The following is a 55,101-nucleotide window of genomic DNA, read 5'->3' on the forward strand; positions in this document are numbered from 1 at the left end:
AGATCAGCTCTTCTACTGCCTGCAGCGCGGGATCAGCGAAGAAGACGCCATCTCGATGATCGTTAACGGCTTCTGTAAGGACGTGTTCTCTGAACTGCCGCTGGAATTTGCCGTTGAAGCCCAGAAACTCCTCGCCATTAGTCTTGAACACAGCGTCGGTTAAGGAAAGCACATGTTAAGCATTAAAGATTTACAGGTTAGCGTAGAAGACAAAGCCATCCTGCGTGGCCTCAATTTTGACGTCAGGCCGGGCGAAGTTCACGCCATCATGGGGCCGAACGGCTCCGGGAAAAGTACGCTTTCTGCGACGCTGGCGGGGCGCGAAGATTATGAGGTAACCCACGGCTCGGTGGAGTTTAACGGCAAAGATCTGCTTGAGATGTCGCCGGAAGACCGCGCGGGAGAAGGCATCTTCATGGCCTTCCAGTACCCGGTCGAAATTCCGGGCGTCAGCAACCAATTCTTCCTGCAGACGGCGCTGAATGCGGTGCGCAAGTATCGCGGCCTGGAGGCGCTGGACCGCTTTGACTTCCAGGACCTGATGGAAGAGAAGATCAAGCTGCTGAAAATGCCGGAAGATCTGCTGACCCGTTCGGTGAACGTTGGCTTTTCCGGCGGCGAGAAAAAGCGTAACGACATTCTGCAGATGGCGGTGCTGGAGCCCGAGCTGTGCATTCTGGATGAGACCGACTCCGGTCTGGATATCGACGCCCTGAAGATTGTCGCTGACGGCGTGAATTCCCTGCGCGACGGCAAGCGTTCGTTCATTATCGTCACCCACTACCAGCGCATTCTGGACTACATCAAGCCGGATTACGTTCACGTGCTTTACCAGGGGCGTATTGTGAAATCCGGTGATTTCACGCTGGTTAAACAACTGGAGGAGCAGGGCTATGGCTGGCTTACCGAACAGCAGTAATGCGCTCCAGCAGTGGCACCGGCTGTTTGAAGCCCAGGGCGGCACGCGCTCTGAGCAGGCGCAGCAGCATCTGCAGCAGATGCTGCGTCTCGGCCTGCCGACGCGTAAGCATGAGAACTGGAAATACACCCCGCTTGATGGCCTGCTGAACGCCGAGTTTGTGTCCCGTCTGGCGCATCTCATCCCGGCGCAGCGTGACGCGCTGGCCGTAAACGTGGATGCCGTGCGCCTGGTGTTTGTCGACGGTGAGTTCCGTCCGGAGCTGAGCGACGCCCTTCAGGGGAGCGGATTTGAGATTGAGATAAACGACGATCGCCAGCCCCTTAGCGCCCCGGTTCAGCCTGAGGTTTTCCTCCACCTGACCGAGAGCCTGGCCCGAAGCGTGACGCATATCCACGTGAAGCGTAACCAGCGTCCGGCAAAACCGCTGCTGCTGATGCACATCACCCAGGGTCTGGACGGCGACGAAATCAACACCGCGCACTATCGCCACCATCTTGAGCTGGCGGAGGGGGCGGAAGCCACGGTAATCGAACATTACGTCAGCCTCAACGATATCCGGCACTTTACCGGATCGCGTCTGACGATGAACGTTGCCGCCAATGCCCAGCTTCACCACGTCAAGCTGGCGTTTGAGAATGCGCAGAGCCACCACTTTGCCCATAACGACATTGTGCTGGGTCAGGATGCCGCGGCGTACAGCCACAGCTTCCTGCTCGGTGGGTCGGTATTGCGCCACAATACCAGCACGCAGCTTAACGGTGAAAACACCACGCTGCGCATCAACAGCCTGGCGATGCCGGTTAAATCTGAAGTGTGCGACACGCGCACCTGGCTTGAGCACAACAAGGGCTACTGCAACAGCCGCCAGCTGCATAAAACTATCGTGAGTGATAAAGGGCGCGCGGTATTTAACGGACTGATTAACGTGGCGCAGCACGCCATCAAAACTGACGGGCAGATGACCAACAACAATCTGCTGTTAGGTCGCCTGGCGGAAGTGGACACCAAACCGCAGCTGGAGATCTATGCCGACGACGTGAAGTGCAGCCACGGTGCGACGGTCGGGCGCATCGACGACGAGCAGATGTTCTACCTGCGTTCCCGCGGTATCGACCAGCAGGCGGCGCAGAAAATGATTATCTATGCGTTTGCCGCCGAACTGACGGAAGCGCTGAACGATGGTCAGTTGAAACAGCAGGTGCTGGCGCGTATCGGTCAGCGTCTGCCTGGAGGCGAAGCATGAGTTTTCCCGTCGAGAAAGTACGGGCAGATTTTCCGGTTCTGACCCGTGAAGTAAACGGTCTTCCTCTGGCCTATCTGGACAGCGCGGCCAGCGCGCAGAAGCCTAACCCGGTAGTGGATGCGGAAGCCGAGTTTTATCGCCACGGCTACGCCGCCGTGCATCGCGGTATTCATACCCTGAGCGCCGAGGCGACCCAGCGTATGGAAAACGTGCGCACGCAAATTGCCGCCTTCCTCAATGCGAAATCGCCTGAAGAGCTGGTCTTCGTGCGCGGAACTACCGAAGGGATCAACCTTGTCGCTAACAGCTGGGGCAACGCGCAGGTCCACGCGGGGGATAACATCATCATCACCCAGATGGAGCACCACGCCAATATCGTGCCGTGGCAGATGCTCTGCGAGCGCGTTGGCGCGCAATTGCGGGTCATTCCGCTCAACGTTGACGGGACGCTGCAGCTTGAGCAGCTCGACGCACTGCTGGATGATAAAACGCGGCTGGTGGCGGTCACCCAGGTCTCTAACGTGCTCGGGACTGAAAACCCGGTGGCAGAGATTATCGAAAAAGCCCACCAGGCCGGCGCGAAGGTGCTGATTGACGGCGCTCAGGCGGTGATGCACCGCGCGGTTGACGTTCAGGCGCTGGACTGCGATTTCTACGTCTTTTCAGGCCACAAGCTCTATGGGCCGACCGGGATTGGCGTGCTGTACGTGAAAGAAGACATCCTGCAGGCGATGCCGCCGTGGGAAGGGGGCGGATCGATGATCGCCACCGTCAGCCTGACGGAAGGCACCACCTATGCGCGCGCGCCGTGGCGTTTTGAGGCGGGCACGCCCAATACCGGCGGGATTATCGGGCTGGGGGCGGCGGTCTCCTACGTCTCCGCGATCGGCCTTGATAGCATCCAGGAGTACGAACAGCTGCTGATGCACTATGCGCTTGCCGAGCTTGCCAGCGTGCCGGATCTAACCCTCTACGGGCCTGCCGACCGGCAAGGGGTGATCGCGTTCAATCTCGGGAAACATCACGCCTATGACGTGGGCAGTTTCCTCGATAACTACGGCGTGGCGGTCCGTACCGGGCACCACTGCGCCATGCCGCTGATGGCGTTTTACCAGGTGCCGGCAATGTGCCGCGCGTCGCTGGTGATGTACAACACAACGGAAGAGGTCGACAGGCTGGTGGCGGGGCTTAAGCGCATTCACCAGCTGCTGGGCTAACGGAGAGGCGAAAGATGGCAGAACTGCCGGACAGAGACAAATTGCTGCGCAACTTTGGGCGTTGCGCAAACTGGGAAGAGAAGTACCTGTATATCATCGAGCTGGGGCAGCGTCTGCCGCCGCTCGGTGAAGAGGCGCATAACCCGGAAAATATTATTCAGGGCTGTCAGAGCCAGGTGTGGATTGTGATGGAACAGTCTGACGACGGCACGATAGCACTGCACGGCGACAGCGATGCGGCCATTGTAAAAGGGCTTATTGCGGTCGTCTTTATTCTTTACCACCGGATGTCGGCGCAGGATATTGTTGCGTTCGATGTCCGCCCGTGGTTTGAAAAAATGGCCCTGACCCAACACCTCACCCCGTCTCGTTCCCAGGGACTCGAAGCGATGATTCGCGCGATTCGCGCCAAAGCTGCAATCCTTAGCTAGACTTACAGAACAGCATTCATTCTGTTTCGCGAGGTGGTTCCCGCCTCGCTGGTTTTTCAGCTTTCTGGCGTCCTGCCAGTGAATAAGGAATCTCAGCATGAAGCGCGCGTCTCTCATAACTCTATTACTCCTCAGTTCGCTCGGCGCACTTAATTCGGCCCGCGCGATGGACTATCCGTTGCCGCCCGCAGGCAGTCGCCTGATTGGGCAAAATCAAACCTACACGATACAGGAAGGGGATAATAAGCTGCAGACCATCGCCCGCCGGTTTAATACCGCGGCGCAGGTGATTCTGGAAACGAACAATACCATTGCGCCAGTCAACCCGGCGCCGGGAACCGTCATTACCATCCCGTCGCAGATGCTGCTGCCGGACACGCCGCGCGAGGGGATTGTGGTGAACCTCGCTGAGCTGCGGCTCTACTACTTCCCGCCGGGAGAAAATATCGTTCAGGTCTTCCCGCTCGGCATCGGACAGCTGGGGCTGGAAACACCGGTCACGACCACGCGCGTAAGCCAGAAAATCCCGAATCCCACCTGGACGCCCACGCCGGGCATCAGAGCACGCTCTCTTGAGCAGGGAATTAAATTACCGCCGGTGGTACCTGCCGGGCCAAATAACCCGCTGGGACGCTTCGCACTGCGTTTAGGCGTGGGCAACGGGGAATATCTCATCCATGGCACCAGCGCGCCGGACAGCGTTGGCCTGCGCGTCAGCTCCGGCTGTATGCGGATGAACGCCCCGGACATTAAAGCCCTGTTTGAACAGGTGCGGGTTGGCACGCGGGTACAGATTATCAATGAACCCGTGAAGTTCTCCGTGGAGCCGGATGGTAAACGCTATATTGAAGTCCATCGCCCGCTGGCGCAGGCTGAGGGAGAAAACCCGCAGGTCTCGCCCATTACCCACTCCGCCGACTTTGCGACCTTTGTTTCTCAGGCGGGAAGCGATAAGGCGCTGATCGAGAAAGCCCTGTCACGCCGCGCCGGGATCCCGGTTATCGTGTCGTCAGAGAGCGGCCCGTCGGCCAGCAATAGCGTGTTGTCGGTGCAGAACAGTCGGGTGTCCGCTGCGGTAGCGGAAGATGAAGGGGAGAAGGTGACGCAGTAGCCGTTTGACGCAGGCAAAAAAAATGGCGCACAATGTGCGCCATTTTATTAACAGGTACTATTACTTACGGTATTTAGTAGCCTGGTTGTCCAGACGCTGGTTAGCGCGAGCTGCGTCGTCTTTAGCAGCCTGAACGTCGGAACGGATTGCGTTCACGTCGTTGCTCAGCTGGTCAACTTTAGCGTTCAGAGTCTGAACGTCAGAAGACAGCTGATCGATTTTAGCGTTGCTGGAGCAACCAGCCAGCAGAGTAGAACCCAGGATTACCGCGCCCAGTACCAGTTTAGTACGATTCATTATTAATACCCTCTAGATTGAGTTAATCTCCATGTAGCGTTACAAGTATTACACAAAGTTTTTTGGGTTGAGAATATTTTTTTGATGGGAATACACCTATTTTTGATCGTTCGCTCAAAGAAGCATCGAATCGGCCCTTTTTGAGCAAAAATCTATGTAAAAAAAGGCATTTATCATCGGATTCATCTTAGATAATTCGCAATTAAATAGAAAAACCCGATTTGCAATTTGAATGACTTTAGCTAATGCCAGGAATAAAAAAAGCGCCCGGAGGGCGCTTTTTATCAAAATTAATTCGTTCGGGAATTATTACAGCACGTGAACAGATGCGGTATTGGTGGTTCCGCTTGGCACCAGCGCGCCAGAAACCATGACCACAACGTCACCTTTCTGTGCCAGACCACGATCAACCAGCTCCAGAGCCACTTCTTTACCCAGACGGTAGAAATCATCCGTAGACGCGATCTCTTTCACCAGGTGAGGGATCACGCCTTTGCTCAGCACCAGCTGACGAGCCGTGGTTTCGTTGGTGGTCAGCGCCAGGATAGTCGCATCCGGGAAGTATTTACGCACCGCGCGAGCAGATTTACCGCCCTGGGTCGCAACCACGATCAGCGGTGCTTCCAGCTTCTCAGCCGTTTCTACGGCACCACGGCAAACCGCTTCGGTGATGCGCAGCTTGCGGCTGTCGTTGTTGTAGTCCAGACGGCTTTTCATTACGCGGTCGGTACGTTCGCAGATGGTGGCCATGATGGACACCGCTTCCAGCGGATATTTACCTTTTGCGGATTCGCCTGACAGCATAACGGCATCAGTACCGTCGAGGATGGCGTTAGCCACGTCGCCTGCTTCTGCGCGGGTTGGGCGTGGGTTTTTGATCATGGAGTCCAGCATCTGCGTTGCGGTGATAACCACTTTGCGCGCGCGAACACATTTCTCGATCATCATCTTTTGCGCGAAGATCACTTCTTCAACCGGGATTTCTACGCCCAGGTCGCCACGTGCAACCATGATGCCGTCAGACGCTTCGAGGATTTCGTCGAAGTTGTTCAGGCCTTCCTGGTTTTCAATTTTGGAGATGATCTGGATCTTCTCGCCGCCGTGCGCTTTCAGGTGCTCACGAATTTCAACTACGTCAGAACGCTTACGGATGAAGGAGGCCGCAACAAAGTCAACGCCTTGTTCGCAACCGAAGATCAGGTCCTGTTTGTCTTTTTCGGCCAGTGCTGGCAGTGCGATAGAGACGCCCGGCAGGTTAACGCCTTTGTTTTCGCCCAGGTCACCGTTGTTCAGCACTTTACAGATAACCTTGTTGCCTTCGATGGCGGTGACTTCCATACCGATCAGACCATCGTCTACGAGCACGGTGTTACCGACGGACAGGTCGTTGGTGAATCCTTCGTAGGTCACTGCAACGATTTCGCTGTTGCCGACAACGGATTTGTCGGTGGTGAAGGTGAAGGTCTGGCCCGCTTTCAGAGAGACGTCGTTACCGCCTTCCAGTTTGATGGTGCGGATTTCTGGACCTTTGGTATCCAGCAGGATCGCAGCTTTTTTACCGGTCTTGCTCATTACGTTGCGCAAGTTCTGGATACGCTGACCGTGTTCTGCGTAATCACCGTGGGAGAAGTTCAGACGCATCACGTTCATGCCGGCGTCCAGCATTTTGGTCAGCATCTCTTCAGATTCGGTTTTCGGGCCGATAGTACAAACAATTTTCGTCTTTTTCATGACAGTCTTAGTCTTTAAGTTGGGAAGGATATGGAAATCTCGCTCCGGGGGCGCACCGCCGCGGAGTCAAACCTGTGTTGCAAAAGAGTATATGACACGCACTAAGGATAGGAGACATCAAATGAGCGTGCAGAAGAAAGTGTGCCTGAGTGACAGCCCAACGAAGGAGAGGAGAAGTTGTACGTTGTTTTTTGTATTCCAAGCGCTGAAACCATTCACCAGGGATTAGGCGCGCATTATACGCTGATTTTAAGATAAAAGGAAAATGGAAACGGTGTTTCAGAAATAATCTGTGCAGTTTCACATAATATTGTTATCAAGGCGTTAAGCCATGATGACAACTTATGGCGGCAGGTGATTGACCTGCCGCGTTTTGCTTATTTTTGCAGCGCCTGGCTGAGATCGGCAATCAGGTCTTTCGGATCTTCAATCCCGACTGACAGACGGATCAGCTGCGGCACAATGCCGTTTGCCAGGCGTTGCTCCAGCGGAATCGAAGCGTGCGTCATGCTGTAAGGCTGGCTCACCAGACTTTCCACACCGCCGAGGCTTTCCGCGAGGGTGAACAGCTTCAGGTTGCGAATCACCTCGGTGGCGCGTTGCGCATCGCCTTTTACCACCACGGAAATCATCCCGCCGGGCAGGGCCATCTGCGTGCGGGCAAGCTGATATTGCGGATGCGATTCCAGGCCGGGATAGAACACCTTTTCGACCAGAGGATGCTGCTCCAGCCATTGCGCAATCGCCAGCGCGTTGGTGCTGTGCTTTTCTACCCTCAAAGCAAGCGTGCGAATACCGCGCAGCGTCAGGAAGCTGCTGAACGGATCCAGTACGCCGCCCACCGCGTTTTGCAGATAGCCCAGCTTATCCGCCAGTTCCCTGTTGTCCCCGACAATCGCCAGCCCGGCCACCACGTCAGAGTGGCCGTTCAGGTATTTGGTGGCGGAGTGCACCACGATATCGAAACCCGACTCCAGCGGACAGTGGATCACCGGTGACGCGAAGGTGTTATCCGCCACGCTGATGACGTTATGACGGCGGGCGATCGCCGCAATGGCCGCCAGATCCGCCAGCTTCAGCAGCGGGTTGGTTGGCGTTTCGACCCACACCATGCGAGTATCCGGGCGAATGGCGGCCTCGAGACCGGCTAAGTCGTCCGGTTTAACCCAGCTGACCTGCAGGCCGGTGCTGCGCTTGCGCACGTTTTCAATCAGGCGGTACGTCCCGCCGTAAACGTCATCAATGGCGACGATATGGCTGTCTTTGTCCAGCAGTTCGAGCACCGTGGAGATGGCCGCCAGACCGGAGGCGAAGGCGTAGCCGCGCGTGCCGCCTTCCAGTTCGGCGATGGCGGTTTCCAGCGCATGGCGGGTAGGGTTGCCGCTGCGGGAATACTCATAGCCGGTATGCTCGCCGGGTGACGGTTGCGCAAACGTCGAGGTGGCGTATATCGGCGGCATGACGGCGCCGTGCTGGTCGTTGAACTCGCCGCTGTGTACGCTCAGGGTAGCCAGGTTTTTCATCATCGATTCCTTTATTGCTGAAGACGGTTGCGCCAGGCGGTCAGAACGTCGCTGCGCGTAATCAGACCGAGAAAACGGTCGTTGTCATTAATGACGGCCACCAGACCGCGGTCGAAGATGGCGTTCAGGGCGCTTTCCGGGGCGTGTTTATCAAGAAACTCCACCTGACGCGTCATGGCTGCCGTCACCGGAAGCGCGAAGCGGTCGCCGTCGCCGCCGATATGCCGCAGGAGATCCCACTCGTCGATAATGCCCACCACCTTGCCGTTCTCCAGCACCGGCAGCTGGGAGATGTCATACAGGCGCATGCGTGCCAGTACGGTGGAAAGCGTGTCGTCCGGGGCGGCGGTAACGGTGGCGCCTTCATCGTGGCGCAGGGCGATATAGTCGGAGAGATCGCCGGCCTGAGGGCGCGTGATGAGCCCTTGCTGACGCATCCAGTCATCGTTGAACATCTTCGAGAGATACTTATTGCCGCTATCGCAGGCGAAGGTCACCACGCGCTTCGGCGCGGTCTGCGCCTGGCAATACTTCAGCGCGGCCGCCAGCAGCGTGCCGCTGGAGGAGCCCGCCAGAATGCCTTCCGTTTTCAGCAGATCGCGCGCGGTGGTGAAGGCCTCGCGGTCGGTAATGCGCCAGGCGCGATTCACCCCTTCAATGTGGGCCAGCGGCGGAATAAAGTCTTCGCCAATACCTTCAACCAGCCAGGAGCCCGCGTCGTGATAGCGTCCGGTTTCCACCTGGTCGGCGAGAACCGATCCGGCCGGATCTGCCAGGACAAACTCCGTGTGCGGAGAGTGCTCGGCGAACCACGCCTGTAGGCCGCCCAGCGTACCGCCTGAGCCGACGCCCACCACGATGGCGTCGATCCGCCCGTCAAGCTGCTCGTACAGTTCCGGTGCCGTGGTGGTGCGGTGCGCCAGCGGGTTGGCCTCATTATTGAACTGGTCGATGTAAAACGCGCCGGGCAGCTCGTTGGCCAGGCGCTGGGCGTAATCCTGGTAATAGGCGGGGTGGCCCTTGTTAACGTCGGAGCGGGTCAGCACCACCTGGGCACCCAGCGCGCGCAGGTGGAAAATCTTCTCGCGGCTCATTTTGTCCGGCACCACCAGGATCAGCGAGTAGCCTTTCTGGGCGGCAATCAGGGCCAGGCCGAGACCGGTATTCCCCGCCGTCGCCTCAATAATCGTGCCGCCCGGCTGCAGCTGGCCGGTACGCTCCGCTTCGTTAATCATCGACAGCGCAACGCGATCCTTAATAGAGCCGCCCGGATTCTGGTTTTCCAGCTTCAGGAACAGCGAGCAGGGACCGGTATCAAGCTTGTGCAGCTGGATAAGCGGGGTACGGCCAATCAGTTCGGTGACGGAATGGTAAATCGTCATGATGTTTTCCTTTCTGGATGTCATGACGGGATGATAGAGCGGCGAAATTTTCGCAATAAAGAACCATTCACTGCTCTTTAGAACAGAAAAGAATATAAATGCCATTTTTGGATGTCAGGACAGCAAGACGTAAAGTTGTCTGGATGTGAGGATGGCTATACCGGCATGAAATGCTGCAAAAATCAGCGTTTTTCGCGGGCATCTGCCAGCAGATATGCATCCGGCAGATAATCATTGCTGAAATTGATCTAAATGCTTCTCACCCTGTAAATCCGCTGTTTATTTCCGAAAGTTATAACAAATTCTTTTTTGTTCATTTGAAAGCTGATAACGCCTGTTTACTATCGTTTGGACATCCATACTGCTAAACAGCCATGCGCGAAACGGATAAAGAATAAGAATGATTGTACTCAGGAATATTTCGAAAGTTTTTGACAACGGAAAGGTCGCGCTGACTGCCGTTGATAACGTCAATTTGACGATAGAGCAGGGACAGATTTACGGAATTATCGGCTACAGCGGAGCCGGGAAAAGCACGCTGATTCGTCTGCTGAACGGCCTGGAAAAACCCAGCGCCGGAAGCGTGACCATTAACGGACAAAATATCTCTGCGGCAAAGGGTGAAGCGCTGCGCCAGGCGCGCCTGAAAATCAGCATGGTGTTCCAGCACTTCAACCTGCTGTGGTCGCGCACGGTGAGCGAGAATATCGCTTTCTCGATGCAAATCGCCGGTGTGCAAAAAGCCAGCATCAAGGCGCGCGTCGCCGAGCTGGTGGATCTGGTCGGCCTGAAGGGGCGCGAGAATGCGTACCCGTCCCAGCTGAGCGGCGGGCAAAAGCAGCGCGTGGGTATTGCGCGCGCTTTGGCTAACAGCCCTGACGTGCTGCTCTGCGATGAAGCCACCTCGGCGCTCGACCCGCAGACCACCGATCAGATCCTCGATCTGCTGCTGGATATTAACCGCCGCTTCAGGCTGACCATCGTGCTGATCACCCACGAGATGCACGTGGTACGCAAAATCTGCGACCGCGTGGCGGTGATGGAGAACGGTAAAGTGGTGGAAGAGGGCGACGTGCTGAGCGTTTTTACCCATCCGCAGCAGCCGATTACGCAGCAGTTTGTCCGCCAGGTGAGCCAGTACGCCGAGGAGGAAACCTTCAATACCGAACTGGCAAACGATCTGGAAGGCACGGTCATCAGGCTGACCTTTACCGGGCACAGCACTCATAAGCCGATCGTGGGTGAACTGACCCTGCGCTACGGCCTGCCGTTTAATATCCTGCACGGGAAAATGACGCAAACCGCCCACGGTGTGTTTGGTCAGCTCTGGGTACATGTCGTGGCATCCGATGAACAACTGAACAATATCCTCGCCGACCTGCAGCACAGCGATATTGAAGGCGAGGTGATTAAACATGGCTGAGAATCTCTTTCCGCATCTCAAGTGGGATCAGCTCTGGGCGGCGACGCTGGAGACGCTGTACATGACCGCGCTGTCCGGCGTGGCGACCTTTGTGCTGGGCATCGTGTTGGGGCTGGCGCTGTTTTTAACCGCGCGCGGCGGGCTGTTCCACAACCGCACGGTCTACAGCGTGATTTCGATTGTGGTGAACGTGTTCCGCTCTATTCCGTTCATCATTTTGATTGTCCTGCTGATCCCGTTCACCAAGACCGTCGTCGGCACCATTCTCGGCGCCAACGCGGCGCTGCCGGCGCTGATTGTAGGCGCCGCACCGTTCTACGCACGCCTGGTGGAGATCGCCCTGCGTGAAGTGGATAAAGGCGTCATCGAAGCAACGCGCTCGATGGGCGCACGACTGAGCACGTTAGTGTTTCGGGTTTTACTGCCGGAATCATCACCCGCACTGGTATCGGGTATTACGGTGACGCTCATTGCGCTGGTGAGCTACAGCGCAATGGCGGGGGTGATTGGCGCCGGCGGTTTGGGAAATCTGGCTTATCTGGAAGGATTCCAGCGCAACCATGGTGACGTCACGCTGGTGGCAACGGTGACCATTCTGATCATCGTTTTCATTATCCAGTTCTGCGGCGATGTCATTACTTCACTGTTAGATAAACGCTAATAAATACACACAGGAACCACATCATGAAAAAAACACTGACACTGATCGCCGCCGCAACCCTGAGCGCCCTGAGCTTCGCCTCCTGGGCCGACACCCTGACCGTGGGCGCATCCAACACGCCGCACGCCGAAATTCTGGAGCAGGCTAAGCCGATTCTGGCGAAGCAGGGTATCGACCTGGAGATTAAACCGTTCCAGGACTACATTCTGCCGAACACCGCGCTGGCGGGTCATGACATCGACGCGAACTATTTCCAGCACATTCCTTACCTGAACAGCGTGCTTAAGGATCATGCGGGCGATAAAGACTACGATTTCGTCAGTGCGGGCGCGATCCACATTGAGCCAATCGGCATCTACTCCAAAAAATACAAGTCGCTGAAAGACCTGCCGGAAGGTGGCAAGATCATCATGCGTGACGCGGTTTCTGAAGAGGGGCGTATTCTCTCCATCTTCGAGAAAGAGGGCGTGATCAAGCTGAAGCCGGGCATCGATAAAGTGACCGCGCGCATCAGCGACATCGTTGAGAACCCGAAAAAGCTGAAGTTCACGCCGAACGTGGAAGCCTCTCTGCTGCCGCAGATGTACAACAACAACGAAGGCGATGCGGTGGTGATTAACGCCAACTACGCGATTGACGCCGGTCTGGATCCGGTTCACGACCCGATTGCGGTAGAGAGCGGTGAAAATAACCCGTACGCCAACATCATTACCGTGCATCGCGGTGACGAGAAGAAGAAAGATATCGTTGCGCTGGTGAACGTGCTGCACTCGAAAGAGATTCAGGACTGGATCCGCACCAAGTACAAAGGCGCGGTCATCCCAGTAAACAACTAATTTACTGATTTTACAGATGAAGCCCGGCGAGTCTCTCGCCGGGCTTCTTTTTTGTATCCGGCAGGAGAATCATTTAAGCTCAACGTTTAAAAGGCAATGGAGTGATGACGATGGGTAACGTGACCAAAGATGAAGCGCTGTACCAGGAGATGTGCCGGGTGGTCGGGAAGGTGGTGCTTGAGATGCGTGATTTAGGGCAGGAGCCAAAGCATATTGTCATTGCCGGAGTCCTGCGTACCGCGCTGGCGAACCAGCGCGTTAAGCGCAGTGAACTGACAACTGAAGCGATGGAAACGGTGGTTAAAGCGCTGGCCGGGTAATGCGCCAGCGTTTCGCAAGCTGTTCGAGCGAGCAGCAGAGCAGGTAGTAGACCACGCCCGTAAAGATAAAAATGGCCGCCGGGTAGATTTGCACCCGGTTGTTGACCTGTCCCGCCACCGTGGTCAGCTCCGGTACGTTCACGATAAACGCCAGCGACGTATCCTTCAGCAGGCTGATAAAAATCCCCACCAGCGACGGCAGAATATTCCTCAGCGCCTGCGGCAGCAGCACGCGCAGGAGGGTTTGCTGCGTGCTGAAGCCCTGAGACAGTGCGGCCTCGTACTGCCCGGACGGTAGCGCGTTAAGCCCGGCCAGCACCGAGTGCATCACGGTTGCCGCGGTAAACCAGGCCAGAGCCAGCGTGACGGTCAGCGCTCCCGGCAGATCGCCTCCGGTCATAAGCGGCAGGAGATACCACATCCAGAAAATTACGAAGATGAGCGGGATACCGCGGATCAGCTCTGCCCATAAAAAGAGGGCCTTTCGCACGAGCCCGGTAAAGCGCCAGGCCAAACACGCGAGCACTATCCCACCGGGCAGGGCGATGACGGCGGCCCCGGCCGCCATCATCAACGACAGCAATACGCCCCCCGGTTCACCCGTCGCCGCGCGTCCCCACAGCAGATAGTCGAGGTTATCGGTGATGACGTTAAGTCCGGCAATCATGTTTTTCACTCCCTGTGGTGGCGACGCCTGGGCGTTTACGTTTCGCGTCAGGCCCGATGCGAACCAGCACCAGCCCCATGACCAGGCCGGTCAGCAGATAGAGTGCGGTACCGAGGGTAAACGCCTCCAGCGCGTGCGCGTTATAGCTCTCGATCTGCCTGACCTGATAGGTCAGCTCGGCAAAGCCAATCCCGCTCGCGAGCGAGGAGAGCTTCATCAGATTTAGGTACTGGCCCACGACCGGCTGCCAGGCGTTGGCCAGGCCCTGCGGCAGAAGGATGTAACGAAACAGACGCCACGCGGAGAATCCCTGCGCGAGCGCCGCCTCCCGCTGTCCGGCAGGTACGGAACGTAACCCCGATTCCACCTCTTCGATTAAAAACGCCGAGGTAAAGACGCCCAACCCCCAGGCAGAACATAAAAATTCGGGCGTAAACCACCAGACGTCGCCGGGCAGAATTGACCAGCTGTGATCCGCGTTCACCGCGTCGCGGAACGCCTGCGGTAGCCCGTTCCAGGCGGCAAAATACCAGAACAGCAGCTGCACCAGCAGCGGCGTATTGCGAAACAGCGACACCCAGCTGCTGACGACCGCGTTCCCGGGGCGTCCGCCGGAAAGGCGCAGGAGCATAAAGAGCAGTGCGAGCAGGCTGGCCAGCAGCATCCCGGCAAGCGTGACCCACAGGGTGGTGAGGAATCCGGAGAGTATCCACTGCAGAGGCTGTCCGGTCAGTACCCCCTGCCAGTCGAGCGCGGGCATTACAGATGCTCCTGATGCAGCGGGTTGAGCACCTTCTGCAGGAACCGCTGCGCGCGCGGATGCGACGGCTGGCTGAAAAACTGTGCCGGTGGCGCGGTTTCCAAAATTTGCCCGCCGTCGATAAAGACAATCCGGTCGGCAATTTCCCGGGCAAACTGCATCTCGTGGGTCACCACGATCATCGTGATCCCGCTGTGGGCGAGGGCTTTCATCACGTACAGCACTTCACCAATCATCTCCGGATCCAGCGCGGAGGTGGGTTCATCGAACAGAATGATTTGCGGTGAAGAGGCCAGGGCGCGGGCAATCGCGACGCGCTGCTGCTGTCCACCGGAAAGCTCTGCCGGGAAATGGTGGGCTTTTTCCAGCATCCCGACCTTCTCCAGCAGGGCCAGCGCGCGCTCCTGAGCTGGCTGCGGCTTCCAGCCGTGAACGTGCTCCAGCGCCAGGGTAATGTTCTGGCTGGCGGTGAGGTGGGCGTAAAGATTGAACTGCTGGAACACAAACCCCACGCGGCTGCGCAGCTGGCGCAGCCCGGTACCGGAGAGCTTTGCGGTAGGCTTGTTGTCGACCAGAATCTCTCCGCCGCTTAGGGTTTCAAGCTGGTTGATAAGACGAATCAGGGTGGATTTACCGGAACCCGAAGGGCCGAGGATGGCGACCACTTCACCGGGCGTGATGGTGAGGTTAATGTCGTTTAAAACCTGATGGTCACCGTAGCGTTTGTCCACATGACGAAACTCGACGCTGGCCTGTTCCAGATGTGAAAAATCCGCGGCACCGGCCGCGGAGTGTGAAAATAAACCTGAGAGCATAATTATCTGGCTTCTATTTTAAAGGCGCGAGGCTGTGGGGAAGGCGTGTTTGGGCCAAACCAGACATCGTAGATTTTTGCTGCCTGACCGTTCTTCTCGAGATTAACCAGCTCGTCGTTAACGGCCTTCAGCAGCGCCGTTTCACCTTTCTTCACCCCAACGCCAATCTCTTCTTTGCTGAGCAGATCGGGCAGGATTTTAAAGTTCGCTTTATCCGGCGCCTGCGCCAGCAGACCGGCCAGAATAGTGCTGTCCTGGGTGATGGCCTGTACGTTACCGTTGCGCAGCGCCGTCAGCGCCAGCGGAATATCGTCATACGAGAGCACGCGTGACTGCGGGAAACGCTGGTGCAGCGCCTGCTCGCCCGTCGTTCCTTTGACCGCGCCAATCCGCGCCCGGCTGTAGTCATCAAGCTTGTCCGGTGATTTAGCCGGCACCAGGAACTGCTGGCCGGTGACAAAGTAAGGCGTCGAGAAATCAATCACCTGCGCGCGTTCCGGGGTGATGGTGATATCCGCCACGATCAGATCGGCTTTCCCGGACTGCAGCAGCGGAATACGGTTAGCCGGATTGGTGGCAACCAGTTCAAGCTTCACGCCGAGCGATTTTGCCAGCGCTTTGGCGAAGTCCACGTCATAACCCACGATCTCGTGCGTTTTGGCATCAATAGAGCCAAACGGCGGGTTGGCGTCAAACGTGGCCACTTTCACCACCCCTGCGGCCTTAATATCCGCCAGCTGATCGGCCTGTGCCTGCGCTGAAAGCAGGCTCCCCGCCGCCAGTAATCCCAGAACCAGTGTCCGTTTGGTAAACCCTTTCATATTTGCTGCCATAGTCATTCGCCATCCCGTTGTTTTTGTTTTACCCCGCTACGCTCCCATAAGCGAAAGCTATCGCCAAATAAGAAATCGTTCTTTGCTATGAGCAAAAAAGCATTAGTGAACAACGTGTTAATGAAGAGTGAAAAGAACGGGATGCTATTTGCAGATCCTGCACATCAACAGTGAATTTTGGTATTTCCCCCGCGAGGCATTTGAGTGCTTAACTGAGATCAGACACGGCGAGAGAGGGTAAGATGATGAAAAAATGGATCAGCACGTTACGGCGGTTTTTTGCGACCCGACCAGTGAATGCGGAGAACAGCGCGCAACGTGTTCTTGAGTCAATCCTGCCTGTCGCCAGCCTGTATGGCGTCGACGTTGCCAACATTGACCCGGAGTGGTTCCATGATAAAACGTCACGCTGAACTGCGCCGCACGCGCGAAACGTACTGGAACGAGGTGTGCGTGACGTATAACGAGTGAAATAAAAAAGCACCGGTTTCCCGGTGCTTTTTTATTAGATTTTGCAGGCGTCGCCGCAGTCGTCGTCGGCGACAATCGCCTGCGCTTTTTTGTCTGCATCGTCCAGACGTTCGGCATTACGCTCTTCGGCTTCATCCAGACCGTTAAAGACTAAGTTATCGAGATCAATTTCCATGTGGCACCTGCTCTGTTCAGTTTTTGATACTGGCACAGTATAGGGCAAAAAAAGCCAGCAATGTACCTCGCAGCACATAAGGATAATCCCTGCCATACTCAGTGCTTTATCGCTGAGGAGAGCACATGATTACACTCTGTAAAACCTGTGGAACCGCCTACGATGCCCGCCCGGACAGATGCCCGATTTGCGAGGATGAGCGTCAGTACGTGCCCGCCACGGGCCAGGCATGGACCGATTTCGACACCGTCACCGCCACCCATACCAACAAATGGCAGCAGCTGGAGCCGCGGCTGTTCGGGATCAAAACGGTGCCCGCGTTTGCGATAAACCAGCGGGCGCTGCTCCTGCAAACGCCCCACGGCAATATCCTCTGGGACTGCATCGCCAACATCGACCCCGCAACCAAAACGCTCATTACCGCCCTCGGCGGCATCAGCGCGATTGCTATTTCACATCCGCACTATTACACCACGATGCAGGAGTGGGCTGCGGCGTTTGATGCGCCGGTTTACCTGCACGCCAGCGACAGAGAGTGGGTCATGCGCGACAGCCCGGCCATTCATTTCTGGGAGGGGGATGCGCTGGAGATTTTCCCGTCGGTCACCTTGCTGCGTCTGGGCGGGCATTTTGCCGGTGGAACGGTGCTGCACTGGCAGGAGGGGGATGGGGTATTGCTGGTGGGCGATATTCTGCAGGTCACGCCGGGTAAAGACGCCGTCTCGTTTATGTGGAGCTACCCGAATTATCTTCCGCTGCCGGCCCGCGCCGTGGCGTCGGTGGTGAATCATCTCGAAGGCAAAACCTTCGAACGTCTTTACGGCGCGTTTGAAGGGCAGAACATCCCGGCCTTCGCGGACGAGATTGTTCAGCGGTCGGGCCAGAAATATATTGCTTGTCTGAAGTAAACCACGATGGGTAAACTTTACGAGTGTGATCTCGATCATGCCTAAACTAAAACAGATAAAAGAGACATTGCTATGCAACATATCATTGAAGGTTTTCTCAGCTTTCAAAAAGAGATTTTCCCGCAACGTAAAGAACTCTTCCGCAGTTTAGCGTCCAGCCAGAATCCCAAAGCGCTGTTCATCTCATGCTCCGACAGCCGTCTGGTCCCGGAACTGGTCACCCAGCAAGAGCCAGGACAACTCTTTGTCATTCGTAATGCTGGCAACATCGTGCCGCCGTTTGGGCCGGAGCCTGGCGGCGTGTCTGCAACCATCGAATACGCCGTGGTGGCGCTGGGCGTCACGGATATCGTGATTTGCGGTCACTCCAACTGTGGCGCGATGAAGGCGATTGCCGATAACGCGAACCTGGAGCCGATGCCTGCTGTGTCACACTGGCTGCGCTATTCTGACGCGGCGAAAGCCGTGGTAGAGAAGAAAACCTGGGATAAGCCGATCGATAAAGTCAATGCGATGGTGCAGGAGAACGTGTTTGCGCAGCTGAGCAACATTAAGACCCACCCGTCCGTCGCGGTGGGCCTGCGTAATAACTCCATCCGACTGCACGGCTGGGTGTACGACATTGAAAGCGGCAAAATTCTTGCCCTGGATAAAGCGACGAAATCCTTCGTTTCGCTGTCTGAAAACCCGGAAGTCTTCTTCGAGTAATCCGCGACAGCAGGGCATGGAAGCCCTGTCAGTTCTCGATATACGGTAGTCTGCGCCGCGATCCCGACGCGGGTTTTTCCGCCGCCTTCGCCATTGCTTCCCCAATCTCTGCACACTCCGCCAGCCCCTGAACGAAGGGACGATCGTGCATCAGCCACGGTATCGCGCCGAAGGCAATGCGCCCGCGAACGGCGTCAGGCGCTTTTAAGGTGTAATCCTCACCGACGTCCGGTATCTCTTCACCCGTGGCTTCCAGCTGTTTGCGCAGCGTCGGAAAGGGCAGATCTTTCGTTTTGAGCGGCTTCTGCCCTCGCGCATCAATAAACACGTCGAAACGGTAAACGGTCTCTTGTGTGGTGATTACCGTTCGATCGCTGCCAACGTCCAGCGCGTAATCGTCACCGAGCGTCGCCACGCTGATGATGCCGGCTTCGCGAAGCGCGAGCAGCCTGCGGATAGACTGCGGAGGGATGGCCGCATAGTTGTCGATAAATACGCGGGCGAGGCCTTGCTTAAAGCGCTCTCTGTCCCGTTCGTTGAGGTGGGGAACAATCTCCTGAACCACCTCATGCAGCCGAAGCACGGTATAGCGCCAGGCTACGGTGCGCCGTTCGCGTTTGTTCCGCTCAACCTCGTTGAGATTTTCTTCGGCCCAGGTAAAGGGGCCGTGCCGTTTACGATCCTCAAACCAGGCCTCACGAATGCTGTCCGCATTCTGCTTATGCAGGGATATTTTCTCACACCACGTCGGGTCAGCGAGCTGAAGCTCTTTCACCATCAGGGTAAATATACGGTCGAGCAGGCCATTCGATCCTTTGGCGATCTCGTTTTCAACCACAAATTCGGTTAAGACCGACAGCGGTTCATAAGGAATAGGGCAGTAAAAATCGGCTTCCGGCAGAATACCCGTTCGGGACATCAGGACAATCTTCAACGCGTCGCTGCCTTTATCCAGCACGAATTTATCATCACGAAATTCACCGTGCTGCATCACCACCGCCATGGCCGCGTCGAGACCGCTTAACGATGTCCCCATAATACCGACGCGGCAGGGAGGGATACTGGCGTCCATCAGACCGGACCAGGGGCTTGGGAAGAACGTGCGCGTGGCTTCGTCCTCGTCTGGCCAGACGTGACCGGTTGCGATAACCGCAAGGTCGAAGCGTTCAGGAAAGGCGCTGTCGTTGACGGAAAGCGTGACCCCTTCTTTCGTGGACACGATATCGGTGACCCGGGCGGATTCATGGACATCAACCTGAAACCCCAGCTTTCTGGCCTCTTTCACGATTGAACGAAAGCTGTCGCGAAAATACTCGCCCAGCAGAAGCCGGGGCAGGAACTGCCGGTCATGCAGGCGGGTTGTATCGACCTTAAAGCGCGCCAGATGAGCTTCGCTCTGATCCTTCAGCCAGTCGAGGTAGGTCATAAAAATGGGCGGGATTTCAATGCTCGCAATGTTCGCCAGCATCAGCCGGGAGTTATCGTCGTCGTTATAGGGCATACCCACGCCAGCTTCATCGGCCTGTTCGAAAACGGAAACGGAGAGCGGCTTACTGTTTTTAAGGAGATGATAAAAAGTATAAATCCCTGTGGGGCCGGAGCCGATAATCGCGATTTTCTTCATCGACGGTCTTCCTGTTTTTTTTCCATAAGAAAAGCGTAGCAGGAGAACAATGATGAAAATAAGGGATTAGGAAAATTCAGGATATCAGAAGAGGATTTGCACCATCTCAGGACTGAAATGGTGCGTCCGAGTGGACTCGAACCACCGACCCCCACCATGTCAAGGTGGTGCTCTAACCAACTGAGCTACGGACGCAGAATGGTGCGTTCAATTGGACTCGAACCAACGACCCCCACCATGTCAAGGTGGTGCTCTAACCAACTGAGCTATGAACGCAACGTGTTGTCGGCGACAACGGGGACGAATATTAGCGGCACAGTACCGAGGTGGCAAGAGGGAAAATGCATTTTTCTCTCTGATTTCACGCGATTGCTTCATTACCGCGCAAAGTGAAGAGAAAGTAGCCGCCGGGCGGCGGCTACCGCGTCGTTAACGTGCCGCGCGTTGCAAAATGACCGTTGATGGCTGGCGCTGCAGGAAGCGCATTCGCATCATCATCATAATTGCCGCCGACGTCAGGCCGATGATAAAGCCCATCCAGAATCCTGCGGGGCCCATGCGCTCAACCACTAAGTCCGTGAGGGCCAGAATATAGCCACACGGCAGACCCAGCACCCAGTAGGCGATGAAGGTGATAAAGAAGATGGAGCGCGTGTCTTTATATCCGCGCAGCACGCCGCTGCCAATCACCTGGATGGAGTCAGAGATCTGGTAAATCGCGGCCAGCAGCATCAGGTGCGATGCCAGCGTGACCACTTCAGGGTTGTCGTTATAGAGCAGGGCAATCTGCTCGCGTAATGCAACGGTAAAGAGCGCCGTACAGACAGCCATGCAGACGCCGACGCCCAGCCCGGTCCGGGCGGCCGTTTGCGCATCCAGCGTTGAGCCCTGGCCCAGGCGGAAGCCGACGCGGATCGTGACCGCCGCCGCCAGCGACATCGGCAGGACGAACATCAGGGAGCTGAAGTTCAGCGCAATCTGGTGCCCGGCCACGTTCACGATGCCCAGCGGGGAGACCAGCAGGGCGACCACGGCAAACAGGGTCACCTCAAAGAACAGCGCGAGGGCGATCGGCAACCCTAACTGCACCAGACGCGTCATGATGTTCCAGTCCGGCGTGCTAAATCTTTTCTCGTTGCGAATATCGCGCATGGAACGGGCGCGTTTTACAAAGGCGATCATGGAGAAGAACATCACCCAGTAAACGGCTGCTGTCGCCACGCCGCAGCCGACGCCGCCGAGCTCCGGCATCCCGAAATGACCGTAAATAAAGACATAGTTCACCGGAATGTTGACCAGCAAACCGATAAAGCCCATCACCATTCCGGGCTTGGTTTTCGCCAGGCCTTCACACTGGTTACGCGCCACCTGGAAAAAGAGGTAGCCGGGCGCACCCCAGAGCAGGGCGCGCAGATAGCCCACGGCTTTATCAGCCAGTGCCGGGTCAATGTTATGCATAGCGCGAATGATGTGGCCCGCGTTCCAGAGCACGACCATGATCAGCACGGAGACAAACCCTGCCAGCCAGAAACCCTGACGAACCTGATGGGCAATGCGCTCGCGACGACCCGAGCCATTGAGCTGAGCGATAACCGGCGTGAGCGCGAGCAGCAGACCGTGGCCGAACAGGATGGCCGGAAGCCAGATTGACGTGCCGATAGCAACGGCCGCCATATCGGTGGCGCTATAGCCACCTGCCATTACCGTATCCACAAATCCCATTGCGGTCTGGGCCACTTGCGCGACGATCACTGGTATAGCCAGTGCCAATAGCTGGCGCGCTTCATTCATGTACTTCTGCACGTGAACACCTTTATTTTGTTGTTATTTGAGAGACTAAAAAAGCCGCCGAAACGGGCAGCAAGAAGAAAATGCAGGGGGGTGCCAGCTATTGTAGCGGGCTTTAGCTATTTATCTAGTGAAAAAATCGCCAGAAAATGCGCTCCGCTGGCAACCTCTTTTTCCAACTGTTATTGTGGTGGGATTAAACGGTGTCACCACCGTCCGGAAAAAACAGGAGTTGTAAGCATGTTTACTGGTATTGTGCAGGGCACCGCCAAAGTGGTGTCCATTGATGAAAAACCTAATTTCCGTACTCATGTTGTTGAGCTGCCGGAATATATGCTTGAGGGCATTGAAACAGGCGCGTCGATTGCTCATAACGGCTGCTGCCTGACCGTTACCGAAATTAACGGCAACCAGATTAGCTTTGATTTAATGAAAGAGACGCTGCGCATCACCAACCTTGGCGAGCTGGCGGTGGGAGATACCGTCAACGTTGAGCGGGCGGCGAAGTTCAGCGATGAGATTGGCGGCCACCTGATGTCCGGGCACATCATGACCACCGCTGAAGTGGCAAAAATCGTGACCTCGGAAAATAACCGTCAAATCTGGTTTAAAATGCAGGATCCTTCATTAATGAAATACATCCTCTATAAAGGATTTATTGGCATTGACGGGATTAGCCTGACGGTGGGTGAAGTAACGCCAACGCGTTTTTGCGTGCATTTAATTCCTGAAACGCTGCTGCGCACCACGCTGGGCGCCAAAAAACTGGGGCATCGCGTGAATATTGAAATCGATCCGCAAACCCAGGCGGTGGTGGATACGGTTGAGCGCGTGCTGGCAGCAAAAGAAGCGGCAATAATAAAGACCGCCGCAGAAGAAGAATAAAAAATAACCCCGGGCATCCGGGGTTATTTTTTTAGCGTGCGACACGTAATCCGTGTTCAATCCCACGGCTGAATACCACCTGCCAGAGCTGAATATCCCGTGCGCGAAACGCCCCCGCGCAGGCATTCAGATAATAGCTAAACATCCGCCTGAATCGTTCAGAATAGTTGTCCGCAATCTCAGGCCAGGTTTCCTGAAAACGCGCATGCCAGGCCATCAACGTGGTGTCGTAATCCGCGCCAAAGTTGTGCCAGTCTTCCATTACAAAATGGGGTTCACTGGCGTTGGCAATCTGGCGGACGGACGGTAAACAGCCATTCGGAAAGATGTATTTGTCGATCCACGGGTCGACGTTATTGTCGGTTCGCTTAGAGCCGATGGTGTGCAGCAGGAAGATGCCGTCCGGTTTCAGATTCCGATCCACCACCTCAAAATAGGTAGCGTAGTTTTTCGGCCCGACGTGCTCGAACATGCCGACGGAAACGATCCGGTCAAACTGTTCGTTCAGGTCACGGTAATCCTGCAGTCGGATATCCACATCGAGGCCCTGGCAGCGTTCCCGCGCCATTTTTTGCTGTTCCGCTGAAATCGTGACGCCGACGACGCTGACGCCATAGTGTTTCGCCATAAAATACGCCAGCCCGCCCCAGCCGCAGCCGATATCCAGCACGCGCATACCCGGCTGGAGCTGCAGCTTCTCGCTAATCAGACGCAGCTTGGCCTGCTGGGCCTCTTCAAGCGTCGACGCCTCTTTCCAGTAGGCGCAGGAGTACTGCATGAAAGGGTCCAGCATACGGCTGAACAGGTCGTTGCCAAGATCGTAGTGCTCTTTGCCTACGATCCACGCGCGTTTTTTACTTTGCAGATTGAACAGTCGGGCAGAGGCGACGCGCAGGGTGTCTTTCAGATTGCGAGGGAGTTGATTTTCAAGACCGGCACGCAGCACGCTGGCGAAAAAGGTATCCAGACGTTCGCACTCCCACCAGCCGTCCATGTAGCTTTCTCCCAGGCCTAACGATCCCTCTCGCAGCACGCGTTTAAAAAAGTCGGGATGTTTAACCTGAGGATCGGATGGCGATGATCCATTGATAGTGATGCCTGCTCGACCTAACAGTTCACTGACGATCCGGGACCAGTTATCGTCCGGAACGCTGACTTCTTCTATACACGATGAACTCATAGCTTCTCCATCACCCTACTGTGATCAGAACCTTAAAACAGCGTAGACGCTTTTTTTGGTTTGTGAGAAATCTCACGGTAAATACCGCGAGGCTAGTATCCGACGTAGAACAGAGGAAGGGAGATAACCCTTGCCGAAATGCCTTCCATGGTAAAACGGGAGCACTCCGGCTCCCGTTAACACTTAATATTTATCGTATTTAATCGAACCAAATTTAGTATAGGCCTCAAAATTTGGTGATTCAATAGAAAATTCTTAGCAACCTAATCACTGAAAATTAACATGATTTCTGGCGCAATCAGGCATGTGACGTTTCAACCTGAGCACTCTTTTCATGCTCACGCTGCGCGGAGGCCTGCATGCGATAGCCCAACACCGCCAGCGCAACGGTCACCAGCATCACGCTGGTGGTGGTCAGGAGCGGCGTGGCAATCAGCGCGGAGACCACCAGGCTTGCCAGGAAGCACAGCCCCAGCTGCAGGGTGTTCTGCAGCGCGGCGGCGCGGCCTGTTGCCTGCGGGAAGGGACGCAGCGCCTGGGCTACAACGATAGGGTAAATCGCCCCGTTCGCGACGGCCATCACGCAGAATGGGATCAAAATTTCGGCCAGACCGGCGCCCGGAATAAAGCCAACGGCCCATGTCCCGATGACGCTCAGCGCATACAGCACCAGCAGCCACGGCAGCATCTGCTGACCTTCCCATTTTTGCAGCGCCGCGCGACAGCCGTACCCGCCTACCAGGAACGCGATGGTCTGCGGAACATAGCTCAGGCCGATGGCTGCCGGGCTGTAGCCCATATCGTGCAGAATGAACGGCGAACCGGTGAGCCACGCGAAGAAGCTTGCCGAGCAGGCGGCATAGATCAGGACATTGCCGCGATACGCTTTGGCGCTGAGCAGGGACGTGAAGGTAATCGGCTTCGCGTCAGTATGCGCTTCTTTTTTATGCGCAGGCTTGAGGGCGAACGCCGGCAGCATCAGGACCAGGGTAATGGCAAACAGCGTGGCGAAAATGGCCTGCCAGTCGAAATGCGCGAGGATCCAGCTGCCCAGCAGTGGGGCGAGGGCAGGTGAGAGACCCACCAGCGGCATAATGGTGGCGAAGATACGGTTTGTGCGGTTAGCAGGGTAATAGTCGGTGACCAGCGCCTGCCAGGTCACGGCCGCGGCACAGACGCCCACGGCCTGAATAAAACGCAGCACCAGCAGCCAGGTGGCATCGCGAACCCATAACATTCCCAGGCAGCCCACGGCAAAAATGGCCAGGCCCAGCAACAGTACCGGTTTACGACCAAAGCGATCCGAGAGCGGTCCCCAGAGCAGCTGAGCGAAGGCAAAGCCGGCGAGGAATAAACTCAGGCTGGCGCTGATGGCGGCGGCAGGCGTTTGTAAATCTTCCTGCATGGCGGCAAACGCCGGCAGGTACATATCGGTGGCCAAAAAGCCCAGCACGCTCAAGCCGCCGAGCCAGACTAAAAAACCGTTCCTGGGTTGCATTATTTTATTCTCCTGAGGAGGCAGGTATACATTGGCGCTGAGTGTAGGGAGTGCAAAGCCGCTTGTGAAACGCTAATATTTGGCGGGTGCATTCAAAAAATTTGCAGGCAGAAAATGTGGTCAGATTATTCTCTTGAAGTGGTCGATGCTGTTGCACGTAACGGCAGCTTCAGCGGTGCGGCGCAGGAGCTGCACCGCGTCCCTTCGGCAATCAGCTACACGGTGCGCCAGCTGGAGGAGTGGCTGGCGGTTCCGCTGTTTGAACGGCGGCATCGTGATGTGGAATTAACGCCCGCAGGCGCGTGGTTTTTGAAGGAAGGGCGTTCTGTTATCAAAAAAATGCAGATCACCCGCGAACAGTGTCAGCAGATCGCTAACGGCTGGCGGGGGCATCTTTCCATCGCGGTGGATAACATCGTTAAGCCGGAACGCACCCGGCAGATGATCGTCGATTTCTACCGTCATTTCTCTGACGTCGAGCTGCGGGTCTCGCAGGAGGTGTTCAACGGCGTCTGGGATGCGCTGGCGGACGGCAGGGCAGAGATGGCGATTGGGGCTACGCAGGCGATCCCGGTCGGGGGACGTTACGCTTTTCGCGATATGGGGATGCTGAGCTGGAAATGCGTGGTGGCAAGCGATCATCCGCTGGCGTCGATGGAAGGGCCGCTCAGCGATGACACGCTGCGCAACTGGCCGTCGCTGGTGCTGGAGGATACGTCCCGTTCATTGCCCAAGCGTATCACCTGGCTTCTGGACAACCAGCGGCGGGTGGTGGCCCCTGACTGGGAATCGTCGGCGACGTGCCTCAGCGCCGGGCTGTGCGTCGCGATGGTGCCCGTTCATTTCGCGCGTCCGCGCATCGATACCGGAGAGTGGATTGAACTGACGCTGGAGAATCCGTTCCCGGATGCGGCCTGCTGCCTCACCTGGCAGCAAAATGACGTCTCGCCTGCGATGGCCTGGCTGCTGGATTATCTGGGAGACAGCGAAACGCTGAACCGGGAATGGTTACGGGAGCCAGCATAGCTGGCCCCGTAAAGCGATTAACGACGGTAGTCGCGGAACGGACCATCCGCAACGGAACGGCGTTCGATAAGACGCGGGTGAACTTCAATAGACTGCGACTCTTCGCGCTTGTTGACGATCCTGTCCATCAGCATATTGAAGGCCGTTTCGCCCAGCGAATCTTTCGGCTGGTGAATGGTGGTCAGCGCCGGGGTGAAGAAACGCGCGTTACGCACGTTGTCATAGCCGATCACGGAAATATCCTGCGGTACGCGCAGGCCCAGCTCGTCGGCAGCGCAGAGCGCGCCCATGGCCATGATGTCGCCCCCGCAGAACACGGCGGTCGGACGGTGCGGCTGGGAGACGATCTGCTGCATCGCGCGGTAGCCCGATTCCGGCTCAAAGTCGCCCTGCACAATCCAGTTTTCCGGCACGTTGATCAACGCTTCTTCCATCGCTTTCATAAAACCGGCCAGACGGCCCGCGCCGGTGTTGCGCTCCAGCGGACCGGGGATCACGCCAATCTCGCGGTGACCGCGTTCGATCAGATAACGGCCGGCCATATAGCCGCCTTCAAAGGCGTTATCGATAACGGAATCGGTAAAGTCCGCGCGCGCTTCGCCCCAGTCCATCACCACCATCGGAATATGGCGATACTCTTCCAGCATCGACAGCACGGATTCCGGGTACTCGGAACACATCACCAGCAGGCCATCAACGCGCTTTTGCGCCATCATCGACAGGTAGGCGCGCTGTTTTTCAATGCTGTTCCACGCGTTGCCCAGAATCAGGGTATAGCCTTTCTGGAAGCAGTTCTTTTCGACCGCTTCAATGATCTCGGCAAAATAGGCCGCTTCACTGCTGGTCGCCAGCAATCCAATGGACTTGGTGTGATTAACCTTGAGGCTACGCGCAACCGCACTTGGCGAATAGTGCAGCTCTTTGATCGCTGCCCAGACGGCGTTGCGCGTCTCTTCCGCCACAAAGCGGGTTTTGTTAATTACATGTGATACGGTTGTAGTGGAAACGTTTGCGCGTTTTGCTACGTCTTTAATTGTTGCCATTAAATGTCACTCCAGACCATATCCTAAGCTCCTGAAAAACTTGAAGGTAAACGTTTGCCTTCTCTCACCCTTATCTCGCAATCTTGAATTGCGGCACGCCGGGAAAACGACACGGGACGTCAGGAGGGGGTCAATGGCCGGTACGCTAATAAATTTAGCGTGGAATTTTGTCCTATCTTGATGAAAAGGGGAAGAGGTAAAGTGGTTATCAGTATAAATCCAGGAAGATTTTTGACGTAATCTGTGCAAAAATGAGCAAGCTCACTTTTCGTGTGGGGATTAAAAGGAGAAAAATTGATGAGTTCCGATCTTAAGTTTTCGCTGTTCACCACCATTGTTGTGCTGGCTCTGATTGTTGCGGCCGGTCTGACGGCTGCGCTGCACTGATTTACGCGGAGGGAGAGCCTTCTCCCTCCCGACTCCCCGGATTGTTACTTCTCTGGCAAAAATCTTTTGCCATTTTGTTAACTTCTCATTTTTTGTGATTGATGTCATGCTTTCTGCTTCTTTGTTCTGTGTCACCACATGACACGGCATCCGGAGTTGACGCATGAAAATCAATTTTCCCCTGCTGGCCCTGGCGATTGGCGCTTTTGGGATTGGCACCACTGAATTCTCCCCAATGGGGTTACTTCCTGTTATTGCCCGGGGCGTAGATGTCTCTATCCCTGCGGCAGGGATGTTAATCAGCGCCTACGCTATCGGCGTGATGGTAGGGGCGCCGCTGATGACCCTTCTTCTTTCGCACCGCGCGCGCCGCAATGCGCTGATTTTCCTGATGGCGATTTTCACCCTGGGCAACGTGCTTTCGGCCATTGCGCCGGACTACACCACATTGATGCTGTCGCGCATTCTGACCAGCCTTAACCACGGCGCGTTCTTTGGGCTGGGATCGGTCGTGGCTGCCAGCGTGGTGCCAAAACACAAGCAGGCGAGCGCCGTGGCAACCATGTTTATGGGGCTGACGATTGCCAATATCGGCGGGGTGCCTGCGGCAACCTGGCTGGGAGAAGCGATCGGCTGGCGTATGTCTTTCCTGGCGACGGCCGGGCTGGGCGTGATTGCGATGGTGGCGCTGTTCTTCTCCCTGCCGAAAGGAAGCGCCGGAGAACGTCCGGAAGTGCGTAAAGAGCTGGCGGTGCTGATGCGTCCGCAGGTGCTCTCCGCGCTGCTCACCACCGTGCTGGGGGCAGGGGCGATGTTTACCCTCTACACCTATATTTCACCGGTACTGCATGATATCACCCACGCAACGCCTCTCTTCGTTACCGCGATGCTGGTGCTGATTGGCGTGGGCTTCTCGATCGGCAACTATCTCGGCGGGAAATTTGCCGACCGTTCCGTGAGCGGGACGCTGAAGGGCTTCTTAACCCTGCTGATTGTCATCATGGTTGCCATTCCGTGGCTGGCGCGCAATGAGTTTGGGGCCGCGATTGCGATGGTCGTCTGGGGAGCCGCCACTTTCGCCGTGGTGCCGCCGCTGCAGATGCGCGTGATGCGTGTCGCGCACGAGGCGCCGGGACTTTCATCTTCCGTGAATATCGGTGCGTTTAACCTGGGTAATGCCCTGGGCGCGGCGGCCGGTGGGGCCGTGATTTCAGGTGGTCTGGGGTACAGCTTTGTGCCGGTGATGGGGGCGATTATTGCCGCGCTCGGCCTGCTGCTGGTGATGATGTCGGGTCGTAAACAGCCTGAAGCAGCCTGCGCTGCGGAGTAAACCAAAAACGCAGAAGGGCGAACCCTTCTGCGTGTCTCTTACGCGGCGAAGTTCTTCGCGACAAAGTCCCAGTTAACCAGTGCCCAGAAGTGCTCCAGGTAGTTCGGACGCGCGTTGCGGTAGTCAATGTAGTAAGCGTGTTCCCACACGTCCACGGTCATCAGCGGCTTCGCGCTGGTGGTCAGCGGGGTACCCGCATTAGAGGTGGACACGATAGCCAGTTTGCCATCCGCCTCTTTAACCAGCCACGTCCAGCCAGAGCCGAAGTTCTTGATGGCTGCATCGGTAAATTTCGCTTTGAAATCCGCGAAGCTGCCAAATGCGGCATTGATAGCGGTAGCCAGTTCACCGACAGGTTCACCGCCGGCATTCGGTGCCAGGCAGTGCCAGTAGAAGGTGTGGTTCCACACCTGAGCGGCGTTGTTAAATACGCCACCCTCTGAGCTGCGGACGATCTCTTCCAGCGTTTTGCCTTCAAAATCGGTGCCTTTGATCAGATTGTTCAGGTTGGTGACGTACGTCTGGTGATGCTTGCCGTAGTGATATTCCAGGGTTTCCGCAGAAATGTGCGGTGCCAGGGCGTCTTTTGCATACGGTAGTGCAGGTAATTCGAACGACATTGCTTCTCTCCTTATTGTATTTTGTGTTGCCAATAACCACACAGACAACATGGACAGGATAGCAAATTGAAAGGGTATGCAAAAGAGGAACTTACCCTGCCACGGATGCGGCAGGGCAGGGGTTAGCGAATGGTTTTCGGCGTCATCACGCGACGCGCGCCGACGTAGTGGCGTACCCAGTAGTCTTCACTGAGAGAGGTGATCTGAATATCCTGGCCGCTACGGGGAGACTGGATGAACTTCCCGTTGCCGACATACACGCCAACGTGGTCAGCCGTGCCGCGACCCTGAGTGCGGAAGAACACCAGATCGCCGTTTTCCAGCTCACCGCGGTCAACCGGTGAGGCATCGCGCAGGTGGTACATCTCATTGGCGGTACGAGGAATGCGGAATTTGACCAGATCTTTATAGGCGTAATAGACGAGGCCGCTGCAGTCAAACCCGGTACGCGGCGAGCTGCCACCCCAGTGATAAGGTTTGCCAATCTGCCCCATCAGTTTGTTCATCGCGGTTTTTTGCGCTTTCTGTACGCGCACTTTATGCACTTCCGCTATTTTCGTGACCTTCGTGCATTTCGCCTTGTGGCCTTTACGCGTGATGCATTTTTCAGTAACGAGGTTAGCGGCGGTTTGCGAAGCTTTACTTTTAGCGGAGTGGGCAGTGCGGGAAGGTTTTGTTTTTGTCTTGCTGGAAGCGGTCTGTTTCGTCTGAGCCGGTGTTTTTTTCTTGTCGTTCTTAGCGGTGGTTTTTTTCTTACGTTCTGTGGCTTTCACCAGATGGTTTTTTTGTACAGCAGAATGCCGCGCCTGCTGAGAGGCGTTTGCCACTGGCGTGAAAGTGAGTGAAGTAAACAGTAAAGCACAGAGCGTGATCGAGATTTTATTTATCCGCGCCACTGGGCAGTCCCCTGATAAATGCAGGTCATCAATAATACCCGCGTGTGATTTACAAAGCCCGTCGATTCTAATCTATAAAAACCCAGAAAGTTAATAGCATTTTTCAATCTACAATCGTGTTTCGTTAGCAAGTGCAAAAAAATTCATCGTTCTGTCGCACATTTGCCCACTCCCTAAGCAAAACCCTGACCGCCGCAGGGGTAAACACCATTTGCAATGCAACTTTTCGTGACTCGAGGTAGAATGTATAAACGTGACAAAAATGTTATTTTCCGATGCCAGTCTGAACCGCTACAATGTCAGACGAATGCCGTAACAGAAGTTAAAGGAAGCAAGACATGAGCACCACTATTGAAAAAATCCAGCGCCAGATCGCTGAAAACCCGATTCTGCTGTATATGAAAGGTTCTCCGAAGCTGCCAAGCTGCGGCTTCTCCGCACAAGCGGTTCAGGCGCTGTCAGCCTGTGGTGAGCGTTTTGCTTACGTTGATATCCTGCAGAACCCGGACATCCGCGCTGAGCTGCCTAAGTACGCTAACTGGCCGACTTTCCCACAGCTGTGGGTTGACGGTGAGCTGGTTGGCGGCTGCGATATCCTGATTGAAATGTATCAGCGCGGCGAACTGCAGCAGCTGATCAAAGAGACGGCGGCGAAGTACAAAACTGAAGAGCCGGACGCAGAGTAATTTTCTGCGCAAATAAAAAAGCGACCTGATAAGGTCGCTTTTTTTTATTCTTCGCTGTCACCCATCGGCAGCGGCCAGCCGCCAAGACGCTTCCAGCGGTTGACGATCTCACAGAACAGCTCTGCGGTGCGCTCCGTGTCGTATAAAGCGGAGTGCGCCTGCGTGCCGTCAAAAGGTATACCCGCCGTGATGCAGGCTTTAGATAACACCGTTTGTCCCAGAGCCAGGCCGCTCAGCGCGGCGGTGTCGAAGGTCACAAAAGGATGGAAGGGGTTGCGTTTGAGCGCGGCGCGCTCCGCGGCGGCCATGGTAAAGCTGTGATCGAAGGTGGCGTTATGGGCCACCATGATGGCGCGGCTGCAGTTACTCTCTTTCATGCCTTTACGCACCATTTTAAAAATGGCGTGCAGCGCATCATATTCACTGACTGCGCCACGCAGCGGGTTGTGCGGGTCGATACCGTTAAATGCCAGCGCTTCCGGCTGTAAGTTTGCCCCTTCGAAAGGTTCAACATGGAAATGCAGCGTGGTGTCCGGTGTAAGCCAGCCCTGTTCATCCATCTTCAGCGTGATGGCGGCAATTTCGAGCAGCGCATCGGTTTTAGCGTTAAATCCGGCTGTTTCTACATCAATGACAACGGGATAAAAACCACGAAAACGGTCGCACAGACCGCTAAATTGAGCGTTATCGGACATCAGGGTCTCTTACAAGGGGAAAAAGCAGAGCGCATTATGGCAAATTTTGCAGGGTGATGCAGTAAAACTACGGGCGCATGTTGCGCCCTGAGGGATCAGTTGCCCAGACCGCGACCCGCGTCTTTGGCTTCAATCAGTTCGATTTTGTAACCGTCCGGATCTTCCACGAACGCAATCACGGTGGTACCACCTTTTACCGGACCCGCTTCGCGCGTAACGTTACCGCCGTTGCTGCGAATGCGTTCACACGCTTCGGCCGCGTTGTCCACTTCCAGCGCGATGTGGCCGTAGGCGGTACCCAGCTCATAGCTGTCTACGCCCCAGTTGTAGGTCAGCTCGATCACCGCTTCATCCGTTTCCGGGCCGTAACCCACGAACGCCAGCGAGTATTTGTATTCCGGGTTTTCGCTGGTGCGCAGCAGCTTCATGCCCAGGACGTTAGTGTAGAAATCAATGGAACGTTGCAGGTCGCCAACGCGCAGCATGGTGTGAAGTAGGCGCATAATTTCCTCATTAACCAATGGAATAGACTGTCTTTTTGAACAGAAACGATGTTTTAGTATAGCGGCGAAGTATCGCCGCTATCAATGAACAATGGCGAGATTACAGAGAAGGGTAGTCGGTGTAGCCTTCCGCGCCGCCGCCGTAGAAGCTTTCCGGGCGCTGCGGGTTCAGGGCCGCTTTTTTCTGCAGGCGGGCTACCAGATCCGGGTTGGCGATGTAGTCGCGGCCAAACGCGACGGCATCGATCAGCCCTTTGCCGATCAGGTCTTCGGCTTTCTCCGGGGTATAAGCCCCCGCACCGATGATCACCCCGTGGAAACGCTCGCGCACTTTCTGACGGAAAGCGTCCGTGTAAGGCTTACCGCCAGCCCAGTCCGGTTCGGACATGTGCAGATAGGCGATGCCGCGCTTAGCCAGTTCTTCGATCAGGTACAGGGCATCGGCTTCTTCGTTCGGACCGTTGTCGACGTTCTGGAAAGAACCGATTGGGGAGACGCGGATCCCTATACGATCCGAGCTCCACTCCTGGCATACGGCGTCAACCACTTCCAGCACCAGGCGAGCGCGGTTTTCGACGCTGCCGCCGTACTGGTCGGTGCGATGGTTGGACGACGGTGACAGGAACTGGTGCAGCAGGTAGCCATGGGCGGAGTGCAGCTCAATCAGGTCAAAACCGGCTTCACGAGCGTTGGCCACGGCCTGGCGGAAGTCGTTCACGATACCCGGAATTTCATCCAGCTCAAGCGCGCGCGGCATAGAGGTATCCACGCGGATCGCATTGCCGTTTTCATCACGCAGGGACGTACGGGTATTTGCACTCAGGGCCGAAGCGGAGACCGGAGCCTGGCCGCCAGGCTGAATGCTGCTGTGAGAGATACGACCGGTATGCCACAGCTGGACCGCAATGCGACCCTCTTCAGCGTGAACGCCCGCGGTGATTTTCTGCCATGCGGCGATCTGCTCCGGGCTGTGAAGACCCGGCGCACCCGCATAGCCTTTAGCCTGAGCGGAAATCTGCGTGGCTTCCGTGATGATCAGGCCAGAGCTTGCGCGCTGACGATAGTATTCACCCATCAGTGGGGTTGGGATGTCGCCCGGCTCAATGCTGCGCAGGCGGGTAAGCGGAGCCATAAACACGCGGTTTGGCGCAGTGACGGCACCCACTTTTAAGGGGGTAAATAATTTTTCAGCTGACATAAAGACTCCTGAGTAGACCAGTCGACTAGTAGTTGGGTAAATAAAAACGCCTGTTAAATGCCAGGCGCAGTAATGCTGTTTTTCACATGTGCCAGCGCGCTTTCCAGCGGCACGGCACTGCGCGAAATTTTTGCCTGCAGGTTAGCGCCTAGCCAGAGCGCATATAACACCTGCGCCTGGGTTAACGGCTCGCCGGAAAAGGCCAGCGTTTTTTCATCGCGGCCTTTCTCCAGCGCCTGGGCCAGCAGGGCGATAACGCCGCGGGCACCTTTATCCATCGCCGTGCGCATATCTTCAGAAAGATCGCACACTTCTGCAGACAGCTTAACGGTCAGGCATCCGCTGATAATGCCCTGCTGACAGAACTGGTTCAGCGTTTCCTGATAGTAGTTCAGAACACGATCCCGGTAGTTACCTTCACCCGACGCAAAGTGGGTCGCCAGACGCTGGTGGTAGCCAGCATAATGACGCTCCAGCATCGCTACGCCAAAAGCCTCTTTGGACCGGAAGTAGTGATAAAACGACCCCTTCGGTACCTCAGCGGTTTTTAATAGCTCGCTCAACCCCATACCGGTAAACCCGCGATGCATGCAAAGTCGCTCGCCGGTTGCCAGTAAATGTTCGCGGGTATCGTGTTCAGTATTTCTGCTCATGGCCGCACTCTAATAGACCGTTCGGTCTAATGCAAGCGAGTTTACTGACGACATGCGCTCAGTATATCCAGCTGCGGTTGATAAACCGTTGATTTCACGTCCATCATACCCAATACGGTTGAGAATAAATTGTCCTGGGAAACCGCATTTTTTGCTGCATTATCGCGCAAACACTGTTCGTTGACGCCAAAGTTTTTCGCGTAATCCGGTGACAGCCAGAACATAAACGGAATATGCGTTTGCTGCTCCGGCGCCAGCATGTACGGCGTTCCGTGCAGATAAATACCGCTTTCGCCCAGCGATTCACCGTGATCTGAGAGATAAATCAGCGCGGTGTTCATGCTCGACTGGCGCGCTTTCAGCGCATCAATGGTTTTGCTGACCATGCTGTCGGTATAGAGGATAGTATTGTCATAGGTATTGATCAGCGCCTGATGATCGCAATCCTGAATTTCATTGGTGTCGCAGGTTGGGGTGAATTTACGGAAGTTGTCCGGGTAACGGCGATAGTATGCCGGACCGTGGCTCCCCATCAGGTGGATAACCAGCACCGTATCTTGCTTCACGCCATCCAGCACGTTGTCCAGACGATAGAAGTTCACATCGTCAATACAGGATTTGTCTTTGCAGAACTGATCCAGCTGCCACTGCGTCATGTCGGTATGGGGCACGCGATCGCAGGCACCTTTACAGCCGCCGTCGTTGTCGCGCCACAGCAGGTTGATACCCGCATGCTTAAGCACGTCGAGCAGTCCCTCGCGATGGTGAGCCAGGTCGGCATCGTATTTGCTGCGCGTCATGCCGGAGAACATGCACGGAACGGAAACCGCGGTTTCGGTACCACACGAGGAGGCCTGCGGGAAGTTAATCACGTCCTGCTTTTTCAGCTCCGGGTTGGTTTCGCGTTCGTAACCGTTCAGGGAGTAGTTTGCCGCGCGAGAGGCTTCGCCGACGACAAGCACCAGAACGGTTTTCTTTTGTTGACCGGTAATCAGTGACCCTTTGTGGGCATCTTCACCAATGCGCACCAGCGTTTGATCGCCGGCAAACCAGCGCATCTTGCTGTACTTCACCACGGCGCTGACATAGTTCGCCGGGGTGACCATTTTTACGATGCTTTTGTTATTGCGGAACAGCGACGCGTAATCTTTATAAAACAGCGCGGCAATCAGGATAATCACCAGCAGGGCGCCGAGCATCGCGGCAACGCGCGTCAGCAGCGCGTACCACCATTTTCCGGTACGAATCCGGGTCAATGCCAGCACCACGGAGGGCACGAGGCCAGCAATGACAATCCACAGAATCATCTGCGGGGTCACCAGGGCGGTCGCTTCCTGAGAGTTGGTTTCGAACACGTTCACAATCATGTTCTGATCGATCACCGCGCCGTAGGTATACATGAAATAGGTCGCCGCGGCGCATCCGATCGTCAGTACAATCAGCAGCGGCTTGCGGAGATACGGGATATTAAGCAGGCTAAAAACAATCACCCAGCCGCAAAACAGCACCAGCGGGACGGAGGCGGCAAAGAGGAAGTCGTGCAGATGCACTGGGCCGATAATGGCCCAGCTGCGCTGGATAAACAGCCCGTTCAGCAGAGTAAAAAAGAGTGCACAGCCCAGAGTAAATTTAATGTCGTTACATTGTAACTTTCTGATTAACCACATCGATCGGTAAACCCGTTATTGTCATGATGGGCCGAGTATAGAGAGGGAAGATTAGTGAAACCTTAATGCCACAAATCTGTGATACGGCCTTGCACGCGGCGCGATTAACGTCTTCACTGTAGGTGAGAGTAGCTATCGGGAGGTGAGTGTGGCAGAGCAGCTGGAGTTTTTCCCCATCCAGAGCCCGTGCCGGGGTATTTGTCAGGTCGATGAACGCGGATATTGCCGCGGGTGCATGCGTACCCGCGATGAGCGTTTTAACTGGCAAAAATTTAGCGACACGCAAAAGCAGGAGGTGTTACGCCTCTGCCGACAGCGTCTTATGCGCAAAATACGCGCAAACAAAGCGGGTGAAACCGAAGAACCCCAGCAACCTTCACTTTTTTAACACGGTAATTGCGTATACTCATGACATTACGTCCTTGAGGAAAATGTTATGGTTCAGCGAATTACCCTTGCCCCCCAGGGGCCAGAATTCTCCCGTTTTGTGATGGGCTACTGGCGTCTGATGGACTGGAATATGTCCCCGCTCCAGCTGGCGAGCTTTATTGAAGAGCACCTCGATTTAGGCATCACCACGGTTGATCATGCGGATATTTACGGTGGCTACCAGTGCGAGGCCGCGTTCGGCGAGGCGCTTAAGCTGGTTCCGGCCCTGCGCGACCGCATGGAGATCGTCACGAAGTGTGGGATTGCCACCACGGCAAAACCTGAACATGCCCTCGGTCATTACATCACCGACAGCGCGCATATCATCAAGAGCGCCGAGCAGTCGCTGGTCAATCTGGCGACCGATCGTATCGACCTGCTGTTAATCCACCGCCCCGACCCGCTGATGGATGCCGATGAGGTAGCGGAAGCCTTCCTGAACCTGCATCAGAGTGGAAAAGTGCGTCACTTCGGCGTGTCTAACTTTACCCCGGCACAGTTTGCGCTGCTTCAGTCTCGTCTGCCGTTCACCCTCGCCACCAACCAGGTTGAGATCTCCCCGGTACACCAGCCGCTGCTGCTGGATGGTACCCTCGACCAGCTGCAGCAGCTGCGCATTCGCCCGATGGCGTGGTCCTGCCTGGGGGGCGGACGTCTGTTTAATGATGAGGAATTCCAGCCGCTGCGCAACGAGCTTGAAACCATCGCCCGCGAACTGAACGCGGAGAGCATCGAACAGGTGGTCTACGCATGGATCCTGCGCCTGCCGTCAAAACCGCTGCCCATTATCGGCTCCGGCAAAATAGAACGCGTGCGTTCTGCACTGGCCGCTGAAGAGCTGCAGATGACCCGTCAGCAGTGGTTCCGCATCCGTAAGGCCGCGCTGGGTTACGACGTACCATAAACCGCCTGAAGGTGGCTTTCCGGTGAAATCTTTGCCCCTGGTATACACTTAAGGGGCAAAAAATAACCCGCGGAGGTCACTATGAAGCGTTTTGCTCTGGCACTGGTCACGCTGGTTGTTTGCGCAGGGGCGCAGGCAGCCAGTGACGAAGTGGAAATGAATCTCGTCACCCCACAGGGTGTGGGTCAGTCCATCGGAACGGTGAAAATCACTGAAACCGATAAAGGGCTGGAGTTCGCCCCCAACCTCAAAGCCCTCCCTCCCGGTGAACATGGTTTCCATGTTCATGCCAAAGGCAGCTGTCAGCCCGCTTTAAAAGAAGGTAAACCGTCTGCGGCGGAAGCGGCAGGAGGGCACCTCGATCCGCAGCATTCCGGCAAGCATGAAGGCCCTGAAGGAATGGGGCATTTAGGCGATCTGCCTGTGCTGGTGGTGAATGACGACGGTAAAGCCACCGATCCTGTTGTCGTGCCGCGACTGAAAAAGCTGGATGAGGTGAAAGGCAAGGCGCTGATGATCCATGTCGGCGGCGACAATATGTCCGATCGGCCTAAACCGCTTGGCGGCGGCGGAGCACGCTATGCGTGCGGCGTGATCTGATCCCCAATCGTTCCCGGTGGCGGTGCCTGTTCCAGCTGCGACAGCGAGCAGTGCAGGCGCCAGATTATTGAGGCCAAATCACGGGCTGCGGGCAGATGATGCTGTGCCAGCGTATCGCAGATCCGCTGCAGTTCATTCAGCGTGGCTTCCAGCGGCCTCTGCTGGACACCGCGCTCGCTCATTACATCGCGCAGCAGGGAGATGCAAACATCACGAACCTGCGACAGCGGATCGGAACGCGTTTCCCACGCGCGCAGCTGCCAGACCACGTGCGAGCAGTTTAACAGCACCACGCCCCAGCGCAGCAGCCAGCGCCGGGACAGCGCGTCCTGGCTGTTATTCAGCTGGCTGACGTGATGATAGACCAGCGATTCATACTCGTTTTCGCTCAGATGCGGTTTACGGCTGAGCTGGTCGACAAACCCTCTGCGTAGCTCCCGGATATGCCTGCGGCTCTTGCGTGCATCGGAGCCGGGACGTAACACCGCAAAAGCCAGCCACGCCAGCCCCACGCCGAGGATCTTCGCCAGGTTATCATTGAGAAAATCGGCGTAATCATAAACCGGTGGATTCGTCACGGAGATAAACGAGCCCATAAAGACAATCAGCTGTCCCCAGAGGCCCGCCAGCTTAGGCATTTGCAGCTTCAGAAGCTGCATGGTGGTTAACAGGGGAAACAGGAACAGCAGGAATTGCCACAGATCGCTTATCTGCACCATCAGGCCAAACTTCACCACGAAGCTGAACAGCGACAGCAGCACCAGCGTGCGCAGCAGCAGCGTAAGCGAGTTGAACGGCGAGGCCGCGACGGAATAAAGCACGCAGCTGATGGCGGCAAGCGTAAGGGCCGCCGTACCGGACTCCCACTGCGTGGTAATGCTCCACGCCCCCACCAGCATCAGCGCACAGAAGGTGCGAAAACCGCTCCACAGCGCTTCCAGATAGTCGGTATGGCGCGCAAGTGCCGGGCTGCCGGGGACGTTGAACTCCGTCAATGGGGTCGCGTTTTCGACGGCCGTAATCCAGCGGCTGCTGCGCAGGTACAGCCGACAAAAGTAATTCAGGCGCTGCCAGAAGGCGCGATGGCGGTAGTCGTACTCATCAACCGGGGCGAGCGGGGCGATAATCCGCGCTACGGTGTAAATGTCCGCATCCGGGCGCGCAAGGGCCGCGAGCAGCGTTTCAATCACGGCCCGGGTATTTTCAGGCGGCGTCGGCCAGTTGAGCAGCATCCGGCGCAGGCTGGAGATGGCGCTGGTCATGCGCAGCTGCTGGTGCAGCAGATAGTTAAGCAGTGTGTTCTGGCGGCGAAAGCGGTAGTGGCTCCAGAACGCCTGAATGCGCAACAGATTCATCGTCAGGATCTGTCCGATAACCTTTTCATGCGCGAGGCGGATATCGTCGCTGGAATCCGGTTGCCACAGCAGGCTCGCGTGTTCCAGTAATCGGGTATGCATGGTTTTTAGCGCGGTGATGAGCGCGGTGCCGTCGGATGTGCTGGGGAGGATCATCATCATAAAGCCGCCGCTGAGGATCCCGACAATCACTTCACAGACGCGCGCCTGGGCAATATCCCACAGCTCGGTGGTGTCGAGCACGTTAACCACCGGAAAGGCGATGATGGCGGCGGTATAGCCCGCCAGCTGAAACGCGTAGGCGACGTTATTGGTAAAATGGGCGCAGGCCCAGGTACAGCACCCCAGCCATGCCGCCATGCTCAGCATGAACAGCCACGGATCGTTCAGCGTATGGCCCGCGATAATTAACGCCGCGGTGGCGCCCAGCAGGCTGCCCGCGATGCGGCCAAGACTTTTACTGATCACCCCGCCGACCGTCGGAAAACTGACCACCGCCGCAGACGTCATCGCCCAGTAGGGCTCATCCAGGTTCAGGTAATAAGCCACAGTCAGCGCAAGACACATGGCAATGCCGTTACGCAGCGCGTAGCGCCACTGGGGGCGCGTCGCTTTCATCCACGGCGTGTTTTGCCAGGAGAGACCCTGCAGCTTCATCACCGGTTTCCGATGGAGACAGTGCAGGTTGTGCCGGACACCAGGGTAATGTCCTCCGGTAAGCGGTCAAACTCCACGCGAACCGGAACGCGCTGGGCCAGACGCACCCAGGGAACGTTCGGCTTTATATCCGGCACCAGCCCTGAATCCGTTTCAACACTTTGATCGTAAATAGCGCGGCCAATGCTGGACACGTGACCCTGTAACTTTTGAGAGCCGCTGTAAAGCGTTATTGCGGCTGGCGAACCCTCGCGAATATGCCGAAGCTTGGTCTCTTCGAAATAGCCCACGACATAGAAGGAGTGGCTGTCGACGAGGGCGAATATCGGTTGTCCCGTGGTGGCATAATTCCCCACGCGGGCCGAGAGGTTGGTCACCCATCCATCAACAGGTGCCGTAATCACGGTTTGGGTCAGTTGCCACTGCGCTTGCTTCAGCGTCGCCTCCGCCGCGTTGACGCTAGCCTGCATCGCCTTAACGTTGATATTGGCGGTGTCTAAATCTTCCGCTGAGATGTAGTTTTGCGACAGGTGGCGGCGGCGGTTGGCCTCGTTGTTGGCCTTTGCCAGATCCGACTGGGCTTTAGCCAGCTGCGCCTGGGCGTTCAGGATCGCAATGTGGTACGGGGTGTCGTCGATGCGGAATAAAATGTCTCCCTTTTTGACGAACTGGTTATCCTTAACCAACAGCGTCGTAATACTTCCCGACACCTGAGGGGTAATGCTGACCTGCTCGGCGCGGACTTTGCCGTCACGCGTCCAGGGCGACTGCATATAAAAATTCCACATCCACCATCCCGCAACCAGCGCGAGGGAAAGGACAAACAGGGTGGAAAAGTACTTTAGCGTTTTCAGAGACATATTCACCACACAGTCAAAACGGCAAGGCCCAGGCATACGGAAAGGGCAAACAGGGAAAGATCCATCAGCATGGGATGCCAGATTTCGCCGGAGTACATCCAGTCGCGAAGCAGACGATGCGCGATGAGCCAGAGGATAAAGCCCACCAGAACGGCCTTAAACAGGGGAGGAAAGTAGACTGACGCACCGAAGATCAGGTCCTGAAGGGGTAAACCCTCTGAGCGATGAAAAAACGTCACGGGCAGAAATCCTTTGCAGTGAACAGAATGCCGCGTTGGCTTGTCTTAGTATGATGAAGCATCACAATTCAGTGTAAGACATACTTTTAAGTTCGATGAATGCAGTATTGCATTTGTTTTGGCAATACAAATGCTGCACACTATTCTAAAATCAGTATAATAACTTAGCAAGCTAATTATAAGGAGATGAAATTGGAATCGCCATTAGGTTCTGATCTGGCAAGGTTGGTACGCGTCTGGCGTGCTCTGATTGACCATCGCCTGAAACCTCTGGAACTCACACAGACGCATTGGGTCACGCTGCACAACATTCATCAGCTGCCGCCCGAACAGTCGCAAATTCAACTGGCAAAAGCGATAGGGATTGAGCAACCGTCGCTGGTGCGCACGCTTGACCAGCTGGAAGAGAAGGGGTTGATCTCGCGGCAAACCTGCGCCAGCGATCGTCGCGCCAAGCGGATTAAACTCACCGAGAAAGCGGCGCCTATCATCACGGAAATGGAAGCCGTGATCACCAAGACGCGTGGTGAAATCCTGTCAGGCGTTTCACCGGCGGAGCTGGAAATGCTCATCAGCCTCATTGGGCGCCTTGAGCAAAACATCCATGAGCTACAGTCGCGCGACTGACAAACAACAAGGCCTTGCAGCAGCAAGGCCTTTTTTTACTTAAAGACGACCACGCGGTTACGGCCCGTCTCCTTCGCTTCATACATCGCTTTGTCAGCATTTTCCACGCACGTTTCTGCGGCTATTGCGGGTGACGTTGCCGTATATACCCCCATGCTAATCGTGATTGGCTCCGGTAGTTGACCGCCGCTGCTGGCGTTATCGAAGCTGCTCAGATTTAACCGTATGCGTTCCGCCACCTGATACGCCGCGTCTGATGAGGTGTTGGCCAGCATCAGAACAAACTCCTCACCACCGATACGGGCCGCGATGTCCTGGGGGCGCACGGAATCCATCAGCAGATTAGCAACAAACTGCAGGACCTTGTCGCCCTGAAGATGCCCGTAGGTGTCGTTGATGCGCTTGAAGCGATCGAGATCGCTGACGATGACGGAAACCGGACGGCTGGGTTTGGCGATATCCAGCGCCTGCTTTAATGTTTCATAAAAATAACTGCGGTTATACAGGCGCGTCAGCGGGTCGCGAATGGAGTTCTGGTAAGACTGCTGATACTTAACGTGCGAGTCGCGATACAGCCTGAAAACATCGTAGAGCAGAACAAAAATGATCATCAGCGTGGCGACGGTTTCAAATAAGCGAGCGCGATACCAGGAGACATCTTCAACATGTCCACCCACTAACAGCATTGAGAGCGTGACGATATAGCAGACGCACAGAAAATTACCGCCCACCCAGAATAAGTTGCGTATACGCGTAATAAACATCAGCGTGGCTAATGTGATCACCCAGAGTGCAATCAATGCAATATTAATAAAGTGGCTCCAGAGAACCATAAACTCACGGGTTTCATTATCAACAAGATCAATGGATAAAAAGGAAGAATGACTGGAATACATCCAGGCCAAACCTACTGCAAAGACGGTAAACAGAAACTCGCCGCTCACAATAGCGATATGCGCCAGCCGCGAAAGGGGACAATTGCGCGTGGTATAGAGTATTGCCGAAACGATTATTAGCACCGCCATTAAGAGATGGCGGAACATATAGAAAATCATCGCATCGTTGTAGTTCACCGCGTTGAACTGATAGAGGTCCAGCCAGGCGGGAAAGCTGCACAGCGTTCCGACCATCAGCGATGCCGACCCGGCAAAGGCAAAAGCGAGCGATACCAGATACAACCGTTTTCGGTCACACCAGTATTTCATTGCCATAAAACAGGCAATAAACAGATCAAACACCAGTAAAAAAATGGTGAGCGTAGGGAACAAGTGAGACGAAAAGGTAGGAACCCATTCGGCAATTTTTGAAAACAGGGCGTGTAATATGCCGATAACAGCAATACAACCTAGACAGAACGAGATATAACGGCCCTTTAAAGAACGGCGATTCGCAAACATATATAGTTTTAATGACTTTATAATGAATTAAGGTGAGGGTATTGCGGAGAGTGTAATCAATTAGCACGCTAAATACTTTGCGCAGAAACAATATATGGCGTGGTTAATAATGGGTGGGGTGAATGTATTTTGTAAATATATTTGTGGGAGTGATAAATAATGTAAATGGATGTGGCCTGATGGCCACATCCATTTTTAATTAACGTGGTGAAACGGTCACCTGACTTCCGTTGCTTGCCAGAACAACGCGCTGGCCTGCAGAGAAGCGAGTGCTGCCTTGTTTCTGAACAACCATGATCGTGCTGCCGTCGTCTTTACGAATTTCCAGCTCTACGCCCTGGGTTTTGTTCATCGCACCCTGAACGCCCTGGCCGGCTACGCCACCCGCAACGGCGCCTGCGGCCGTTGCCAGAGAGCGACCAGTGCCGCCGCCGACGGTATTACCCAGGAAACCACCCAGCACGGCACCGCCGATTGCGCCCATCACGTTGTTTTCATCACCGCCCTGGATCTGTACAGGGCGTGCGTTAACAACGGTACCGTAGGTCACGTTCTGAACCTGTTTCGCTTCAGAAGCGCTGTAAACGTCGCCAGAAAGTGAACTGTCATTCACACAGCCAGCCAGAGTTAAACCAATCAGCGAAACGCCCAGTACACGTAAAATCATTTGAATCTCCTGTTCACCAAAAACGCCCGATTGGGGGCATCCGTTATGGCTAAATTATATGGCATAAGGGGCCATAGTTCATATCTTTGCACTAACAATAAGAAAATTGTACTTGAATTTGACTTAACGAGACATAAACAGGATCCGCCCGTGTTACCCGTCTGACATTGTTAAAAATTATTATCGCCGGATGGCAAAGCTGCGCCGTTTATGGTTGAGTGGATAACCTTAGCCCACGCAACGTAAGGAAAGCGCATGAAATCGGGTCGCTACATTGGTGTGATGTCAGGCACCAGTCTGGATGGGGTAGATGTCGTTCTGGCCGCCATTGACGAAAACATGGTGGCGCAGCAGGCAAGCCTGACCTGGCCAATCCCCATTTCCCTGAAAGAGGATATTCTGAGTATCTGTCAGGGGCAGCAGCTTACCCTCTCCCAGCTTGGACAGCTTGATGTCCGCCTTGGGGCGCTGTTTGCGGATGCGGTGCAGGCTTTGATGCAAAAAGAACATCTTCGCCCGCAGGACGTTGTGGCCATCGGCTGTCACGGACAAACGGTCTGGCATGAGCCCGGCGGAGATGCCCCGCATACCCTGCAAATCGGCGATAACAACCAGATTGTGGCGAAGACGGGCGTGACGGTGGTAGGCGATTTCCGTCGTCGCGATATCGCCCTTGGCGGGCAGGGCGCGCCGCTGGTACCCGCGTTCCATCAGGCGTTACTGGCGCACCCTTCAGAACGGCGGATGGTGCTCAACATTGGTGGGATTGCCAACCTGTCGATGCTCATTCCGGGGCAGCCCGTCCGCGGCTACGATACCGGCCCGGGCAATATGTTAATGGATGCCTGGATCTGGCGTCAGTGCGGTCAACCCTATGATAAAAACGCCGAGTGGGCGAGCGGGGGAAAAGTGATTATTCCGCTGCTGCAGTCGATGCTAAGCGATCCTTATTTTGCCCTGCCGGCCCCTAAGAGCACGGGGCGTGAATACTTCAACCTGGGCTGGCTTGAGCGTCAGCTGGCGCAATTCCCGGCGCTCGCGCCGCAGGATGTCCAGGCGACGCTTGCCGAGCTGACGGCCGTGTCGATCTCCGAACAGGTTCTGCTCAGCGGCGGATGTGAACGCCTGCTGGTGTGCGGCGGAGGAAGCCGAAACCCGCTGGTGATGGCGCGTTTTGCGGGGCTACTGTCGGGTACCGAAGTGACCACGACCGACGAGGCAGGCATCAGCGGGGATGATATGGAGGCGCTGGCCTTCGCCTGGCTTGCCTGGCGCACCATTGCCGGACTGCCGGGCAACTTGCCGTCGGTGACCGGCGCGCGTGAGGCGAGCGTCCTCGGGGCGATTTTCCCGGCAAATCCTCGTCATAATCAGAGTTAACTGAAATTCAGCGCGGCGCGTCATCGTTAGAATGGAACGAAACAGGAGGGCAGCCATGCCCTCCAGGACCAGGAAAGTCTTCGGAATACGCCCATGAAAAAACTTCTTCTTATTGCCGCGCCTTTATTGCTGTCAGGATGCAGCGTCTATAACCAGCTTCTTGAGCGCATGCAGACCGATACGCTGGAGTATCGCTGCGATGAAAAACCGCTGACCGTCAAGCTGAATAACCCACGCCAGGAAGCCAGTTTTGTTTATGACAATAAATTGCTGACGCTGAAACAGGGGATGTCAGCCTCCGGCGCACGTTATTCCGACGGTATCTACGTCTTCTGGTCGAAAGGCGACAGCGCCACGGTCTACAAACGCGACCGCATTGTGCTGAACAATTGCCAGCTCGAAAATCCGAAGCGTTGAGATTTTTACAGGGGCGGCGCACAATAGCGCCACCCACTCTCAATGTCAGCTAACGCCATGTCAGATAACGACGAACTGCAGCAAATTGCGCATCTGCGCCGTGAATACACTAAAGGCGGCCTGCGTCGCCAGGATCTTCCCGCTGAACCCCTCGTGCTTTTTGAACGCTGGCTGAAACAGGCCTGCGAAGCGAAACTCGCCGACCCAACCGCCATGGTTGTCGCGACGGTGGATGAAAACGGCCAACCGTATCAGCGCATCGTATTGCTCAAGCATTATGACGAGAAAGGGCTGGTGTTCTATACCAACCTCGGCAGCCGCAAGGCGCACCATTTAGAAAACAATCCGCGTATCAGCCTGCTGTTTCCCTGGCACATGCTGGAACGTCAGGTAATGGTCACCGGCAAGGCGGAACGTCTCTCGACGCTGGAAGTGGTGAAGTATTTCCACAGCCGCCCGCGTGACAGCCAGATTGGCGCCTGGGTATCAAAACAGTCCAGCCGAATTTCTGCCCGCGGCGTGCTGGAAAGTAAATTCCTGGAGCTGAAACAGAAGTTCCAGCAGGGTGAAATTCCTTTGCCAAGCTTCTGGGGCGGGTTCCGCATCCCGATTGAGCAGATGGAGTTCTGGCAGGGGGGCGAACATCGCCTGCACGACCGCTTTTTATACCAGCGCGAGAATGGCGGCTGGAAAATCGACAGACTGGCACCGTAATCCCCGAAATTTGTTGATTTAAGCGCTAGCGCACACCGCGCTTGCGCTTTATTCTATTGTCCTTTCGCATCAGGCGAAAAGTCGTGTACCGGCAAAGGTGCAGTCGTTTATACATGGAGAATTTGATGGCAAGCAGTAACTTGATTAAACAATTGCAAGAGCGGGGCCTCGTGGCCCAGGTGACGGACGAGGAAGCGTTAGCAGAGCGACTGGCGCAAGGCCCGATCGCGCTCTATTGCGGCTTCGATCCCACCGCTGACAGCTTGCATTTGGGGCATCTTGTTCCATTGTTATGCCTGAAACGCTTCCAGATGGCGGGCCATAAGCCTGTTGCGCTGGTGGGCGGCGCGACCGGCCTGATTGGTGACCCAAGCTTTAAAGCCGCTGAGCGTAAACTGAACACCGAAGATACCGTGCAGGAGTGGGTGGATAAGATCCGCAAACAGGTTGCACCATTCCTCGACTTCAACTGTGGTGAAAACTCTGCCATTGCCGCGAACAACTACGACTGGTTTGGCAGCATGAACGTGCTGACCTTCCTGCGCGACATCGGCAAGCACTTCTCTGTTAACCAGATGATTAACAAAGAGGCCGTGAAGCAGCGTCTGAACCGTGACGACCAGGGTATCTCCTTTACCGAGTTCTCCTACAACCTGCTGCAGGGCTATGACTTTGCCTGCCTGAACAAGCTGCACGGCGTTTCCCTGCAGATTGGCGGCTCCGATCAGTGGGGTAACATCACCTCCGGTATCGACCTGACCCGTCGTCTGCACCAGAACCAGGTCTTCGGTCTGACCGTTCCGCTGATCACCAAGGCAGACGGCACCAAATTTGGGAAGACCGAAGGCGGCGCGGTATGGCTCGATCCGAAGAAAACCAGCCCGTACAAATTCTACCAGTTCTGGATCAACACGGCGGATGCCGATGTTTACCGCTTCCTGAAGTTCTTCACCTTTATGGACATCGAAGACATCAACGCGCTGGAAGAAGAAGACAAAAACAGCGGTAAAGCACCGCGCGCCCAGTACGTGCTGGCGGACGAAGTCACCAAACTGGTTCACGGTGAAGAAGGTCTGGCCGCGGCAAAACGTATTACCGCAAGCCTGTTTAACGGTACCCTGAGCGATCTGAGCGAGGCGGACTTCGAACAGCTGGCGCAGGACGGCGTGCCGATGGTTGAGATGGAAAAAGGGGCTGACCTGATGCAGGCGCTGGTGGACTCTGAGCTCCAGCCTTCGCGCGGTCAGGCGCGTAAAACCATCGCGTCTAACGCTATCACCATCAACGGCGAGAAACAGGCTGACCCGGAATACACCTTCGTTGACGGCGACCGTCTGTATGGTCGCTACACGCTACTGCGTCGCGGTAAGAAAAACTACTGCCTTGTCTGCTGGAAATAATTAAAAGTCTCTAGGGGCGTGGGAAACCACGCCCCTTTTGTTTTTTCAGGGTTTGGTAAGAAAAAAATGAAGAACATCCTCGCCATTCAGTCCCACGTTGTTTTTGGACACGCTGGCAATAGCGCCGCGGAATTCCCGATGCGTCGCCTCGGCGTCAACGTCTGGCCCCTTAATACCGTGCAGTTCTCTAACCACACGCAATACGGCAAATGGACCGGCTGCGTAATGCCGCCTTCGCACCTCACCGAGGTTGTGCAGGGGATTGCCGATATCGACCAGCTCAGACGCTGTGACGCCGTGCTGAGCGGCTACCTCGGCTCAGCGGAGCAGGGGGAGCATATCCTCGGCATCGTACGTCAGGTGAAAGCCGCAAACCCGGCGGCAAAATACTTCTGCGACCCCGTCATGGGCCATCCGGAGAAAGGCTGTATCGTGGCGCCAGGCGTCGCAGAGTTTCACGTCCGCCACGCGCTGCCCGCCAGCGATATCATTGCGCCAAACCTGGTCGAGCTCGAAATTCTCTGCGAGCGTCCGGTTAACAGCGTAGAAGAGGCGGTAAGCGCGTCTCGCGAACTGATCGCTCAGGGGCCTGAGGTGGTGCTGGTAAAACATCTCGCCCGCGCAGGGCTGAGTCAGGACCGTTTTGAGATGCTTCTGGTGACGAAAGATGACGCCTGGCATATTAGCCGTCCGCTGGTGGATTTCGGCCTGCGCCAGCCGGTTGGGGTCGGAGATGTTACGAGTGGTCTGCTGCTGGTGAAATTACTGCAGGGGGCGACGATACGTGACGCGCTGGAACACGTTACCGCGGCGGTGTACGAAATCATGATTGCGACGAAAGAGATGCAGGAATATGAACTGCAGGTGGTTGCGGCACAGGATCGTATCGCGAAGCCGGAGCACTATTTCAGCGCAACCCGGTTATAACCGGCCAAAACGTGTAGGCCGGGTAAGCGTTAGCGCCACCCGGCAACACAGGCCGCTCGGTTAGTTCAACCCTTCCGCTTTCAGCGCCGCAGCCACTGCAGGACGCTCCGCCACGCGTTTCATATACGATGCGATATGGTCTAACCCTTCCTGGTTCAGCTTAACCGCGCGCGCCCAGCGCAGCACGGTAAACAGATACGCATCGGCAATCGTGAAGCGCGAACCACAAATCCACTGTTCGTCTTTCAGCGATTCGTTAACGTACTGCAGCTTTTTCTCAAGAAGCGCACGCAGGGTCGGTTTGAACTCCTCTGGCGTATCCGGGCGGAACAACGGCGTAAATCCTTTGTGCAGTTCGGTCGCAATGTAGTTCAGCCATTCCAGCGTCTTATAGCGAGAAATGGTACTGACCGGTGCCAGCAGCTGGCGATCGGGTACGCTATCGGCCAGGAACTGCATAATCGCGACGCCTTCGGTCAGCAGAGTACCGTCATCCAGCAAGAGCGCCGGAACTTGTCCCTTGGGGTTAATGGCAAGAAAATCATCGCCATTTTCCAGACGCTTTTTCATCAGATCAACGCCGTCCAGCGTGAAATCTTTGCCGCTCTCGCGCAGGGTGATATGGGAAGCAAGAGAGCACGCGCCCGGTTTGTAGAACAGTTTCATCGGTAACTCCTTTTTGCTGAGGTTTCAGCTATGTTAGTGCGCCAACGGACAAAAAAAAAGCCGCTAATACATTAGCGGCTTCTGTTCTGTCGTTTCTCAATAATCTTACGCGGTAGCGGTTTTGGTCGCTTCAGCCGTCTTGTCGTCGTCCTGAGTCATACGATTCAGTTTCGGCGCGGTCAGCAGCATCAGAACTGCAATAACCGCAGTCGCGATACCAATCTGCATGAACACGGTACCGTAGACGTTCAGGGAGACCAGTGGGTCAGTGACGTTTTCCGGCACAGCCATCAGGTTCGCAATTTTACCCGCAATGATTGCCGCACCGGCAGTGGTCAGGAACCAGCTACCCATAATGAAGCCCATCAGACGCTGTGGCACCAGCTGTGCAACCATCGCCAGACCCAGACCGGAGATCATCAGTTCACCGATAGACTGCAGCGCGTAGCTCAGGATCAGCCAGTTAACGGACACGATACCCGCGTCGGTGGCAAATTTGGTACCCAGCGGCAGCACCAGGAACGCGCCGGAGCACAGTACCATACCGATAGCAAACTTGTGCGGCATTGGCAGACGGTCGCCCATCTTGTTATAGATAGCGGCCAGAATCGGGCTACCAATCATGATCCAGAACGGGTTCAGCGCCTGATACTGTTCCGGCTCGAACGCGATGCCCAGAATTGAGTGCTCAACGTTACGAATGGCGAAGAAGTTCAGTGAGGTTGGCATCTGGCTGTACAGCACGAAGAAGATAATCGCTTCCAGCATCAGAATGAACGCCACAATCATCTTGCGACGGGCAGCACCCTGCATGGCGAACGCTTCTTTCGCAAAGATAACCACGATACCCAGCGCAACCACGCCCAGAACGGCACGGGCGATACCCTGGTTGTGCAGCAGCCATGTGGCGATTGCCGCGAGGACAACAACGCCCACGATGGTGGCCAGCAGTTTGCCCATATTCACAGGCTCGAAGTCAGGTTTTGAACCGTAGTCTTTAACCCAGCTGCGGCAGAACAGGAAGTTGACCACGGTGATCAGCATGCCCACGAAGCTCAGCGCAAACGCCACGCTCCAGCCGAACTTCGCCGCAAGCCATGGGGTTGCCAGCATCGAGAAGAACGAACCGATGTTGATGGACATGTAGTACATGGTAAATGCACCGTCCAGGCGCGGATCGTCTTTGTTATAGCAGGTAGAAAGCAGGGAGGACGGGTTCGCTTTGAACAGACCGTTACCGACGGCAATCGTCGCCATACCCATATACACGACAGCGGCATCATGCCCTGACCATGCAACCAGACCATAGCCGATCGCCAGGACAATGGCGCCCAGCATGATGACGCGTTTAGTCCCGAGGACTTTATCACCCAGCCAGCCGCCAATAGCGACCAGACCGTACACCAGAGCACTAAAGGAAGAGAACAGCGTGATGGAATCGGCTTCGGACATACCCAGCTGTTTTACCAGGTAAACCGCCATGATCCCTTGCAGGCCGTAATAACCAAAACGCTCCCATAACTCGATAGAGAAGATGAGATAGAACGCTTTAGGCTGTTTAAAAGCGTTAAGACTCACGCTTTCATCTGTTGGTTTATTGTTTGCAGTAGACACATATACCTCTTTTTTTACATCCCATATTAACGGGGGTGTTCATAGCGCGATGGCCGTAGTCCATACGCCTTATAGTTATATTGGGAGGAGAAACGGCGGGTAATGTTCACTATCCTGCCCCATCTGGCAATACGTTTGTAATAATCTGTTACATATATCTGAGGTGGTATAATCGTCGGTTCATATAAATGTTATTCAGCGTTAAATTTCATACGATGAGTAAAGGTAGTTTTTTCGACTGGCGATAACCCACCCTGACCGGCTTTTGGCGATATGTTCTGCTATTTGCCGCTTAATGCAGTGATATGGGCCATATTCTGAAAAATAGCTGGTCTTATCTTCGGTGGTGGAAGGAGAGTATCTTGTCAGACAAAGGGTTTAGGCGGATTTTGACAACAAAAATTCAACATGAAGTTATCAGGGTGATCGCGATCACAGATGTATAGAAATTTTTGGCTATGAAAAAAGTATTAACCTGTTTGAGCGTTAAATAACCGAACAAGTGACAGGTCAGAGGGAATGAAAGACGGACAAATAACGGCCAAAAGAAGGGTGTCTGGTAGCCCTTCTTTTGGTAAGGGTTTGTGACGATCAGGGATACACTTTTTCTTTGTATTCGCAGAGATCTTCAATAATGCAGGAGCCGCAGCGAGGCTTACGGGCAATACAGGTATAGCGGCCGTGCAGAATCAGCCAGTGATGACAGTCAACCTTAAACTCGGCCGGAACCACCTTTAACAGCTTCTCTTCGACCTGCTCAACATTTTTCCCCGGCGCGAAGTTAGTCCGGTTAGAGACGCGGAAAATATGTGTATCCACGGCGATGGTCGGCCATCCAAACGCGGTGTTGAGCACCACGTTCGCTGTCTTACGCCCCACGCCCGGTAAAGCTTCCAGCGCGGCGCGATCTTCCGGTACTTCGCCTCCGTGCTGTTCCAGCAGGATCCGGCAGGTCTTAATGACGTTCTCGGCTTTGCTGTTAAACAGGCCGATGGTTTTGATATAGGACTTCACGCCTTCCACACCCAGCTCCAGCATGGCTTTTGGCGTATTGGCGACCGGATAGAGCAGGGCAGTGGCTTTATTGACGCTCACATCGGTCGCCTGTGCAGAGAGCAACACCGCGATCAGCAGCTCAAACGGGGAGGTAAAATTCAGCTCCGTCGTCGGGTGCGGGTTCTCGTCCCGCAGACGGGTCAGGATCGCAATGCGCTTTTCTTTATTCATGAAGCCTTCTCGGGTGTCCCTTCCAGAACGCTGCGCTCAGCCGCGCGGCGCTTACGTTTCTCATCAATCAGGTATTTTATCGCCAGCATCATGCCAAGGCCAATAAACGCGCCAGGGGGCAGCATTGCCAGCAGGAATGGCGTATCGGTGTGGAACACTTCAACGCGCAGCGCTTTGGCCCAGCCGCCCAGCAGCGCATCTGCGCCGTCAAACAGCGTACCGTTACCGAGGATCTCGCGCAGCGAGCCCAGCACAAACATGGCGCAGGTGGCGCCCATTCCAATGGAAAAACCATCCAGCGCCGACATGGCGGGGCTGTTTTTCACCGCGAACGCTTCCGCACGGCCAACGACGATACAGTTGGTCACGATAAGGGGAATAAAGATCCCGAGCGACTGGTACAGGCCAAACGCGTAGGCGTTAATCAGCATCTGGACGATACTGACCACCGACGCAATGATCATGACATAAATCGGAATACGAATTTCCGACGGCGTCCAGCGTCGCAGAGCGGAGATGGAGAGGTTGGTCAGCGTCAGCACCAGCGTGGTTGCCAGACCCAGACCGAGCGCGTTGGTGGCGGTGGACGTTACCGCCAGCAGGGGACACATCCCCAGAAGCTGGACCAGCGCGGAGTTGTTCTTCCACAACCCCTGGACAATAACCTCTTTAACCTGGCTCATGATTACTCCTCACAGGCCGGAAGATTGTTGATTTGCGCGGGCAGCGTTTCGGCATACAGCCCGGCTCGTTTTACGGCGTTCACCACGGCGCGCGGCGTGATGGTCGCGCCGGTGAACTGGTCGAACTCGCCGCCATCTTTCTTCACCGCAAACGCGGTATCCCCTTCGCCATGGATAACTTTACCGGCGAAGTGCAAAATCCAGTCGCTCAGACGGGTTTCAATTTTATCGCCCAGGCCCGGCGTTTCATGATGTTCCGTCACGCGAGTACCCAGAATAGTGCCGGAGAAATCGCTGCCGACAAGCAGCTGAATGGCGCCGGAATAGCCGTCGGGCGCGGTCGCTTCCATCACCGCGCCTACCGGTCTATCCCCTTTGCGGGCAATAAAGAGGCGGTGTGGGCCTTTCCCAAGCTGCGGCGCGTCTACCACAAAGCAGCTCTTTTGCAGGTCATTATCGTAGAAATCTGACGGGATCACCTGATCGAACAGCGCCTTTTGCTGCTTTGAAGCCTGCTCTTCGATGGTCGTTTTGGTTAACGTGTTAACCAGGGCCGTCAGCCCGGTGAGGACCGCGGCGAAGACAGCCAGCGTGACGCCGTGTTTTTGCATCGTTTTTAACATGGCGAAACCCTTAGCGATGGCCGTACACGCGCGGACGCGTGTAATAGTCGATGAGCGGAACGGTAATGTTGGCGAGCAGGACGGCAAACGCGACGCCGTCCGGGTAACCGCCAAAGCTGCGGATGAGCCATACCAGCAGGCCCGCCAGCGCGCCGAAGATCAGGCGGCCGCGGTTAGTCGTTGACGCGGTCACCGGGTCCGTCAGGATAAAAAAGGCACCCAGCATGGTCGCACCGGAGAGCAAATGCATCTGCGGGCTGGCGAGTGATTCAGGAGAGAAGACCCATCCCAGCGTGGCGCAGACCGCCAGCGTCACGAGGAAGCTGACCGGAATATGCCAGCGAATGGCTTTTTGCTGCAGCAGGAACAGGCCGCCCAGAAGATACGCCAGGTTGACCCACTGCCAGCCTGCACCCGCCAGCATGCCGCTGTAAATCGCGGATTTCATGATCTGATCAACACTGTGCCCGGCATGCAGGGACGTTTTAAAGGTATCGAGAGGCGTCGCCTGGCTGATACCGTCCACGCCCATGCGCAGCGCGTTCATATCAGCCCCGAGCGCCGTATGGCCGGTAAAGATAACGTGCAGGGCATCCATAAAGCCCGGAACCGTGGCCGCAATCTCGTGCGGCGGCAGCCAGCTGGTCATCTGCACCGGGAAGGAGATTAGCAGCACCACGTAGCCAATCATTGCCGGGTTAAACGGGTTATGGCCGAGCCCGCCGTACAGCTGTTTGGCAATGATCACGGCAAACACGGTACCGAGCACGACCATCCACCACGGGGCAAACGGCGGAATACTGATGGCGAGCAGCAGGCCGGTCAGCAGCGCGGAGTTGTCAGCCAGAATGCGTGACACCGCCATCTTACGCAGCTTCAGGACGAGTGCTTCCGCCGCGACGGCGCTGGCGCAGCCCAGGGCTATCTGGAACAGGGTTCCCCAACCGAAAAACCAGCACTGAACGGCAATGCCCGGCAGCGCGGCCAGGCAGACCAGCATCATAATGCGCGATGTCTGACGCTGGTTGTGGGTGTAAGGGGAACTTGCGATTCTGAAAACCATTTAATCCTCGTTTACGGCTTGCTGTGCGGCTTTCTTCGCCTGAACGCGCGCAATGGCGGCGGCGACGGCGGCCTTGCGCGGGTCATCGTTGGCGGCCTGCGGCTGTTCTTCCTGCTGCGCAGCCTTACGGGCTTTGGCGCGGGCAATCGCTGCTTCGACGGCGGCTTTACGCGGGTCGACCGGTGGTGCTTCTGCCTCTGATACTGCCGCTGGTGCCTGCTGCGCCGCCTTACGGGCTTTGGCGCGGGCAATCGCTGCTTCGACGGCGGCTTTACGCGGGTCGACCGGTGGTGCTTCTGCTTCTGATACTGCCTCTGGCGCCTGCTGCGCAGCCTTACGGGCTTTGGCGCGAGCAATCGCCGCTTCAACGGCGGCTTTGCGTGGGTCGACCGCTTCTTGCTCGACGACTACCTGCTGCTCTCCAGCTTTGCGGGCCTTGGCCCGGGCTATCGCCGCTTCAACGGCCGCTTTACGCGGGTCGACCTCAGTATCTGCCTGAACCGTTTGCGCTTTTTCCGCCTGACGCGCGCGAGCCGCAG

At 55.8% G+C, this 55,101-nt stretch carries 61 protein-coding genes and 2 tRNA genes (2 of these 63 only partly in view); 27 read left to right on the forward strand and 36 right to left on the reverse strand.

The features are described 5' to 3' along the window. The 6 genes from sufB to ldtE form a co-directional block, all read left to right on the forward strand. Positions 1–163, forward strand: the end of a protein-coding gene (gene sufB, locus NI40_RS09470; protein WP_039262105.1) for a Fe-S cluster assembly protein SufB. The gene continues 1,328 nt to the left of window position 1, outside the view; the window shows 163 of its 1,491 coding nt (coding positions 1,329–1,491); its start codon lies beyond the left edge, outside the window; it ends in the stop codon at positions 161–163. Positions 164–172: 9 nt separating this feature from the next. Then, the gene (gene sufC, locus NI40_RS09475) at positions 173–919 is read left to right on the forward strand and encodes a Fe-S cluster assembly ATPase SufC (RefSeq protein ID WP_033145303.1); all 747 of its coding nucleotides are present in this window, start codon (positions 173–175) and stop codon (positions 917–919) included. Then, positions 894–2,165, forward strand: coding sequence for a Fe-S cluster assembly protein SufD (gene sufD, locus NI40_RS09480; protein WP_039262106.1), 1,272 nt, complete (start codon positions 894–896; stop codon positions 2,163–2,165). The genes sufC and sufD overlap by 26 nt, the downstream gene beginning before the upstream one ends. Then, positions 2,162–3,382 (forward strand): cysteine desulfurase SufS, encoded by a 1,221-nt coding sequence (gene sufS / locus NI40_RS09485; RefSeq protein ID WP_039262107.1) that lies wholly within the window; start codon positions 2,162–2,164, stop codon positions 3,380–3,382. The genes sufD and sufS overlap by 4 nt, the downstream gene beginning before the upstream one ends. 14 nt (positions 3,383–3,396) lie before the next feature. Then, positions 3,397–3,813, forward strand: a complete 417-nt coding sequence (sufE, locus tag NI40_RS09490; RefSeq protein WP_028012869.1) for a cysteine desulfuration protein SufE — start codon at positions 3,397–3,399, stop codon at positions 3,811–3,813. 97 nt (positions 3,814–3,910) lie between these two features. Continuing rightward, the gene (gene ldtE / locus NI40_RS09495) at positions 3,911–4,924 is read left to right on the forward strand and encodes a L,D-transpeptidase LdtE (protein ID WP_039262109.1); all 1,014 of its coding nucleotides are present in this window, start codon (positions 3,911–3,913) and stop codon (positions 4,922–4,924) included. 60 nt (positions 4,925–4,984) lie between these two features. Here ldtE and lpp read toward each other — a convergent pair whose 3' ends face one another. The 5 genes from lpp to NI40_RS09515 form a co-directional block, all read right to left on the reverse strand. Continuing rightward, complete coding sequence (lpp, locus tag NI40_RS09500) at positions 4,985–5,221, reverse strand: murein lipoprotein Lpp (RefSeq protein WP_010430241.1); 237 nt, start codon at positions 5,219–5,221, stop codon at positions 4,985–4,987. A gap of 309 nt (positions 5,222–5,530) precedes the next feature. Next, positions 5,531–6,952 (reverse strand): pyruvate kinase PykF, encoded by a 1,422-nt coding sequence (gene pykF / locus NI40_RS09505; protein ID WP_029739779.1) that lies wholly within the window; start codon positions 6,950–6,952, stop codon positions 5,531–5,533. 7 nt (positions 6,953–6,959) lie between these two features. Next, on the reverse strand, positions 6,960–7,256 hold the full coding sequence (ynhH, locus tag NI40_RS24470; RefSeq protein WP_418921897.1) for a protein YnhH: 297 nt from the start codon (positions 7,254–7,256) through the stop codon (positions 6,960–6,962). 73 nt (positions 7,257–7,329) lie between these two features. After that, positions 7,330–8,475: a trans-sulfuration enzyme family protein gene (locus tag NI40_RS09510; RefSeq protein WP_039262369.1), complete on the reverse strand. Its 1,146-nt coding sequence runs from the start codon at positions 8,473–8,475 to the stop codon at positions 7,330–7,332. Positions 8,476–8,486: 11 nt separating this feature from the next. Beyond that, on the reverse strand, positions 8,487–9,857 hold the full coding sequence (locus tag NI40_RS09515) for a pyridoxal-phosphate dependent enzyme (protein ID WP_032657782.1): 1,371 nt from the start codon (positions 9,855–9,857) through the stop codon (positions 8,487–8,489). 400 nt (positions 9,858–10,257) lie between these two features. On the opposite strand from NI40_RS09515, the gene NI40_RS09520 reads away from it, so the two are divergent. From NI40_RS09520 to fumD, 4 genes are all read left to right on the forward strand, one after another. Continuing rightward, a complete protein-coding gene (locus NI40_RS09520) occupies positions 10,258–11,280 on the forward strand; it encodes a methionine ABC transporter ATP-binding protein (RefSeq protein ID WP_039262370.1) in 1,023 nt (340 codons plus the stop codon). Then, the gene (locus NI40_RS09525; protein WP_008500617.1) at positions 11,273–11,941 is read left to right on the forward strand and encodes a methionine ABC transporter permease; all 669 of its coding nucleotides are present in this window, start codon (positions 11,273–11,275) and stop codon (positions 11,939–11,941) included. The genes NI40_RS09520 and NI40_RS09525 overlap by 8 nt, the downstream gene beginning before the upstream one ends. Before the next feature lie 23 nt (positions 11,942–11,964). Then, positions 11,965–12,777: a MetQ/NlpA family ABC transporter substrate-binding protein gene (locus NI40_RS09530; RefSeq protein WP_008500616.1), complete on the forward strand. Its 813-nt coding sequence runs from the start codon at positions 11,965–11,967 to the stop codon at positions 12,775–12,777. A 110-nt stretch (positions 12,778–12,887) separates the two neighbouring features. After that, complete coding sequence (fumD, locus tag NI40_RS09535; RefSeq protein ID WP_008500615.1) at positions 12,888–13,097, forward strand: fumarate hydratase FumD; 210 nt, start codon at positions 12,888–12,890, stop codon at positions 13,095–13,097. On the opposite strand, the gene NI40_RS09540 is transcribed toward fumD, so the two are convergent. Genes NI40_RS09540 through NI40_RS09555 form a run of 4 tightly spaced genes read right to left on the reverse strand, consistent with a single transcriptional unit; the run spans position 13,078 to position 16,172 of the window. Continuing rightward, entirely contained in the window at positions 13,078–13,764 is a 687-nt protein-coding gene (locus NI40_RS09540; RefSeq protein WP_032657777.1) for an amino acid ABC transporter permease, read from the reverse strand. The two genes, fumD and NI40_RS09540, sit on opposite strands and share 20 nt — an antisense overlap. Beyond that, positions 13,748–14,524, reverse strand: coding sequence for an amino acid ABC transporter permease (locus NI40_RS09545; RefSeq protein ID WP_039262345.1), 777 nt, complete (start codon positions 14,522–14,524; stop codon positions 13,748–13,750). Before NI40_RS09545 ends, NI40_RS09540 begins: the two co-directional genes overlap by 17 nt. Next, on the reverse strand, positions 14,524–15,339 hold the full coding sequence (locus tag NI40_RS09550) for an amino acid ABC transporter ATP-binding protein (protein WP_039262344.1): 816 nt from the start codon (positions 15,337–15,339) through the stop codon (positions 14,524–14,526). Before NI40_RS09550 ends, NI40_RS09545 begins: the two co-directional genes overlap by 1 nt. A 2-nt stretch (positions 15,340–15,341) precedes the next feature. After that, positions 15,342–16,172, reverse strand: a complete 831-nt coding sequence (locus NI40_RS09555; protein WP_161798672.1) for an ABC transporter substrate-binding protein — start codon at positions 16,170–16,172, stop codon at positions 15,342–15,344. Between the two features lie 242 nt (positions 16,173–16,414). Here NI40_RS09555 and NI40_RS24095 point away from each other — a divergent pair, with 242 nt between their 5' ends. Next, complete coding sequence (locus NI40_RS24095; protein ID WP_157843316.1) at positions 16,415–16,585, forward strand: hypothetical protein; 171 nt, start codon at positions 16,415–16,417, stop codon at positions 16,583–16,585. 92 nt (positions 16,586–16,677) lie between these two features. Here the strand turns inward: NI40_RS24095 and NI40_RS23900 are convergent, their stop codons facing one another. Next, on the reverse strand, positions 16,678–16,818 hold the full coding sequence (locus tag NI40_RS23900; protein ID WP_003857665.1) for a hypothetical protein: 141 nt from the start codon (positions 16,816–16,818) through the stop codon (positions 16,678–16,680). A gap of 125 nt (positions 16,819–16,943) precedes the next feature. On the opposite strand from NI40_RS23900, the gene NI40_RS09560 reads away from it, so the two are divergent. Together NI40_RS09560 and NI40_RS09565 are read left to right on the forward strand one after the other, a co-directional pair. Then, positions 16,944–17,726 carry an MBL fold metallo-hydrolase gene (locus NI40_RS09560; RefSeq protein WP_039262342.1) on the forward strand — a complete coding sequence of 261 codons (783 nt, stop codon included), beginning with the start codon at positions 16,944–16,946 and terminating at the stop codon, positions 17,724–17,726. A gap of 72 nt (positions 17,727–17,798) precedes the next feature. Beyond that, positions 17,799–18,434, forward strand: a complete 636-nt coding sequence (locus NI40_RS09565) for a carbonic anhydrase (protein WP_039262341.1) — start codon at positions 17,799–17,801, stop codon at positions 18,432–18,434. Between the two features lie 28 nt (positions 18,435–18,462). Here the strand turns inward: NI40_RS09565 and NI40_RS09570 are convergent, their stop codons facing one another. From NI40_RS09570 to mdtK, 4 genes are all read right to left on the reverse strand, one after another. After that, a complete protein-coding gene (locus NI40_RS09570; protein WP_039262340.1) occupies positions 18,463–20,058 on the reverse strand; it encodes an FAD-NAD(P)-binding protein in 1,596 nt (531 codons plus the stop codon). 118 nt (positions 20,059–20,176) lie between these two features. Beyond that, positions 20,177–20,253, reverse strand: a tRNA-Val gene (locus NI40_RS09575). 4 nt (positions 20,254–20,257) lie between these two features. Next, positions 20,258–20,334, reverse strand: a tRNA-Val gene (locus NI40_RS09580). A 153-nt stretch (positions 20,335–20,487) separates the two neighbouring features. Further along, positions 20,488–21,861 (reverse strand): MdtK family multidrug efflux MATE transporter, encoded by a 1,374-nt coding sequence (gene mdtK, locus NI40_RS09585; RefSeq protein WP_039262339.1) that lies wholly within the window; start codon positions 21,859–21,861, stop codon positions 20,488–20,490. A gap of 225 nt (positions 21,862–22,086) precedes the next feature. On the opposite strand from mdtK, the gene NI40_RS09590 reads away from it, so the two are divergent. Then, entirely contained in the window at positions 22,087–22,731 is a 645-nt protein-coding gene (locus tag NI40_RS09590) for a riboflavin synthase (RefSeq protein ID WP_039262338.1), read from the forward strand. Positions 22,732–22,762: 31 nt separating this feature from the next. Here the strand turns inward: NI40_RS09590 and cfa are convergent, their stop codons facing one another. Beyond that, the gene (gene cfa, locus NI40_RS09595) at positions 22,763–23,911 is read right to left on the reverse strand and encodes a cyclopropane fatty acyl phospholipid synthase (RefSeq protein ID WP_039262337.1); all 1,149 of its coding nucleotides are present in this window, start codon (positions 23,909–23,911) and stop codon (positions 22,763–22,765) included. A 298-nt stretch (positions 23,912–24,209) separates the two neighbouring features. Continuing rightward, positions 24,210–25,409, reverse strand: coding sequence for a purine nucleoside transporter PunC (gene punC / locus NI40_RS09600; RefSeq protein ID WP_039262336.1), 1,200 nt, complete (start codon positions 25,407–25,409; stop codon positions 24,210–24,212). A 114-nt stretch (positions 25,410–25,523) separates the two neighbouring features. Between punC and punR the strand changes: the two genes are divergently transcribed. Further along, positions 25,524–26,435 carry a DNA-binding transcriptional activator PunR gene (gene punR / locus NI40_RS09605; protein ID WP_039262335.1) on the forward strand — a complete coding sequence of 304 codons (912 nt, stop codon included), beginning with the start codon at positions 25,524–25,526 and terminating at the stop codon, positions 26,433–26,435. A gap of 17 nt (positions 26,436–26,452) precedes the next feature. Here punR and purR read toward each other — a convergent pair whose 3' ends face one another. Beyond that, complete coding sequence (gene purR, locus NI40_RS09610; protein WP_023335431.1) at positions 26,453–27,478, reverse strand: HTH-type transcriptional repressor PurR; 1,026 nt, start codon at positions 27,476–27,478, stop codon at positions 26,453–26,455. Between the two features lie 297 nt (positions 27,479–27,775). Between purR and cydH the strand changes: the two genes are divergently transcribed. Together cydH and NI40_RS09615 are read left to right on the forward strand one after the other, a co-directional pair. Beyond that, entirely contained in the window at positions 27,776–27,865 is a 90-nt protein-coding gene (cydH, locus tag NI40_RS23905; protein WP_014883553.1) for a cytochrome bd-I oxidase subunit CydH, read from the forward strand. Between the two features lie 163 nt (positions 27,866–28,028). Continuing rightward, positions 28,029–29,195, forward strand: a complete 1,167-nt coding sequence (locus tag NI40_RS09615; protein WP_039262334.1) for an MFS transporter — start codon at positions 28,029–28,031, stop codon at positions 29,193–29,195. 38 nt (positions 29,196–29,233) lie between these two features. Here the strand turns inward: NI40_RS09615 and sodB are convergent, their stop codons facing one another. Together sodB and NI40_RS09625 are read right to left on the reverse strand one after the other, a co-directional pair. Then, positions 29,234–29,815, reverse strand: a complete 582-nt coding sequence (gene sodB, locus NI40_RS09620) for a superoxide dismutase [Fe] (protein WP_029739795.1) — start codon at positions 29,813–29,815, stop codon at positions 29,234–29,236. A gap of 122 nt (positions 29,816–29,937) precedes the next feature. Beyond that, positions 29,938–30,711 (reverse strand): C40 family peptidase, encoded by a 774-nt coding sequence (locus NI40_RS09625; protein ID WP_023311354.1) that lies wholly within the window; start codon positions 30,709–30,711, stop codon positions 29,938–29,940. 338 nt (positions 30,712–31,049) lie between these two features. Here NI40_RS09625 and grxD point away from each other — a divergent pair, with 338 nt between their 5' ends. Next, the gene (gene grxD / locus NI40_RS09630) at positions 31,050–31,397 is read left to right on the forward strand and encodes a monothiol glutaredoxin 4 (RefSeq protein ID WP_003832760.1); all 348 of its coding nucleotides are present in this window, start codon (positions 31,050–31,052) and stop codon (positions 31,395–31,397) included. A gap of 44 nt (positions 31,398–31,441) precedes the next feature. On the opposite strand, the gene rnt is transcribed toward grxD, so the two are convergent. The 5 genes from rnt to eptA form a co-directional block, all read right to left on the reverse strand. Further along, on the reverse strand, positions 31,442–32,092 hold the full coding sequence (gene rnt, locus NI40_RS09635) for a ribonuclease T (RefSeq protein WP_023311355.1): 651 nt from the start codon (positions 32,090–32,092) through the stop codon (positions 31,442–31,444). Positions 32,093–32,187: 95 nt separating this feature from the next. Then, positions 32,188–32,595, reverse strand: a complete 408-nt coding sequence (gloA, locus tag NI40_RS09640) for a lactoylglutathione lyase (protein ID WP_013096923.1) — start codon at positions 32,593–32,595, stop codon at positions 32,188–32,190. Positions 32,596–32,695: 100 nt separating this feature from the next. After that, the gene (locus NI40_RS09645; RefSeq protein ID WP_039262333.1) at positions 32,696–33,793 is read right to left on the reverse strand and encodes an alkene reductase; all 1,098 of its coding nucleotides are present in this window, start codon (positions 33,791–33,793) and stop codon (positions 32,696–32,698) included. Positions 33,794–33,846: 53 nt separating this feature from the next. Further along, a complete protein-coding gene (locus tag NI40_RS09650; RefSeq protein ID WP_029739798.1) occupies positions 33,847–34,446 on the reverse strand; it encodes a TetR/AcrR family transcriptional regulator in 600 nt (199 codons plus the stop codon). A gap of 41 nt (positions 34,447–34,487) precedes the next feature. Next, on the reverse strand, positions 34,488–36,113 hold the full coding sequence (eptA, locus tag NI40_RS09655) for a phosphoethanolamine transferase EptA (protein ID WP_039262332.1): 1,626 nt from the start codon (positions 36,111–36,113) through the stop codon (positions 34,488–34,490). A gap of 148 nt (positions 36,114–36,261) precedes the next feature. On the opposite strand from eptA, the gene NI40_RS09660 reads away from it, so the two are divergent. The 3 genes from NI40_RS09660 (at position 36,262) to sodC (ending at position 38,046) form a co-directional block, all read left to right on the forward strand. Then, entirely contained in the window at positions 36,262–36,501 is a 240-nt protein-coding gene (locus NI40_RS09660; protein ID WP_039262331.1) for a DUF1289 domain-containing protein, read from the forward strand. 48 nt (positions 36,502–36,549) lie between these two features. After that, positions 36,550–37,446: an aldo/keto reductase gene (locus tag NI40_RS09665; RefSeq protein ID WP_032657749.1), complete on the forward strand. Its 897-nt coding sequence runs from the start codon at positions 36,550–36,552 to the stop codon at positions 37,444–37,446. A gap of 81 nt (positions 37,447–37,527) precedes the next feature. Beyond that, the gene (sodC, locus tag NI40_RS09670; RefSeq protein ID WP_039262330.1) at positions 37,528–38,046 is read left to right on the forward strand and encodes a superoxide dismutase [Cu-Zn] SodC; all 519 of its coding nucleotides are present in this window, start codon (positions 37,528–37,530) and stop codon (positions 38,044–38,046) included. Here the strand turns inward: sodC and NI40_RS09675 are convergent. The 3 genes from NI40_RS09675 to NI40_RS09685 are packed head-to-tail and all read right to left on the reverse strand — an operon-like array spanning position 38,025 to position 41,157. Beyond that, positions 38,025–40,058: an FUSC family protein gene (locus NI40_RS09675; protein WP_039262329.1), complete on the reverse strand. Its 2,034-nt coding sequence runs from the start codon at positions 40,056–40,058 to the stop codon at positions 38,025–38,027. The genes sodC and NI40_RS09675 overlap by 22 nt on opposite strands. Continuing rightward, a complete protein-coding gene (locus tag NI40_RS09680; protein ID WP_039262328.1) occupies positions 40,058–40,918 on the reverse strand; it encodes an efflux RND transporter periplasmic adaptor subunit in 861 nt (286 codons plus the stop codon). The genes NI40_RS09675 and NI40_RS09680 overlap by 1 nt, the downstream gene beginning before the upstream one ends. Before the next feature lie 2 nt (positions 40,919–40,920). After that, the gene (locus NI40_RS09685) at positions 40,921–41,157 is read right to left on the reverse strand and encodes a DUF1656 domain-containing protein (protein WP_032657739.1); all 237 of its coding nucleotides are present in this window, start codon (positions 41,155–41,157) and stop codon (positions 40,921–40,923) included. A gap of 186 nt (positions 41,158–41,343) precedes the next feature. On the opposite strand from NI40_RS09685, the gene slyA reads away from it, so the two are divergent. Continuing rightward, positions 41,344–41,784, forward strand: a complete 441-nt coding sequence (slyA, locus tag NI40_RS09690; RefSeq protein ID WP_033145325.1) for a transcriptional regulator SlyA — start codon at positions 41,344–41,346, stop codon at positions 41,782–41,784. A 35-nt stretch (positions 41,785–41,819) separates the two neighbouring features. On the opposite strand, the gene NI40_RS09695 is transcribed toward slyA, so the two are convergent. Beyond that, complete coding sequence (locus tag NI40_RS09695) at positions 41,820–43,181, reverse strand: sensor domain-containing diguanylate cyclase (RefSeq protein WP_039262327.1); 1,362 nt, start codon at positions 43,179–43,181, stop codon at positions 41,820–41,822. A 199-nt stretch (positions 43,182–43,380) separates the two neighbouring features. After that, positions 43,381–43,848 carry an outer membrane lipoprotein SlyB gene (gene slyB / locus NI40_RS09700; protein WP_008500578.1) on the reverse strand — a complete coding sequence of 156 codons (468 nt, stop codon included), beginning with the start codon at positions 43,846–43,848 and terminating at the stop codon, positions 43,381–43,383. Between the two features lie 255 nt (positions 43,849–44,103). Here slyB and anmK point away from each other — a divergent pair, with 255 nt between their 5' ends. From anmK to pdxY, 5 genes are all read left to right on the forward strand, one after another. Continuing rightward, positions 44,104–45,228 carry an anhydro-N-acetylmuramic acid kinase gene (gene anmK, locus NI40_RS09705; RefSeq protein WP_039262326.1) on the forward strand — a complete coding sequence of 375 codons (1,125 nt, stop codon included), beginning with the start codon at positions 44,104–44,106 and terminating at the stop codon, positions 45,226–45,228. 93 nt (positions 45,229–45,321) lie between these two features. After that, positions 45,322–45,645: a C-type lysozyme inhibitor gene (mliC, locus tag NI40_RS09710; protein WP_023311369.1), complete on the forward strand. Its 324-nt coding sequence runs from the start codon at positions 45,322–45,324 to the stop codon at positions 45,643–45,645. Positions 45,646–45,702: 57 nt separating this feature from the next. Next, the gene (pdxH, locus tag NI40_RS09715) at positions 45,703–46,359 is read left to right on the forward strand and encodes a pyridoxamine 5'-phosphate oxidase (protein WP_024909355.1); all 657 of its coding nucleotides are present in this window, start codon (positions 45,703–45,705) and stop codon (positions 46,357–46,359) included. A 125-nt stretch (positions 46,360–46,484) separates the two neighbouring features. After that, entirely contained in the window at positions 46,485–47,759 is a 1,275-nt protein-coding gene (tyrS, locus tag NI40_RS09720; protein ID WP_033145328.1) for a tyrosine--tRNA ligase, read from the forward strand. Between the two features lie 66 nt (positions 47,760–47,825). Continuing rightward, positions 47,826–48,686: a pyridoxal kinase PdxY gene (gene pdxY / locus NI40_RS09725; protein WP_039262324.1), complete on the forward strand. Its 861-nt coding sequence runs from the start codon at positions 47,826–47,828 to the stop codon at positions 48,684–48,686. Between the two features lie 60 nt (positions 48,687–48,746). Here the strand turns inward: pdxY and gstA are convergent, their stop codons facing one another. The 7 genes from gstA to rsxC form a co-directional block, all read right to left on the reverse strand. Next, positions 48,747–49,352 (reverse strand): glutathione transferase GstA, encoded by a 606-nt coding sequence (gstA, locus tag NI40_RS09730; protein ID WP_039262323.1) that lies wholly within the window; start codon positions 49,350–49,352, stop codon positions 48,747–48,749. A 105-nt stretch (positions 49,353–49,457) separates the two neighbouring features. After that, entirely contained in the window at positions 49,458–50,966 is a 1,509-nt protein-coding gene (gene dtpA / locus NI40_RS09735) for a dipeptide/tripeptide permease DtpA (protein ID WP_039262322.1), read from the reverse strand. 591 nt (positions 50,967–51,557) lie between these two features. Beyond that, positions 51,558–52,193, reverse strand: coding sequence for an endonuclease III (gene nth, locus NI40_RS09740; protein ID WP_008500570.1), 636 nt, complete (start codon positions 52,191–52,193; stop codon positions 51,558–51,560). Further along, positions 52,190–52,876, reverse strand: a complete 687-nt coding sequence (locus tag NI40_RS09745) for an electron transport complex subunit E (protein WP_023617347.1) — start codon at positions 52,874–52,876, stop codon at positions 52,190–52,192. The genes nth and NI40_RS09745 overlap by 4 nt, the downstream gene beginning before the upstream one ends. A 2-nt stretch (positions 52,877–52,878) precedes the next feature. Continuing rightward, positions 52,879–53,499 (reverse strand): electron transport complex subunit RsxG, encoded by a 621-nt coding sequence (gene rsxG, locus NI40_RS09750; protein WP_039262321.1) that lies wholly within the window; start codon positions 53,497–53,499, stop codon positions 52,879–52,881. A 10-nt stretch (positions 53,500–53,509) separates the two neighbouring features. After that, the gene (rsxD, locus tag NI40_RS09755; RefSeq protein WP_039262320.1) at positions 53,510–54,562 is read right to left on the reverse strand and encodes an electron transport complex subunit RsxD; all 1,053 of its coding nucleotides are present in this window, start codon (positions 54,560–54,562) and stop codon (positions 53,510–53,512) included. Next, positions 54,563–55,101, reverse strand: the 3' portion of a protein-coding gene (gene rsxC / locus NI40_RS09760; RefSeq protein ID WP_045143010.1) for an electron transport complex subunit RsxC. 1,597 nt of this gene lie beyond the right edge of the window; the window shows 539 of its 2,136 coding nt (coding positions 1,598–2,136); its start codon lies beyond the right edge, outside the window — the gene reads right to left on this strand; the stop codon is at positions 54,563–54,565. It abuts the gene before it with no gap.

This window comes from Enterobacter sp. E20, from assembly GCF_000801755.2.
GTDB lineage: Bacteria > Pseudomonadota > Gammaproteobacteria > Enterobacterales > Enterobacteriaceae > Enterobacter > Enterobacter asburiae_B.

What these genes read in the sequence shown, in the direction of transcription:
- sufC (WP_033145303.1), top strand. Translation starts at nt 173, where the DNA reads ATGTTAAGCATTAAAGATTTACAGGTTAGCGTAGAAGACAAAGCCATC.
- sufD (WP_039262106.1), top strand. Translation starts at nt 894, where the DNA reads ATGGCTGGCTTACCGAACAGCAGTAATGCGCTCCAGCAGTGGCACCGG.
- sufS (WP_039262107.1), top strand. Translation starts at nt 2,162, where the DNA reads ATGAGTTTTCCCGTCGAGAAAGTACGGGCAGATTTTCCGGTTCTGACC.
- sufE (WP_028012869.1), top strand. Translation starts at nt 3,397, where the DNA reads ATGGCAGAACTGCCGGACAGAGACAAATTGCTGCGCAACTTTGGGCGT.
- ldtE (WP_039262109.1), top strand. Translation starts at nt 3,911, where the DNA reads ATGAAGCGCGCGTCTCTCATAACTCTATTACTCCTCAGTTCGCTCGGC.
- lpp (WP_010430241.1), bottom strand. Translation starts at nt 5,221, where the DNA reads ATGAATCGTACTAAACTGGTACTGGGCGCGGTAATCCTGGGTTCTACT.
- pykF (WP_029739779.1), bottom strand. Translation starts at nt 6,952, where the DNA reads ATGAAAAAGACGAAAATTGTTTGTACTATCGGCCCGAAAACCGAATCT.
- NI40_RS09510 (WP_039262369.1), bottom strand. Translation starts at nt 8,475, where the DNA reads ATGAAAAACCTGGCTACCCTGAGCGTACACAGCGGCGAGTTCAACGAC.
- NI40_RS09515 (WP_032657782.1), bottom strand. Translation starts at nt 9,857, where the DNA reads ATGACGATTTACCATTCCGTCACCGAACTGATTGGCCGTACCCCGCTT.
- NI40_RS09520 (WP_039262370.1), top strand. Translation starts at nt 10,258, where the DNA reads ATGATTGTACTCAGGAATATTTCGAAAGTTTTTGACAACGGAAAGGTC.
- NI40_RS09525 (WP_008500617.1), top strand. Translation starts at nt 11,273, where the DNA reads ATGGCTGAGAATCTCTTTCCGCATCTCAAGTGGGATCAGCTCTGGGCG.
- NI40_RS09530 (WP_008500616.1), top strand. Translation starts at nt 11,965, where the DNA reads ATGAAAAAAACACTGACACTGATCGCCGCCGCAACCCTGAGCGCCCTG.
- fumD (WP_008500615.1), top strand. Translation starts at nt 12,888, where the DNA reads ATGGGTAACGTGACCAAAGATGAAGCGCTGTACCAGGAGATGTGCCGG.
- NI40_RS09540 (WP_032657777.1), bottom strand. Translation starts at nt 13,764, where the DNA reads ATGATTGCCGGACTTAACGTCATCACCGATAACCTCGACTATCTGCTG.
- NI40_RS09545 (WP_039262345.1), bottom strand. Translation starts at nt 14,524, where the DNA reads ATGCCCGCGCTCGACTGGCAGGGGGTACTGACCGGACAGCCTCTGCAG.
- NI40_RS09550 (WP_039262344.1), bottom strand. Translation starts at nt 15,339, where the DNA reads ATGCTCTCAGGTTTATTTTCACACTCCGCGGCCGGTGCCGCGGATTTT.
- NI40_RS09555 (WP_161798672.1), bottom strand. Translation starts at nt 16,172, where the DNA reads ATGGCAGCAAATATGAAAGGGTTTACCAAACGGACACTGGTTCTGGGA.
- NI40_RS24095 (WP_157843316.1), top strand. Translation starts at nt 16,415, where the DNA reads ATGATGAAAAAATGGATCAGCACGTTACGGCGGTTTTTTGCGACCCGA.
- NI40_RS23900 (WP_003857665.1), bottom strand. Translation starts at nt 16,818, where the DNA reads ATGGAAATTGATCTCGATAACTTAGTCTTTAACGGTCTGGATGAAGCC.
- NI40_RS09560 (WP_039262342.1), top strand. Translation starts at nt 16,944, where the DNA reads ATGATTACACTCTGTAAAACCTGTGGAACCGCCTACGATGCCCGCCCG.
- NI40_RS09565 (WP_039262341.1), top strand. Translation starts at nt 17,799, where the DNA reads ATGCAACATATCATTGAAGGTTTTCTCAGCTTTCAAAAAGAGATTTTC.
- NI40_RS09570 (WP_039262340.1), bottom strand. Translation starts at nt 20,058, where the DNA reads ATGAAGAAAATCGCGATTATCGGCTCCGGCCCCACAGGGATTTATACT.
- NI40_RS09590 (WP_039262338.1), top strand. Translation starts at nt 22,087, where the DNA reads ATGTTTACTGGTATTGTGCAGGGCACCGCCAAAGTGGTGTCCATTGAT.
- cfa (WP_039262337.1), bottom strand. Translation starts at nt 23,911, where the DNA reads ATGAGTTCATCGTGTATAGAAGAAGTCAGCGTTCCGGACGATAACTGG.
- punC (WP_039262336.1), bottom strand. Translation starts at nt 25,409, where the DNA reads ATGCAACCCAGGAACGGTTTTTTAGTCTGGCTCGGCGGCTTGAGCGTG.
- punR (WP_039262335.1), top strand. Translation starts at nt 25,524, where the DNA reads ATGTGGTCAGATTATTCTCTTGAAGTGGTCGATGCTGTTGCACGTAAC.
- purR (WP_023335431.1), bottom strand. Translation starts at nt 27,478, where the DNA reads ATGGCAACAATTAAAGACGTAGCAAAACGCGCAAACGTTTCCACTACA.
- cydH (WP_014883553.1), top strand. Translation starts at nt 27,776, where the DNA reads ATGAGTTCCGATCTTAAGTTTTCGCTGTTCACCACCATTGTTGTGCTG.
- NI40_RS09615 (WP_039262334.1), top strand. Translation starts at nt 28,029, where the DNA reads ATGAAAATCAATTTTCCCCTGCTGGCCCTGGCGATTGGCGCTTTTGGG.
- sodB (WP_029739795.1), bottom strand. Translation starts at nt 29,815, where the DNA reads ATGTCGTTCGAATTACCTGCACTACCGTATGCAAAAGACGCCCTGGCA.
- grxD (WP_003832760.1), top strand. Translation starts at nt 31,050, where the DNA reads ATGAGCACCACTATTGAAAAAATCCAGCGCCAGATCGCTGAAAACCCG.
- rnt (WP_023311355.1), bottom strand. Translation starts at nt 32,092, where the DNA reads ATGTCCGATAACGCTCAATTTAGCGGTCTGTGCGACCGTTTTCGTGGT.
- gloA (WP_013096923.1), bottom strand. Translation starts at nt 32,595, where the DNA reads ATGCGCCTACTTCACACCATGCTGCGCGTTGGCGACCTGCAACGTTCC.
- NI40_RS09645 (WP_039262333.1), bottom strand. Translation starts at nt 33,793, where the DNA reads ATGTCAGCTGAAAAATTATTTACCCCCTTAAAAGTGGGTGCCGTCACT.
- NI40_RS09650 (WP_029739798.1), bottom strand. Translation starts at nt 34,446, where the DNA reads ATGAGCAGAAATACTGAACACGATACCCGCGAACATTTACTGGCAACC.
- eptA (WP_039262332.1), bottom strand. Translation starts at nt 36,113, where the DNA reads ATGTGGTTAATCAGAAAGTTACAATGTAACGACATTAAATTTACTCTG.
- NI40_RS09665 (WP_032657749.1), top strand. Translation starts at nt 36,550, where the DNA reads ATGGTTCAGCGAATTACCCTTGCCCCCCAGGGGCCAGAATTCTCCCGT.
- sodC (WP_039262330.1), top strand. Translation starts at nt 37,528, where the DNA reads ATGAAGCGTTTTGCTCTGGCACTGGTCACGCTGGTTGTTTGCGCAGGG.
- NI40_RS09675 (WP_039262329.1), bottom strand. Translation starts at nt 40,058, where the DNA reads ATGAAGCTGCAGGGTCTCTCCTGGCAAAACACGCCGTGGATGAAAGCG.
- NI40_RS09680 (WP_039262328.1), bottom strand. Translation starts at nt 40,918, where the DNA reads ATGTCTCTGAAAACGCTAAAGTACTTTTCCACCCTGTTTGTCCTTTCC.
- slyA (WP_033145325.1), top strand. Translation starts at nt 41,344, where the DNA reads ATGAAATTGGAATCGCCATTAGGTTCTGATCTGGCAAGGTTGGTACGC.
- NI40_RS09695 (WP_039262327.1), bottom strand. Translation starts at nt 43,181, where the DNA reads ATGTTTGCGAATCGCCGTTCTTTAAAGGGCCGTTATATCTCGTTCTGT.
- slyB (WP_008500578.1), bottom strand. Translation starts at nt 43,848, where the DNA reads ATGATTTTACGTGTACTGGGCGTTTCGCTGATTGGTTTAACTCTGGCT.
- anmK (WP_039262326.1), top strand. Translation starts at nt 44,104, where the DNA reads ATGAAATCGGGTCGCTACATTGGTGTGATGTCAGGCACCAGTCTGGAT.
- mliC (WP_023311369.1), top strand. Translation starts at nt 45,322, where the DNA reads ATGAAAAAACTTCTTCTTATTGCCGCGCCTTTATTGCTGTCAGGATGC.
- pdxH (WP_024909355.1), top strand. Translation starts at nt 45,703, where the DNA reads ATGTCAGATAACGACGAACTGCAGCAAATTGCGCATCTGCGCCGTGAA.
- tyrS (WP_033145328.1), top strand. Translation starts at nt 46,485, where the DNA reads ATGGCAAGCAGTAACTTGATTAAACAATTGCAAGAGCGGGGCCTCGTG.
- pdxY (WP_039262324.1), top strand. Translation starts at nt 47,826, where the DNA reads ATGAAGAACATCCTCGCCATTCAGTCCCACGTTGTTTTTGGACACGCT.
- gstA (WP_039262323.1), bottom strand. Translation starts at nt 49,352, where the DNA reads ATGAAACTGTTCTACAAACCGGGCGCGTGCTCTCTTGCTTCCCATATC.
- nth (WP_008500570.1), bottom strand. Translation starts at nt 52,193, where the DNA reads ATGAATAAAGAAAAGCGCATTGCGATCCTGACCCGTCTGCGGGACGAG.
- NI40_RS09745 (WP_023617347.1), bottom strand. Translation starts at nt 52,876, where the DNA reads ATGAGCCAGGTTAAAGAGGTTATTGTCCAGGGGTTGTGGAAGAACAAC.
- rsxG (WP_039262321.1), bottom strand. Translation starts at nt 53,499, where the DNA reads ATGTTAAAAACGATGCAAAAACACGGCGTCACGCTGGCTGTCTTCGCC.
- rsxD (WP_039262320.1), bottom strand. Translation starts at nt 54,562, where the DNA reads ATGGTTTTCAGAATCGCAAGTTCCCCTTACACCCACAACCAGCGTCAG.